Source organism: Streptomyces sp. NPDC001903, from assembly GCF_042891345.1.
In the GTDB taxonomy this organism is placed as follows: Bacteria; Actinomycetota; Actinomycetes; order Streptomycetales; family Streptomycetaceae; genus Streptomyces.
Genome location: NZ_JBIASZ010000017.1, coordinates 112,536 through 168,282, shown reverse-complemented (window position 1 = coordinate 168,282; position 55,747 = coordinate 112,536). Strand labels below are relative to the sequence as shown.

Annotated in this window: 59 protein-coding genes (2 of these 59 only partly in view); 51 read left to right on the top strand and 8 right to left on the bottom strand. The window is 71.7% G+C overall.

The window, feature by feature from the left end:
* From ACFYZS_RS31395 to ACFYZS_RS31385, 3 genes are all read left to right on the top strand, one after another.
* Positions 1 to 41, top strand: the final stretch of a protein-coding gene (locus tag ACFYZS_RS31395) for a vitamin K epoxide reductase family protein (RefSeq protein WP_389019877.1). It extends 574 nt beyond the left edge of the window; 41 of the gene's 615 nt are visible here — the last part of the coding sequence; its start codon lies beyond the left edge, outside the window; its stop codon occupies positions 39 to 41.
* A gap of 61 nt (positions 42 to 102) precedes the next feature.
* Positions 103 to 1,455 carry a replication-associated recombination protein A gene (locus ACFYZS_RS31390; RefSeq protein ID WP_389019874.1) on the top strand — a complete coding sequence of 451 codons (1,353 nt, stop codon included), beginning with the start codon at positions 103 to 105 and terminating at the stop codon, positions 1,453 to 1,455.
* A gap of 67 nt (positions 1,456 to 1,522) precedes the next feature.
* Complete coding sequence (locus tag ACFYZS_RS31385; protein ID WP_389019871.1) at positions 1,523 to 2,230, top strand: HNH endonuclease family protein; 708 nt, start codon at positions 1,523 to 1,525, stop codon at positions 2,228 to 2,230.
* Positions 2,231 to 2,245: 15 nt separating this feature from the next.
* Here ACFYZS_RS31385 and ACFYZS_RS31380 read toward each other — a convergent pair whose 3' ends face one another.
* Positions 2,246 to 2,956: a DUF2470 domain-containing protein gene (locus ACFYZS_RS31380; protein WP_389019868.1), complete on the bottom strand. Its 711-nt coding sequence runs from the start codon at positions 2,954 to 2,956 to the stop codon at positions 2,246 to 2,248.
* Positions 2,957 to 3,191: 235 nt separating this feature from the next.
* Here ACFYZS_RS31380 and rpsD point away from each other — a divergent pair, with 235 nt between their 5' ends.
* From rpsD to nusB, 17 genes are all read left to right on the top strand, one after another.
* Entirely contained in the window at positions 3,192 to 3,803 is a 612-nt protein-coding gene (gene rpsD, locus ACFYZS_RS31375) for a 30S ribosomal protein S4 (protein WP_030026606.1), read from the top strand.
* A 180-nt stretch (positions 3,804 to 3,983) separates the two neighbouring features.
* Complete coding sequence (locus tag ACFYZS_RS31370; protein ID WP_078860196.1) at positions 3,984 to 4,415, top strand: DUF948 domain-containing protein; 432 nt, start codon at positions 3,984 to 3,986, stop codon at positions 4,413 to 4,415.
* Between the two features lie 8 nt (positions 4,416 to 4,423).
* On the top strand, positions 4,424 to 4,765 hold the full coding sequence (locus ACFYZS_RS31365) for a DUF6167 family protein (protein WP_389019865.1): 342 nt from the start codon (positions 4,424 to 4,426) through the stop codon (positions 4,763 to 4,765).
* Positions 4,765 to 7,434: an alanine--tRNA ligase gene (gene alaS / locus ACFYZS_RS31360; RefSeq protein ID WP_389019863.1), complete on the top strand. Its 2,670-nt coding sequence runs from the start codon at positions 4,765 to 4,767 to the stop codon at positions 7,432 to 7,434. The genes ACFYZS_RS31365 and alaS overlap by 1 nt, the downstream gene beginning before the upstream one ends.
* A 2-nt stretch (positions 7,435 to 7,436) precedes the next feature.
* Positions 7,437 to 7,907: a Holliday junction resolvase RuvX gene (gene ruvX / locus ACFYZS_RS31355; RefSeq protein WP_030028999.1), complete on the top strand. Its 471-nt coding sequence runs from the start codon at positions 7,437 to 7,439 to the stop codon at positions 7,905 to 7,907.
* Positions 7,908 to 8,035: 128 nt separating this feature from the next.
* A complete protein-coding gene (gene mltG / locus ACFYZS_RS31350; protein ID WP_389019860.1) occupies positions 8,036 to 9,805 on the top strand; it encodes an endolytic transglycosylase MltG in 1,770 nt (589 codons plus the stop codon).
* On the top strand, positions 9,802 to 10,623 hold the full coding sequence (locus ACFYZS_RS31345) for a shikimate dehydrogenase (RefSeq protein WP_389019857.1): 822 nt from the start codon (positions 9,802 to 9,804) through the stop codon (positions 10,621 to 10,623). Before mltG ends, ACFYZS_RS31345 begins: the two co-directional genes overlap by 4 nt.
* A gap of 225 nt (positions 10,624 to 10,848) precedes the next feature.
* On the top strand, positions 10,849 to 12,033 hold the full coding sequence (aroC, locus tag ACFYZS_RS31340) for a chorismate synthase (protein ID WP_389019855.1): 1,185 nt from the start codon (positions 10,849 to 10,851) through the stop codon (positions 12,031 to 12,033).
* Positions 12,030 to 12,548 (top strand): shikimate kinase, encoded by a 519-nt coding sequence (locus ACFYZS_RS31335; protein WP_389019852.1) that lies wholly within the window; start codon positions 12,030 to 12,032, stop codon positions 12,546 to 12,548. Before aroC ends, ACFYZS_RS31335 begins: the two co-directional genes overlap by 4 nt.
* Positions 12,545 to 13,636 carry a 3-dehydroquinate synthase gene (gene aroB, locus ACFYZS_RS31330; RefSeq protein ID WP_389019850.1) on the top strand — a complete coding sequence of 364 codons (1,092 nt, stop codon included), beginning with the start codon at positions 12,545 to 12,547 and terminating at the stop codon, positions 13,634 to 13,636. The genes ACFYZS_RS31335 and aroB overlap by 4 nt, the downstream gene beginning before the upstream one ends.
* Positions 13,633 to 14,073: a type II 3-dehydroquinate dehydratase gene (aroQ, locus tag ACFYZS_RS31325; RefSeq protein ID WP_030157440.1), complete on the top strand. Its 441-nt coding sequence runs from the start codon at positions 13,633 to 13,635 to the stop codon at positions 14,071 to 14,073. The genes aroB and aroQ overlap by 4 nt, the downstream gene beginning before the upstream one ends.
* Before the next feature lie 80 nt (positions 14,074 to 14,153).
* Positions 14,154 to 14,951 (top strand): AAA family ATPase, encoded by a 798-nt coding sequence (locus ACFYZS_RS31320; protein ID WP_389019847.1) that lies wholly within the window; start codon positions 14,154 to 14,156, stop codon positions 14,949 to 14,951.
* 98 nt (positions 14,952 to 15,049) lie between these two features.
* Entirely contained in the window at positions 15,050 to 15,406 is a 357-nt protein-coding gene (locus ACFYZS_RS31315) for a VOC family protein (protein ID WP_389019844.1), read from the top strand.
* A 61-nt stretch (positions 15,407 to 15,467) separates the two neighbouring features.
* Positions 15,468 to 17,855: an ATP-binding cassette domain-containing protein gene (locus ACFYZS_RS31310; RefSeq protein WP_389019841.1), complete on the top strand. Its 2,388-nt coding sequence runs from the start codon at positions 15,468 to 15,470 to the stop codon at positions 17,853 to 17,855.
* A 143-nt stretch (positions 17,856 to 17,998) separates the two neighbouring features.
* Positions 17,999 to 19,108 carry an aminopeptidase P family protein gene (locus ACFYZS_RS31305; protein WP_389019838.1) on the top strand — a complete coding sequence of 370 codons (1,110 nt, stop codon included), beginning with the start codon at positions 17,999 to 18,001 and terminating at the stop codon, positions 19,106 to 19,108.
* 59 nt (positions 19,109 to 19,167) lie between these two features.
* A complete protein-coding gene (efp, locus tag ACFYZS_RS31300; RefSeq protein ID WP_389019835.1) occupies positions 19,168 to 19,734 on the top strand; it encodes an elongation factor P in 567 nt (188 codons plus the stop codon).
* Between the two features lie 2 nt (positions 19,735 to 19,736).
* A complete protein-coding gene (gene nusB / locus ACFYZS_RS31295) occupies positions 19,737 to 20,168 on the top strand; it encodes a transcription antitermination factor NusB (RefSeq protein WP_030157452.1) in 432 nt (143 codons plus the stop codon).
* 170 nt (positions 20,169 to 20,338) lie between these two features.
* Here the strand turns inward: nusB and bldD are convergent, their stop codons facing one another.
* Positions 20,339 to 20,839 (bottom strand): transcriptional regulator BldD, encoded by a 501-nt coding sequence (gene bldD / locus ACFYZS_RS31290; RefSeq protein ID WP_007263032.1) that lies wholly within the window; start codon positions 20,837 to 20,839, stop codon positions 20,339 to 20,341.
* A gap of 240 nt (positions 20,840 to 21,079) precedes the next feature.
* Between bldD and pyrR the strand changes: the two genes are divergently transcribed.
* The 14 genes from pyrR to ACFYZS_RS31220 all read left to right on the top strand — a co-directional run bounded on the left by pyrR (position 21,080) and on the right by ACFYZS_RS31220 (position 37,671).
* The gene (pyrR, locus tag ACFYZS_RS31285; RefSeq protein WP_389019831.1) at positions 21,080 to 21,649 is read left to right on the top strand and encodes a bifunctional pyr operon transcriptional regulator/uracil phosphoribosyltransferase PyrR; all 570 of its coding nucleotides are present in this window, start codon (positions 21,080 to 21,082) and stop codon (positions 21,647 to 21,649) included.
* 144 nt (positions 21,650 to 21,793) lie between these two features.
* Positions 21,794 to 22,783 (top strand): aspartate carbamoyltransferase catalytic subunit, encoded by a 990-nt coding sequence (locus ACFYZS_RS31280; RefSeq protein WP_389019828.1) that lies wholly within the window; start codon positions 21,794 to 21,796, stop codon positions 22,781 to 22,783.
* 2 nt (positions 22,784 to 22,785) lie between these two features.
* On the top strand, positions 22,786 to 24,072 hold the full coding sequence (locus tag ACFYZS_RS31275; RefSeq protein ID WP_389019825.1) for a dihydroorotase: 1,287 nt from the start codon (positions 22,786 to 22,788) through the stop codon (positions 24,070 to 24,072).
* On the top strand, positions 24,069 to 24,650 hold the full coding sequence (locus tag ACFYZS_RS31270; RefSeq protein ID WP_351777366.1) for a hypothetical protein: 582 nt from the start codon (positions 24,069 to 24,071) through the stop codon (positions 24,648 to 24,650). The genes ACFYZS_RS31275 and ACFYZS_RS31270 overlap by 4 nt, the downstream gene beginning before the upstream one ends.
* Positions 24,647 to 25,789 carry a glutamine-hydrolyzing carbamoyl-phosphate synthase small subunit gene (gene carA, locus ACFYZS_RS31265; protein ID WP_389019822.1) on the top strand — a complete coding sequence of 381 codons (1,143 nt, stop codon included), beginning with the start codon at positions 24,647 to 24,649 and terminating at the stop codon, positions 25,787 to 25,789. Before ACFYZS_RS31270 ends, carA begins: the two co-directional genes overlap by 4 nt.
* Complete coding sequence (gene carB / locus ACFYZS_RS31260) at positions 25,782 to 29,090, top strand: carbamoyl-phosphate synthase large subunit (RefSeq protein ID WP_389019819.1); 3,309 nt, start codon at positions 25,782 to 25,784, stop codon at positions 29,088 to 29,090. Before carA ends, carB begins: the two co-directional genes overlap by 8 nt.
* Before the next feature lie 83 nt (positions 29,091 to 29,173).
* Positions 29,174 to 30,283, top strand: coding sequence for a quinone-dependent dihydroorotate dehydrogenase (locus ACFYZS_RS31255; RefSeq protein ID WP_389019816.1), 1,110 nt, complete (start codon positions 29,174 to 29,176; stop codon positions 30,281 to 30,283).
* Between the two features lie 38 nt (positions 30,284 to 30,321).
* Complete coding sequence (gene pyrF / locus ACFYZS_RS31250; RefSeq protein ID WP_389019942.1) at positions 30,322 to 31,155, top strand: orotidine-5'-phosphate decarboxylase; 834 nt, start codon at positions 30,322 to 30,324, stop codon at positions 31,153 to 31,155.
* 300 nt (positions 31,156 to 31,455) lie between these two features.
* Entirely contained in the window at positions 31,456 to 31,779 is a 324-nt protein-coding gene (locus tag ACFYZS_RS31245) for an integration host factor (protein WP_008740406.1), read from the top strand.
* Between the two features lie 61 nt (positions 31,780 to 31,840).
* A complete protein-coding gene (gene gmk, locus ACFYZS_RS31240) occupies positions 31,841 to 32,404 on the top strand; it encodes a guanylate kinase (RefSeq protein ID WP_030873693.1) in 564 nt (187 codons plus the stop codon).
* Between the two features lie 63 nt (positions 32,405 to 32,467).
* Positions 32,468 to 32,740, top strand: coding sequence for a DNA-directed RNA polymerase subunit omega (gene rpoZ, locus ACFYZS_RS31235; RefSeq protein WP_004948662.1), 273 nt, complete (start codon positions 32,468 to 32,470; stop codon positions 32,738 to 32,740).
* 100 nt (positions 32,741 to 32,840) lie between these two features.
* Positions 32,841 to 34,055: a bifunctional phosphopantothenoylcysteine decarboxylase/phosphopantothenate--cysteine ligase CoaBC gene (gene coaBC, locus ACFYZS_RS31230; protein ID WP_389019811.1), complete on the top strand. Its 1,215-nt coding sequence runs from the start codon at positions 32,841 to 32,843 to the stop codon at positions 34,053 to 34,055.
* A 197-nt stretch (positions 34,056 to 34,252) separates the two neighbouring features.
* Positions 34,253 to 35,461, top strand: coding sequence for a methionine adenosyltransferase (metK, locus tag ACFYZS_RS31225; RefSeq protein WP_030873691.1), 1,209 nt, complete (start codon positions 34,253 to 34,255; stop codon positions 35,459 to 35,461).
* An 86-nt stretch (positions 35,462 to 35,547) separates the two neighbouring features.
* Complete coding sequence (locus ACFYZS_RS31220; RefSeq protein WP_389019807.1) at positions 35,548 to 37,671, top strand: primosomal protein N'; 2,124 nt, start codon at positions 35,548 to 35,550, stop codon at positions 37,669 to 37,671.
* A 146-nt stretch (positions 37,672 to 37,817) separates the two neighbouring features.
* Here the strand turns inward: ACFYZS_RS31220 and ACFYZS_RS31215 are convergent, their stop codons facing one another.
* Complete coding sequence (locus ACFYZS_RS31215) at positions 37,818 to 38,339, bottom strand: hypothetical protein (protein WP_389019804.1); 522 nt, start codon at positions 38,337 to 38,339, stop codon at positions 37,818 to 37,820.
* A 310-nt stretch (positions 38,340 to 38,649) separates the two neighbouring features.
* Here ACFYZS_RS31215 and fmt point away from each other — a divergent pair, with 310 nt between their 5' ends.
* The 8 genes from fmt to ACFYZS_RS31175 all read left to right on the top strand — a co-directional run bounded on the left by fmt (position 38,650) and on the right by ACFYZS_RS31175 (position 45,301).
* Positions 38,650 to 39,594 carry a methionyl-tRNA formyltransferase gene (fmt, locus tag ACFYZS_RS31210; protein WP_389019801.1) on the top strand — a complete coding sequence of 315 codons (945 nt, stop codon included), beginning with the start codon at positions 38,650 to 38,652 and terminating at the stop codon, positions 39,592 to 39,594.
* Positions 39,595 to 39,692: 98 nt separating this feature from the next.
* Positions 39,693 to 41,153 carry an RsmB/NOP family class I SAM-dependent RNA methyltransferase gene (locus ACFYZS_RS31205; protein WP_386166562.1) on the top strand — a complete coding sequence of 487 codons (1,461 nt, stop codon included), beginning with the start codon at positions 39,693 to 39,695 and terminating at the stop codon, positions 41,151 to 41,153.
* A gap of 62 nt (positions 41,154 to 41,215) precedes the next feature.
* Positions 41,216 to 42,073 (top strand): alpha/beta fold hydrolase, encoded by an 858-nt coding sequence (locus ACFYZS_RS31200; RefSeq protein ID WP_389019798.1) that lies wholly within the window; start codon positions 41,216 to 41,218, stop codon positions 42,071 to 42,073.
* 102 nt (positions 42,074 to 42,175) lie between these two features.
* Positions 42,176 to 42,862 (top strand): ribulose-phosphate 3-epimerase, encoded by a 687-nt coding sequence (gene rpe / locus ACFYZS_RS31195; protein WP_389019795.1) that lies wholly within the window; start codon positions 42,176 to 42,178, stop codon positions 42,860 to 42,862.
* Between the two features lie 124 nt (positions 42,863 to 42,986).
* Positions 42,987 to 44,000: a sugar-binding transcriptional regulator gene (locus tag ACFYZS_RS31190; protein ID WP_030157489.1), complete on the top strand. Its 1,014-nt coding sequence runs from the start codon at positions 42,987 to 42,989 to the stop codon at positions 43,998 to 44,000.
* A gap of 157 nt (positions 44,001 to 44,157) precedes the next feature.
* On the top strand, positions 44,158 to 44,379 hold the full coding sequence (locus ACFYZS_RS31185) for a CarD family transcriptional regulator (RefSeq protein ID WP_030157491.1): 222 nt from the start codon (positions 44,158 to 44,160) through the stop codon (positions 44,377 to 44,379).
* 74 nt (positions 44,380 to 44,453) lie between these two features.
* A complete protein-coding gene (locus ACFYZS_RS31180; protein WP_389019791.1) occupies positions 44,454 to 44,909 on the top strand; it encodes a ribonuclease domain-containing protein in 456 nt (151 codons plus the stop codon).
* Positions 44,906 to 45,301 carry a barstar family protein gene (locus ACFYZS_RS31175; protein ID WP_389019789.1) on the top strand — a complete coding sequence of 132 codons (396 nt, stop codon included), beginning with the start codon at positions 44,906 to 44,908 and terminating at the stop codon, positions 45,299 to 45,301. Before ACFYZS_RS31180 ends, ACFYZS_RS31175 begins: the two co-directional genes overlap by 4 nt.
* 36 nt (positions 45,302 to 45,337) lie before the next feature.
* Here ACFYZS_RS31175 and ACFYZS_RS31170 read toward each other — a convergent pair whose 3' ends face one another.
* The 5 genes from ACFYZS_RS31170 to ACFYZS_RS31150 all read right to left on the bottom strand — a co-directional run bounded on the left by ACFYZS_RS31170 (position 45,338) and on the right by ACFYZS_RS31150 (position 48,814).
* Positions 45,338 to 45,817 carry a group II truncated hemoglobin gene (locus ACFYZS_RS31170; protein ID WP_389019787.1) on the bottom strand — a complete coding sequence of 160 codons (480 nt, stop codon included), beginning with the start codon at positions 45,815 to 45,817 and terminating at the stop codon, positions 45,338 to 45,340.
* Positions 45,814 to 46,149, bottom strand: a complete 336-nt coding sequence (locus ACFYZS_RS31165) for a putative quinol monooxygenase (RefSeq protein ID WP_389019785.1) — start codon at positions 46,147 to 46,149, stop codon at positions 45,814 to 45,816. Before ACFYZS_RS31165 ends, ACFYZS_RS31170 begins: the two co-directional genes overlap by 4 nt.
* Positions 46,150 to 46,232: 83 nt before the next feature.
* Positions 46,233 to 46,769 (bottom strand): hypothetical protein, encoded by a 537-nt coding sequence (locus ACFYZS_RS31160; protein ID WP_389019782.1) that lies wholly within the window; start codon positions 46,767 to 46,769, stop codon positions 46,233 to 46,235.
* Positions 46,770 to 46,823: 54 nt separating this feature from the next.
* A complete protein-coding gene (locus tag ACFYZS_RS31155; protein ID WP_389019780.1) occupies positions 46,824 to 48,545 on the bottom strand; it encodes an FAD-dependent oxidoreductase in 1,722 nt (573 codons plus the stop codon).
* Positions 48,542 to 48,814, bottom strand: coding sequence for a UBP-type zinc finger domain-containing protein (locus tag ACFYZS_RS31150; RefSeq protein ID WP_134074632.1), 273 nt, complete (start codon positions 48,812 to 48,814; stop codon positions 48,542 to 48,544). The genes ACFYZS_RS31155 and ACFYZS_RS31150 overlap by 4 nt, the downstream gene beginning before the upstream one ends.
* A gap of 267 nt (positions 48,815 to 49,081) precedes the next feature.
* Between ACFYZS_RS31150 and ACFYZS_RS31145 the strand changes: the two genes are divergently transcribed.
* The 9 genes in view from ACFYZS_RS31145 to ACFYZS_RS31105 are tightly spaced (at most 53 nt apart) and all read left to right on the top strand, a layout consistent with a single transcriptional unit that may run on beyond the window.
* Positions 49,082 to 49,906: a type 1 glutamine amidotransferase domain-containing protein gene (locus tag ACFYZS_RS31145; protein WP_030157505.1), complete on the top strand. Its 825-nt coding sequence runs from the start codon at positions 49,082 to 49,084 to the stop codon at positions 49,904 to 49,906.
* An 8-nt stretch (positions 49,907 to 49,914) separates the two neighbouring features.
* A complete protein-coding gene (locus tag ACFYZS_RS31140; protein WP_389019775.1) occupies positions 49,915 to 51,558 on the top strand; it encodes a thiamine pyrophosphate-binding protein in 1,644 nt (547 codons plus the stop codon).
* Between the two features lie 53 nt (positions 51,559 to 51,611).
* Complete coding sequence (locus ACFYZS_RS31135; protein ID WP_389019772.1) at positions 51,612 to 52,043, top strand: nuclear transport factor 2 family protein; 432 nt, start codon at positions 51,612 to 51,614, stop codon at positions 52,041 to 52,043.
* A gap of 34 nt (positions 52,044 to 52,077) precedes the next feature.
* A complete protein-coding gene (locus tag ACFYZS_RS31130) occupies positions 52,078 to 52,533 on the top strand; it encodes a nuclear transport factor 2 family protein (protein WP_389019769.1) in 456 nt (151 codons plus the stop codon).
* Between the two features lie 13 nt (positions 52,534 to 52,546).
* A complete protein-coding gene (locus ACFYZS_RS31125) occupies positions 52,547 to 52,918 on the top strand; it encodes a nuclear transport factor 2 family protein (protein ID WP_389019766.1) in 372 nt (123 codons plus the stop codon).
* A gap of 13 nt (positions 52,919 to 52,931) precedes the next feature.
* On the top strand, positions 52,932 to 54,545 hold the full coding sequence (locus ACFYZS_RS31120) for a GMC family oxidoreductase (protein ID WP_389019763.1): 1,614 nt from the start codon (positions 52,932 to 52,934) through the stop codon (positions 54,543 to 54,545).
* Entirely contained in the window at positions 54,538 to 55,149 is a 612-nt protein-coding gene (locus tag ACFYZS_RS31115) for a DJ-1/PfpI family protein (protein WP_389019760.1), read from the top strand. Before ACFYZS_RS31120 ends, ACFYZS_RS31115 begins: the two co-directional genes overlap by 8 nt.
* The gene (locus ACFYZS_RS31110) at positions 55,149 to 55,580 is read left to right on the top strand and encodes a VOC family protein (RefSeq protein WP_389019757.1); all 432 of its coding nucleotides are present in this window, start codon (positions 55,149 to 55,151) and stop codon (positions 55,578 to 55,580) included. The genes ACFYZS_RS31115 and ACFYZS_RS31110 overlap by 1 nt, the downstream gene beginning before the upstream one ends.
* A 1-nt stretch (position 55,581) precedes the next feature.
* A protein-coding gene (locus tag ACFYZS_RS31105; RefSeq protein WP_389019754.1) for an AGE family epimerase/isomerase crosses the window boundary here: on the top strand, positions 55,582 to 55,747 show its start. It continues 1,655 nt past the right edge of the window; the window shows 166 of its 1,821 coding nt (coding positions 1–166); the start codon lies at positions 55,582 to 55,584; its stop codon lies off the right edge, out of view.

Sequence of the window (55,747 nt, the reverse complement as noted above, 5' to 3'; positions counted from 1 at the left end):
TGCTGATCCTGACGCGCTGGTGGGACTTCTGGACCTCCTGAGCCGTCCGGGGGCGCGGTCCGCCGTCGGTGGGCTGTCGGTGGGCTCGCTTAGGCTTCCTGTGTGGAACCAGACCTGTTCACCGCCGCTGCCGAAGACCGCCGGGAGAAGGATCCGGCGAGCTCCCCGCTCGCCGTCCGGATGCGCCCGCGCACCCTGGACGAGGTCGTCGGCCAGCAGCACCTGCTGAAGCCCGGATCACCGCTGCGGCGGCTGGTCGGGGACGGGGCGGGCGGTCCGGCCGGAGCCTCGTCGGTGATCCTGTGGGGCCCTCCGGGCATCGGCAAGACCACGCTCGCCTACGTGGTGAGCCAGGCGACGCAGAAGCGGTTCGTGGAGCTGTCGGCCATCACGGCGGGCGTGAAGGAAGTACGCGCCGTCATCGAGGGCGCCAAGCGTGCGGCCGGCGGGTACGGCAAGGACACGGTCCTCTTCCTCGACGAGATCCACCGCTTCAGCAAGGCCCAGCAGGACTCGCTCCTCCCGGCCGTCGAGAACCGCTGGGTGACGCTGATCGCCGCGACCACGGAGAACCCGTACTTCTCGATCATCTCCCCGCTGCTGTCGCGCTCGCTCCTGCTCACGCTGGAGCCGCTGACGGACGAGGACCTCAGTGCGCTGATGCGGCGCGCGCTGACGGAGGAGCGGGGGCTGGGCGGGGCGGTGACCCTGCCGGCGGACGCGGAGGCGCACCTCCTGCGGATCGCGGGCGGCGACGCCCGGCGGGCGCTGACGGCCCTCGAGGCCGGTGCCGGGTCGGCGATCGCCAAGGGGGAGTCCGAGATCAGCCTCCAGACGGTGGAGGAGGCCGTCGACCGGGCGGCGGTGAAGTACGACCGGGACGGCGACCAGCACTACGACGTGGCGAGCGCGCTGATCAAGTCCATCCGCGGTTCGGACGTGGACGCCGCCCTGCACTACCTGGCGCGGATGATCGAGGCCGGGGAGGACCCGCGGTTCATCGCGCGCCGCCTGATGATCTCGGCGAGCGAGGACATCGGGCTGGCGGACCCGACGGCTCTGCCGCTCGCGGTGGCCGCGGCGCAGGCGGTGGCGATGATCGGCTTCCCGGAAGCGGCGCTGACCCTCTCGCACGCGACGATCGCCCTGGCCCTGGCCCCGAAGTCCAACACCGCGACGACCGCGATCGGCGCGGCCCTGGCGGACGTGCGGGCGGGCCTGGCGGGCCCGGTCCCGACGCATCTGCGGGACGGCCATTACAAGGGCGCGGCCAAGCTGGGCCACGCGGTGGGGTACGTGTACCCGCACGACGTCCCGGGCGCGATCGCGGCGCAGCAGTACGCCCCCGACGAGGTGCACGGCAAGCGGTACTACGAACCGACCCGCTACGGCGCCGAGGCGCGGTACGCGGACGTGGTGGAAAAGGTCCGCGAGCGGCTCCGCGGCGGAGCCTGAGCCCGCCCGCGGTGCGGAGCCGCCCCGCCGGCGTGCGGGCGCGATGCCCGGACCATACGCTCCGGGCATGGGACCTCGGGCCTGGCTGCCGGCCGCGGCAGCGGTGCTGCTGCTCGCCGGATGTCACCACGGCGGTGGCGCGTCCGCTCGGGCCAGCGCCGCCCGGTTCGTGGCGCAGGTGCCGCTGAGCAGCCCCGGCTTCCCGCCCGACGCGGCCACCGCGAAGGACCGGCTGGCCCGGCTCACCGTCGAGTGGGGCAGGAACTGGCAGACGTACAAGCGGGAGAACTTCGGCAGGTACTGGTCCGACGACACCGACGCCGTCGGCGGCCGCAACGGCTGCGACACCCGCGACGACGTCCTGCGCCGCGATCTGAGCGAGCTGCGCGAGGGGGACCGCAACCCCTGCGTGGTGGTCTCCGGAGTCCTGCACGACCCGTACACCGGCAAGACCCTCCCGTACTCCTACAGCAAGGCCTCGCAGATCCAGACCGACCACGTCGTCGCGCTCGGCGCCGCCTGGCGGGGCGGCGCGTACGCCTGGACGCCGCAGCGCAGGCTCGCGTACGCGAACGACCTGGACGTCCTGCTCGCCGTGGACAAGCAGACCAACCAGGACAAGGGGAGCAGGACCGCCGACAGATGGCAGCCGCCGCGCGCGGAGTACCGCTGCGAGTACGCCCGCCGCTACGTCGGGATCAAGGTCAAGTACGGGCTGTCCGTGACCCCGCCGGAGAAGACCGCGCTCACCGGGATGCTCGCGACCTGCCGCTAGACACGGCCTGGCTGCTTAGCGGCCGGCTGCCGCGAACAGGGTGCGCATCGCCCGGCGCAGCTCGCAGACGTCGCGCACCGGCGCCGGGAAGTCGAAGCGGGCGTCGAAGGAGGATTCCCCGCCCGTGAAGCGGACCCGCAGGCCCAGGCGGTCCAGGGCCAGCGGGACCGCGGTGGTGCCGGCGCTCTCCCGCGGGCCCAGCAGCGCGCACAGGTCCGCGATCCGGTCGCGGTGCGCGGCGGCCAGGTGCTGCAGGAGCTCCGTCTCGTGGTCCACCATCGGGTCCGGCTCCGCCGCCGCCAGCTCCTCCGGGTCCACGTGCTCGGCGCCCCACAGGTCGTCCACCGAGATCTCGCCGACCTCCAGGCGCAGCATCACGAAGGAAGGCCGGCCGTGCAGCCCGAGCAGCTCGCCCACCGGCCGGCGCTCCGCCAGCAGTGCGGCGCAGGCCGCGCGGTCGTCCCCGCGCACCCGGGTCAGCCACCCGGCGAGCCACGCACGGCCTCGGATACGATGGGGCACGGACACCGGCGCCACATCCGTGATCTCGATCACGGCCGTGAGGTCGTCGTCCTGGGCGTAAGCGGCCGCCCTGGCAGCCGCGGATTCCCCTGACACCAGGAGAATCACGTCCCCGTCCGGGGTGACGGTCCGCGCGGCCGGCATCCCTGCCCCGAACTCTGCCTGGTCAAGCGACCGCACCTGGTCGAAAGCACCCGGCAGCATGAGGGATACTGAGGCGTTGGACTCTACGAGGGTTCGTACGCGTTCGGCTCCGGTGAGCTGCCGAACGCCTTCCCTGGGACGCGGCTGACCTTGCTTATCGTCGGCGCAAGCGGATTCTGTTTCGTCTGAATCCGAACTGCGTTGCGCACTGGGCAGGGGGATCCCATGTGGTCGAGACATTACGTCCTCCTCGATAAGGTAAGCCTCACCTAACTTACATGGAGGTAGGTTCCCCGTGAACCAGAAGCGACCCAAGGTCAAGAAGTCGCGTGCCCTCGGCATTGCGCTGACCCCGAAGGCCGTCAAGTACTTTGAGGCCCGCCCCTACCCGCCGGGCGAGCACGGCCGTGGCCGCAAGCAGAACTCGGACTACAAGGTCCGTCTGCTCGAGAAGCAGCGTCTGCGCGCTCAGTACGACATCTCTGAGCGTCAGATGGCGCGCGCGTACGACCGCGCCAAGAAGGCCGAAGGCAAGACGGGCGAGGCGCTGGTCGTCGAGCTCGAGCGTCGCCTCGACGCCCTGGTCCTGCGTTCGGGCATCGCCCGCACCATCTACCAGGCCCGCCAGATGGTCGTTCACGGCCACATCGAGGTCAACGGTGCCAAGGTCGACAAGCCGTCGTTCCGTGTCCGCCCGGACGACGTCATCACCGTGCGCGAGCGCAGCCGCGAGAAGGTTCCGTTCCAGGTTGCCCGCGAGGGTGGCTACGCAGGCGAGGGCGAGACCCCGCGCTACCTGCAGGTCAACCTGAAGGCCCTGGCCTTCCGCCTGGACCGTGACCCGAACCGCAAGGAAATCCCGGTCATCTGCGACGAGCAGCTCGTCGTCGAGTACTACGCCCGCTGATCCGGCGGCCGTAGCACCACAGGCTGGTCAGCCCGCCGGTTCCCCTCTGGGGGAGCCGGCGGGCTTCCTGTTTCCCACCGAGCCGGAATTCCGGTACGGCGGCGGATCTCCGGCGCGATAGGGTCGGAGAAAGACCTGTCTGGTGATCAACATGCAGAGACTTGCAGAGAGCGGTGCAACGTGTCCGGTGGAGAGGTGGCCGGGATCCTCGTGGCCGTCTTCTGGGCCATCCTGGTCTCCTTCCTCGCCGTGGTGCTGGTGAGGCTGGCCCAGGTGCTCAAGGCGACCACCAAGCTGGTGGCCGACGTGACCGAGCAGGCCGTCCCGCTGCTCGCGGACGCCTCCACCACCGTCCGCTCCGCGCGTACCCAGCTCGACCGGGTCGACGCGATCGCGAGCGACGTCCAGGAAGTCACCTCGAACGCCTCCGCCCTCTCCTCCACCGTGGCCTCCACCTTCGGCGGGCCGCTGGTCAAGGTCGCGGCCTTCGGCTACGGCGTCCGCAAGGCACTGGGCAAATCCACGGAAGCCGCGCCGCAGAAGACGTCCCGACGTACTGTGATCGTTGGCCGTACGGTGCCGGCCGCCCGGCGCCGGAAGCAGAAGGGCTGAAACCTCCGATGTTCCGCCGAGCCTTCTGGTTCACCGCCGGCGCAGCCGCCGGCGTGTGGGCCACCACCAAGGTCAACCGCCAGCTCAAGAAGCTGACACCGGAGAGCCTCGCCGCCCAGGCCGCCGACAAGGCCGTGGAGGCGGGCCACCGCCTCAAGGACTTCGCCCTCGACGTCAAGGCGGGAATGACGCAGCGCGAGGACGAGCTGAACGATGCACTGGGGCTCCACCAGGACCCCGACCGGCCCGACAACGTCACCGCCCTCCCCGGGCCGCGGCGGCTGCGGGCCCTCCAGAACGACAAGACCACCCCCCTGAACGTCTCGTACAACCGGAATGAGGACCACTGATGGAGTCGGCTGAAATCCGCCGCCGCTGGCTGAGCTTCTTCGAGGAGCGCGGTCACGCCGTTGTCCCTTCGGCGTCGCTCATCGCGGACGACCCGACTCTGCTGCTGGTCAACGCGGGCATGGTCCCGTTCAAGCCGTACTTCCTCGGTGAGACCAAGCCGCCGGCCCCGCGGGCCACCAGCGTGCAGAAGTGCGTCCGTACGCCGGACATCGAAGAGGTCGGCAAGACCACCCGCCACGGCACGTTCTTCCAGATGTGCGGCAACTTCTCCTTCGGCGACTACTTCAAGGAAGGCGCCATCAAGTACGCCTGGGAGCTGCTCACCAGCTCCGTGGCGGACGGCGGCTACGGCCTTGAGCCGGAGAAGCTCTGGATCACCGTCTACCTCGACGACGACGAGGCCGAGACGATCTGGCGCGACGTGATCGGCGTGCCCGCCGAGCGCATCCAGCGCCTGGGCAAGAAGGACAACTTCTGGTCCATGGGCGTCCCGGGCCCCTGCGGCCCGTGCTCGGAGATCAACTACGACCGCGGCCCCGAGTTCGGCGTCGAGGGCGGCCCGGCCGTCAACGACGAGCGCTACGTGGAGATCTGGAACCTGGTCTTCATGCAGTACGAGCGCGGCGCCGGCGACGGGAAGGAAGACTTCCCGATCCTCGGCGACCTGCCCTCGAAGAACATCGACACCGGTCTCGGCCTCGAGCGCCTCGCGATGATCCTGCAGGGCGTGCAGAACATGTACGAGACCGACACCCTGCGCGTGGTCATGGACAAGGCCACCGAGCTGACCGGCGTGCAGTACGGCGCCGCCCAGAACACCGACGTGTCGATGCGCGTGGTCGCCGACCACATCCGCACCTCCGTCATGCTCATCGGCGACGGGGTCACCCCCGGCAACGAGGGCCGCGGCTACGTGCTGCGCCGCATCATGCGCCGCGCCATCCGCAACATGCGCCTCATGGGCGCCACCGGCCCGGTCGTCCAGGACCTCGTCGACGTCGTGATCAACACGATGGGCCAGCAGTACCCGGAGCTCGTCACCGACCGCAAGCGCATCGAGACCGTCGCGCTCGCCGAGGAAGCCGCCTTCCTCAAGGCCGTCAAGGGCGGCACCAACATCCTCGACACCGCCGTGACCGAGACCAAGGCCGCCGGCGGCACCGTGCTCTCCGGCGACAAGGCGTTCCTGCTCCACGACACCTGGGGCTTCCCGATCGACCTCACCCTGGAGATGGCCGCCGAGCAGGGCCTCTCCGTGGACGAGCCCGGCTTCCGCCGCCTGATGCAGGAGCAGCGCGACCGGGCCAAGGCCGACGCCAAGGCCAAGAAGACCGGCCACGCGGACATGTCCGCCTACCGGGAGATCGCCGACAGCGCCGGCGGCACCGAGTTCACCGGCTACGCCACCAACCAGGGCGAGTCCACCATCGTCGGCCTCCTGGTCAACGGCGTCTCCGCGCCCGCCGCCTCCGAGGGCGACGACGTCGAGGTCGTCCTCGACCGCACCCCGTTCTACGCCGAGGGCGGCGGCCAGCTCGCCGACCAGGGCCGGATCAAGCTCGACTCGGGCGCCGTCATCGTCGTCCGCGACGTGCAGCAGCCGGTTCCGGGCGTCTCCGTGCACAAGGGCTCCGTCCAGGTCGGCGAGGTGACGGTGGGCGCCTCCGCGTACGCCGCCATCGACGTGAACCGCCGCCGGGCCATCGCCCGCGCCCACTCGGCCACGCACCTCACCCACCAGGCGCTGCGCGACGCCCTCGGCCCGACCGCCGCCCAGGCCGGCTCCGAGAACAGCCCCGGCCGCTTCCGCTTCGACTTCGGTTCGCCGAACGCCGTCCCCGGCACGGTCCTCACCGACGTCGAGCAGAAGATCAACGACGTGCTCTCGCGCGAGCTCGACGTCACCGCCGAGATCATGAGCATCGACGAGGCGAAGAAGCAGGGCGCCATCGCCGAGTTCGGCGAGAAGTACGGCGAGCGCGTGCGCGTCGTCACCATCGGCGACTTCTCCAAGGAGCTGTGCGGCGGCACGCACGTCGGCAACACCGCCCAGCTGGGCCTGGTGAAGCTGCTCGGCGAGTCCTCCATCGGCTCCGGCGTGCGCCGCGTCGAGGCCCTCGTCGGCGTGGACGCGTACAACTTCCTCGCCAAGGAGCACACGGTCGTCGCCCAGCTCCAGGAGCTGGTCAAGGGCCGTCCGGAGGAGCTGCCGGAGAAGATCGCCTCCATGCTCGGCAAGCTGAAGGACGCCGAGAAGGAGATCGAGAAGTTCCGCGCGGAGAAGGTCCTCCAGGCCGCCGCCGGTCTCGCCGAGAACGCCCAGGACATCCGCGGCGTGGCCCTCGTCGTGGGCACCGTCCCGGACGGCACCGGCGCCGACGACCTGCGCAAGCTGGTCCTCGACGTCCGCGGCCGCATCCAGGGCGACCGCCCAGCCGTCGTGGCCCTGTTCACCACGGCGAACGACCGCCCGCTGACCGTCATCGCCACCAACGAGGCCGCCCGCGAGCGCGGTCTCAAGGCCGGTGACCTGGTCCGCACCGCCGCCAAGACCCTCGGCGGCGGCGGTGGAGGCAAGCCGGACGTGGCCCAGGGCGGCGGCCAGAACCCGGCCGCCATCCCGGACGCCATCGCCGCGGTCGAGCGCCTCGTCGTCGAGACGGTCTGACCATGACGCTGCGCCGTGGCCGCCGTCTCGCCATCGACGTCGGGGACGCCCGGATCGGGGTCGCCTCGTGCGACCCCGACGGGGTGCTCGCCACACCGGTGGAAACCGTTCCGGGCCGGGACATCCCCTTCGCCCACCGGCGGCTGCGGCAGCTCGTCGAGGAGTACGAACCCCTTGAGGTCGTGGTCGGTCTCCCCCGCTCGCTCAGTGGGCGGGAGGGGCCGGCCGCGGCCAAGGTGCGTGCCTTCGCGAACGAACTCGCCAAGGGGATCAAGCCGGTGACGGTCCGTCTGGTGGACGAGCGGATGACCACGGTCACCGCCGCCCAGGGGCTGCGGGCCTCGGGACGGAACGCCAAGAAGGGCCGCTCGGTGATCGACCAGGCGGCCGCGGTGGTGATCCTTCAGAACGCTCTTGAGACCGAACGGGTATCAGGTAATCCGCCCGGTGAGTGCGTCGAAGTGGTTGTCTGATCGCGGTACGGTAACGTTCCGCGCGATGCGGCGGCATTCGAACAAGTCGTCGCCCACCACTTCAGAGGCGGAACCGGGTGCCGCGGCGGACAGGGCCGTTGCCTCCGTCTCGCGGCTCTAGGGGACCGATGACTGAGTATGGCCGGGGCCGTGGCCCCGAACCGTGGCACCCGGAGGACCCCCTGTACGGGGACCAGGGGTGGACCGGGCACGAGGGCCAGCAGGCTCAGATGCCCTACTCCGGCGGCCCCCAGCAGCAGTACCAGCAGGAGCCGCAGTACCAGCAGGATCCCCAGTACCAGCAGGGTCAGCAGTACCAGCAGGACCCCCAGTACCAGCAGCAGTACGTGCAGCAGGGCCAGTACCCGGACCAGCAGCAGGGCTATGCCCCGCAGCAGCCCCACCAGGCCGCTCACCAGCAGCTCTACCAGCAGCAGCCGCAGCAGCCGATGTACGACGGCCAGGGTCAGGGCTGGGACACCGGCCGGCTCCAGGCCCAGGCCCAGGTCCAGGCCCAGTACGCCGCCGTCCCGCAGGCCGACCCGTACCTCGGCGCGGACCCGTACGCCCAGCAGCCCGTCGGCGGCTACCCGGGCGAGGCGCCCGACCTCTACGGGACGCCGGAGGCCTACCCGCCGCCGCAGCCCCCGGGCCGGCGCCACCTGGTCACGGAGCAGGAGCCGGAGCTCGCCGAGGAGGCGCAGGACGCGGCGGACGAGGCCGCCGAGGCCCCCGCGGCCCCGCCCGGCGACGGCGACGACGCCGACACCCCGGGCGGCGGCGGGCGCCGCGGCCGCTCGAAGGACAAGAAGCCCAAGGGCCGCAACGGCGCTGCCTGCCTGATCGCCGCCGTCGTGATCATCGGCGTGCTCGGCGGTGGCGGCTACTACGGCCTGGACTACCTCAAGTCCAAGTTCAGCACCGGCGAGGACTACGCCGGCGAGGGCGAGGGCACGGTCACCATCGACATCCCCAAGGGCACCGGCATGGGGGAGATGGGCCGCATCCTGAAGGCGCACGGCGTCGTCAAGAGCGCCGACGCGTTCGTCGCCGCCGCCAAGGCCAACCCCAAGGGCGGCGCCATCCAGGCCGGCTCCTACACGATGAAGCAGCACATGTCGGGCAAGGCGGCCGTCGACCTCATGGTGGGCGGCGCCGGCGTCAACGCGCTGGACGTCATCCCCGGCTGGAAGACCAGCCAGGTCTACAAGGCCATCGACGAGCGCCTCAAGCTCAAGGAGGGCACGACCAAGGACGTCGCCACCAAGGAGGCGAAGAACCTCGGTCTGCCCGACTGGGCCGCCAACAAGGACCTCAAGGACCCGCTGGAGGGCTTCCTCTACCCGGCCCGCTACGACCTGAGCAAGGACGCGACCCCGCAGTCGATGCTCAAGCAGATGGTCGCCAAGTCCAACGAGGCCTACGAGAGCGCGGACGTGAAGGGCCAGGCCTCCAAGCTGGGGCTCTCCAGCCCGCTGCAGCTCATCACGGTCGCGAGCCTCGTCCAGGCCGAGGGCAAGTACCAGCACGACTTCGACAAGATCTCCAGGGTCGTCTACAACCGGCTCAAGCCCGGCAACACGGAGACCTACGGCCTGCTCGACTTCGACTCCACGGTCAACTACATGAGGGGCCAGAGCACCCTGGACGTGGGGTCCGTCAACGACCTGCGCAAGCTCGACGACCCGTACAACACCTACAAGATCAAGGGCCTGCCGCCCGGACCGATCGGCAGCCCGGGCCCCGACGCGCTCAAGTCGGCGATCAACCCGGCCACCGGTCCCTGGTACTACTTCGTGTCGGTGAACGAGAACGAGACTCTGTTCGCCGTGACCAACGAAGAGCACAACAGGAACCGCCAGAAGTACGAAGAGGAGAGGAAGAAGGAAGGGCAGTGATACGCGCAGCCGTGCTCGGTTCACCGATCGAGCACTCCCTTTCACCGGTGCTCCACCGCGCCGCGTACCAGGAGCTCGGCCTCGACGACTGGTCGTACGACCGCTTCGAGATGGACGAGGACGCGCTCCCGCAGTTCGTCGCCGGCCTCGGCCCCGAGTGGGCCGGGCTGTCGCTCACGATGCCGCTCAAGCGCGCGGTCATCCCGCTGCTCGACGGCATCAGCGACACCGCCGCCTCGGTCGAGGCGGTCAACACGGTCGTCCTGACCGAGGACGGCCGGCGCCTCGGCGACAACACCGACATCCCGGGGATCGTCTCCGCGCTCCACGAGCGCGGCGTGGACACGGTGGAGCACGCCACCATCCTCGGCGCCGGGGCCACCGCCTCCTCGGCCCTGGCCGCCCTCGCCCGGATCTGCTCCGGCGAGGTCACGGTGTACGTCCGCTCCAAGGCCCGCGCCGACGAGATGCAGGAGTGGGGCGAGCGCCTCGACGTGGCCGTCCGCACGGCCGACTGGGCGGACGCCGCCGACGGGCTGGGCGCGCCGCTGGTCATCGCGACGACCCCGGCCCGGGCCACGGACTGGCTGGCCGCCCACGTACCGGACGGCGCCGGGACCCTCTTCGACGTCCTGTACGACCCCTGGCCGACCGAGATCGCGGCGTCCTGGTCGCAGCACGGCGGCAGGCTCCTCGGCGGTCTGGACCTCCTCGTCCACCAGGCGGTGCTCCAGGTCGAGCAGATGACCGGCCGGCACGCGGCTCCGCTGGCCGCCATGCGCGCGGCCGGGGAGGCGGCGCTGCGCGCCCGCCACTGATCGGCCGGCGCCGCACCCGCCGCGACCCCACCTGATGCACTGCTCCGGCCGATCTTGCCCGCCCACGGCCGCACTCGCCAGGGTGAGCCCGGGTGCACTGCCGTCCGCCAGCTGGACCGGAGGGCGGTGCACCGGCCCGGACGTGGGAGGATCGGGTGTGGCGGGTCCGGGCCGAGCACCCGGCCGCGCCGCCGCAGTACCCAGGCGCGAGCATGAGGAGCATCGTTGAGCAGGTTGCGTTGGCTGACCGCAGGAGAGTCGCACGGACCGGCACTGGTCGCGACGCTGGAGGGCCTTCCCGCCGGCGTTCCGGTCACCACCGAGCTGGTGGCCGACCACCTGGCCCGGCGCCGGCTCGGCTATGGCCGCGGTGCCCGGATGAAGTTCGAGCAGGACGAGATCACCTTCCTCGGCGGTGTGCGCCACGGCCTGTCCCAGGGCTCCCCGATCGCCGTCATGATCGGCAACACCGAGTGGCCCAAGTGGGAGACCGTCATGTCGGCCGACCCGGTCGACCCGTCGCTGCTCAAGGACACCGGCCGCAACGCGCCGCTGACCCGTCCGCGCCCGGGCCACGCCGACCTGGCGGGCATGCAGAAGTACGGCTTCGACGAGGCCCGGCCGATCCTGGAGCGCGCGAGCGCCCGTGAGACCGCCGCCCGCGTCGCCCTCGGCGCCGTCGCCCGCTCCTTCATCAAGGAGGTCGCGGGCATCGAGATCGTCTCGCACGTGGTGGAGCTGGCCTCGGCCAAGGCCCCGTACGGGGTCTACCCGACCCCCGCCGACGTGGAGAAGCTCGACGCCGACCCGGTGCGCTGCCTCGACGCCGACGCGTCGAAGGCGATGGTCGCCGAGATCGACCAGGCCCACAAGGACGGCGACACCCTCGGCGGCGTCGTCGAGGTCCTCGCGTACGGGGTCCCGGTCGGCCTCGGCTCGCACGTGCACTGGGACCGCCGCCTCGACGCCCGCCTCGCGGCCGCGCTGATGGGCATCCAGGCGATCAAGGGCGTCGAGGTCGGCGACGGCTTCGACCTGGCCCGCGTACCCGGCTCGCAGGCGCACGACGAGATCGTCGCCACCCCCGAGGGCATCAAGCGCACCTCCGGCCGCTCCGGCGGCACCGAGGGCGGTCTGACCACCGGTGAGCTGCTGCGCGTGCGGGCCGCCATGAAGCCGATCGCGACGGTGCCGAAGGCGCTGGCCACGATCGACGTGGCCACCGGCGAGGCCGCCTCCGCCCACCACCAGCGCTCCGACGTCTGCGCCGTCCCCGCGGCGGGCATCGTCGCCGAGGCGATGGTCGCCCTCGTCCTCGCGGACGCGGTCGTGGAGAAGTTCGGCGGCGACTCGGTGCCCGAGACCCGGCGCAACGTGCAGTCGTACCTCGACAACCTGCAGATCCGGTGACGGGCGGACCATTGGTCGTCCTCGTCGGGCCCATGGGGTCCGGCAAGTCCACGGTGGGGGCGCTGCTGGCCGAGCGGCTCGGCGTCCCCTACCGGGACACCGACGCCGACATCGTCGCGGCCCAGGGCCGCGAGATCTCCGACCTCTTCGTCGACGAGGGCGAGCCGTACTTCCGTGAGCTGGAGCGGCAGGCGGTCGCCGCCGCCGTCGCCGAGCACACCGGAGTCCTCGCCCTCGGCGGCGGCGCCGTCCTCGACGCGGGCACCCGGCAGCTGCTGGCCGGCCTGCCCGTCGCCTATCTGTCGATGGACGTCGAGGAGGCCGTCCGGCGCGTCGGCCTGGGCGCCGCACGCCCGCTGCTCGCCGTCAACCCGCGCCGCCAGTGGCGCGAGCTGATGGAGGCCCGCCGCCCCCTGTACACCGAAGTCGCGCGCGTCGTGGTGGCCACCGACGACCGCACCCCCGAAGAGGTCGCCCAGGCGGTCCTCGACGCTCTGGAGTTGAAGGACGTATGACAGACCAGGTGACGCGCATCCAGGTCGGCGCCAGCGCCGGACACGACGCGTACGACGTGCTGGTGGGCCGGCAGCTGCTCGGCGAGCTGGGCGGCCTGATCGGTACGAAGGCCCAGCGGGTCGCCGTGATCCACCCCGAGGCACTGGCCTCGACCGGTGAGGCACTGCGCGACGACCTGGCCGAGCAGGGCTACGAGGCGGTCGCCATCCAGGTGCCGAACGCCGAGGAGGCCAAGACCGTCGAGGTCGCGGCGTACTGCTGGAAGGCGCTCGGCCAGTCCGGCTTCACCCGCACCGACGTGATCGTCGGCGTCGGCGGCGGTGCCACCACGGACCTCGCGGGCTTCGTCGCGGCCTCCTGGCTGCGCGGGGTGCGCTGGATCGCCGTACCGACCACCGTCCTGGCGATGGTGGACGCGGCCGTCGGCGGCAAGACCGGCATCAACACCGCGGAGGGCAAGAACCTCGTCGGCGCCTTCCACCCGCCGGCCGGCGTGCTGTGCGACCTGGCGGCGCTGGACTCGCTGCCGGTCAACGACTACGTCAGCGGCCTCGCCGAGATCATCAAGGCCGGATTCATCGCCGACCCGGCGATCCTCGACCTCATCGAGGCGGACCCGGCCGCGGCCCGCACGCCCGAGGGCCCGCACACCGCGGAGCTCATCGTGCGCTCGATCCGCGTCAAGGCGGACGTCGTCTCCAGCGACCTGAAGGAATCGGGCCTGCGGGAGATCCTCAACTACGGGCACACGCTCGCGCACGCCATCGAGAAGAACGAGCGCTACAAGTGGCGGCACGGCGCGGCCGTGTCGGTCGGCATGGTCTTCGCGGCCGAGCTCGGCCGGCTCGCAGGCCGGCTCGACGACGCGACGGCCGACCGGCACCGGGAGATCCTGGCCGCGGTCGGGCTGCCGCTGACGTACCGCGGCGACCAGTGGCCCAAGCTGCTCCAGACCATGCAGGTGGACAAGAAGTCCCGCGGCAACCTGCTGCGCTTCATCGTCCTCGACGGCCTGGCCAAGCCCACCGTCCTGGAGGGCCCCGACCCGGCGCACCTGATCGCGGCGTACGGCGAGGTGTCGGCGTGAGCCGCAAGGTGCTCGTGCTGAACGGGCCGAACCTGGGCCGCCTGGGATCGCGCGAGCCCGACGTGTACGGGGCCACCTCGTACGCCGGGCTCGTCGAGAGCTGCCGCACGCTGGGCGAGGAGCTCGGCTTCGACGTCGAGGTCCGCGAGACCAACGACGAGGGCGCGATCGTCCGCTGGCTGCACGAGGCGGCGGACGGCAAGATCCCCGTCGTGATCAACCCGGGTGCCTTCACGCACTACTCGTACGCCATGCGGGACGCGGCGGCGCAGCGCACCGCGCCGCTGATCGAGGTGCACATCTCCAACCCGTACGCCCGCGAGGAGTTCCGGCACACGTCGGTCATCGCCTCGGTGGCCACGGGCACGGTGGCGGGCTTCGGCATCGGTTCGTACCGGCTGGCGCTGCGCGCGCTGGCGGACGAAGTCGCACTCTGACGGTGCTGGTGGGCGGCTCGGGCCCCGCGGTCATATAACGTTCTCGCATCAGTCGGTGGAACGAGACGGAGTGGCAGCGGATGCAGCAAGGAGTGGGGGGCGGCGGCGCGGGCTGGGGGCAGCCCGGACATCATCCGGCCGTGCCCCCGCAGCCGCCGATACCTCCCGCACAGGGGTGGCCGGCGCCCGTGCCCCCGGCCGGGCCGCCGCAGGCCCAGCCCCCGCACGCACAGCCCCCGCACGCCCCGCCGTACGGGACGCCGGCGCCCGGCCCCGAGGCCACGGGCCACATCCCGCTCCCTCCCGCGGTGAGCGGGACCGGAGGCGCCACGCTGGCCGTGCTGCTGATCGGCCCGGCGGGCGCGGGCAAGACCACCGTGGCCCGGCACTGGGCGAGCACCCGCCCGGTGCCGACCGCCCACGTGAGCCTGGACGACGTCCGGGAGTGGGTGTGCTCGGGCTTCGCCGACCCGCAGGCCGGCTGGAACGACCACTCCGAGGCCCAGTACCGGCTGGCCCGCCGCACCTGCGGCTTCGCCGCCCGCAACTTCCTGGCCAACGGGATCTCCTGCATCCTCGACGACGCCGTGTTCCCGGACCGGCCGGTGGTGGGCCTGGGCGGCTGGAAGCGGCACGTGGGCCCCGCCCTGCTGCCGGTCGTGCTCCTGCCCGGCCTGGAGATCGTCCTGGAGCGCAACGCCGCCCGCTCGGGCAACCGGCGCCTCTCGGACGAGGAGGTCGCCCGCATCCACGGCCGCATGGCGGGCTGGTACGGCTCGGGCCTGCCGATCATCGACAACTCGGACCTGGACGTGGAGGCCACCTCCCGGGCCCTGGACGAGGCCCTGGCCCGGTCCCTGACCACCCCGGCCTTCTGAGCGGGCGCCTCCCCAACCGGTCAGGATTCGAGAAGCGTGGGCCCGCACCCCGCGGATAGCGTGAATTCCACGCCAACCCCACCGCTTCAGGAGTGATCATGACCGCCTCTTCCACCCAGGGAATCAAGACCGTCCTGCACCCCGTCTCCGACCTGGCCGCTGCCAAGGACGTGTACACCGCGCTGCTCGGCGTCGCCCCGGTGGTCGACGAGCCGTACTACGTCGGCTACGAGGCCGACGGCCAGCAGATCGGGCTGGTGCCCGGCGGCGCCCAGCAGGGCATGACCTCGCCCGTGGCCCACTGGCACGTGCCGGACATCGAGGCCAAGCTCGCCGAGGTGACCGCCGCCGGGGGCAAGCTCAAGGACCCCGTGCGCGACGTCGGCGGCGGCCGCCTCGTGGCCACCTTCACCGACCCCGACGGCAACGTCCTCGGGCTGCTCCAGGACCAGTGAGCCGGCCGCGCACAGCTGGTTGGATCGAGCCAGGCCGCCCCACCCGAGAGACGGAGACACGATGAGCACGGACAGGCCCGCGGCGCACGACGCCGACAGCCACGACCTGATCCGCGTGCACGGCGCGCGCGTGAACAACCTCAAGGACGTCAGCATCGAGATCCCGAAGCGGCGCCTGACCGTGTTCACCGGCGTCTCCGGCTCGGGCAAGAGCTCGCTGGTGTTCGACACGATCGCCGCCGAGTCGCAGCGGCTGATCAACGAGACCTACAGCGCCTTCGTCCAGGGCTTCATGCCGACGCTGGCCCGGCCCGAGGTCGACGTGCTCGACGGCCTGACCACCGCGATCACCGTCGACCAGCAGCGGATGGGCGGCGACCCGCGCTCCACGGTCGGCACCGCCACCGACGTCAACGCCATGCTGCGCATCCTGTTCAGCAGACTCGGCAAGCCGCACATCGGCTCCGCCAAGGCGTTCTCCTTCAACGTCGCCTCGATCAGCGGGGCCGGCGCGGTCACCGTCCGGCGCGGCGGGCAGGAGGTCAAGGAGCGGCGCAGCTTCAGCATCACCGGCGGCATGTGCCCGCGCTGCGAGGGCCGGGGCGCGGTCACCGACATCGATCTGACGCAGCTCTACGACGACGCCAAGTCGCTGAACGAGGGCGCGTTCACGATCCCCGGCTACACCGGGGGCGGCTGGAACTCCCGCCTCTACACCGAGTCGGGCTTCTTCGACCCGGACAAGCCGATCGCGAAGTACACCAAGAAGGAACTGCAGGACCTCCTGTACCGCGAGCCGACCCGCATGAAGATCGCGGGCATCAACATGACGTACGAGGGCCTGATCCCGCGCGTCCAGAAGTCGATGCTGTCCAAGGACACCGAGTCCATGCAGCCGCACATCCGGGCCTTCGTGGAGCGGGCGGTCACCTTCACCACCTGCCCCGACTGTGCCGGGACCCGGCTGAACGAGGGCGCGAGGTCCTCGAAGATCAAGCGGAAGAACATCGCCGACCTGTGCGCGATGGAGATCCGCGACCTGGCCGAATGGGTCCGCGCCCTCGACGAGCCCTCCGTGGCCCCCCTGCTCGCGACGCTGCTGGGGACCCTCGACTCGTTCGTGGAGATCGGCCTCGGCTACCTCTCGCTCGACCGCGCGTCGGGCACGCTCTCGGGCGGCGAGGCGCAGCGCGTCAAGATGATCCGCCACCTCGGCTCCTCGCTCACCGACGTCACGTACGTCTTCGACGAGCCCACCACCGGCCTGCACCCGCACGACATCCAGCGGATGAACAACCTGCTGCTGAGGCTGCGGGACAAGGGCAACACGGTGCTCGTCGTGGAGCACAAGCCGGAGACGATCGCGATCGCCGACCACGTCGTCGACCTCGGCCCCGGCGCCGGTGCGGGCGGCGGCACCGTCTGCTTCGAGGGCACCGTGGAGGGGCTGCGCACCGGCGGCACCATCACGGGCCGGCACTTCGACGACCGGGCCTCGGTCAAGGAGAGCGTGCGCAAGCCCACCGGCGCGCTGGAGATCCGCGGGGCCACGGCCCACAACCTCCGCGACGTCGACGTGGACATCCCGCTCGGGGTGCTCACCGTCGTCACCGGAGTGGCGGGCTCCGGCAAGAGCTCGCTCGTGCACGGCTCGCTGCCTCGAAAGTCGGGGGCCGCCGGCGAAGGGGTGGTGTCGGTCGACCAGGGCGCCATCAAGGGGTCCCGGCGCAGCAACCCGGCCACCTACACCGGACTGCTGGACCCGATCCGCAAGGCGTTCGCCAAGGCCAACGACGTGAAGCCGGCCCTGTTCAGCGCCAACTCCGAGGGAGCCTGCCCGACCTGCAACGGCGCCGGGGTCATCTACACCGACCTGGCGATGATGGCCGGGGTCGCCACCACCTGCGAGGAGTGCGAGGGCCGGCGCTTCGACTCCTCCGTCCTCGACTACCACTTCGGCGGCAAGGACATCAGCGAGGTCCTCGCGATGTCGGTGACCGAGGCCGAGGCGTTCTTCGGATCGGGGGAGGGCCACCTCCCGGCCGCGCACCGCATCGTCGCGCGTCTGGCCGACGTGGGCCTGGGGTACCTCACCATCGGCCAGCCGCTCACCACCCTCTCGGGCGGCGAGCGCCAGCGGCTCAAGCTGGCGACCCACATGGGCGAGAAGGGCGGGGTCTACGTGCTCGACGAGCCGACGGCCGGCCTGCACCTCGCCGACGTCGAGCACCTGCTGGGCCTGCTCGACCGGCTCGTCGACTCCGGCAAGTCGGTGATCGTCGTCGAGCACCACCAGGCGGTCATGGCGCACGCCGACTGGATCATCGACCTCGGGCCCGGCGCGGGCCACGACGGCGGCCGGATCGTCTTCGAGGGCACCCCCGCCGAGCTCGTCGCCGAGCGCGCCACCCTCACCGGCGAGCACCTCGCGGCGTACGTGGGCGGCTGACCGGGACGGGGCCGGGACGGCCCCGGACGCGGCCGGGGCGGGGCCCGGGCCGGGCGGCCGGAGCCGCCGCCGGGCCCCGGCCCCGGCCCCGTACGGGTGTGCTCACCAGGCCGGATGCGCGGTGCGCTCGTACGCTCGAAGACATGTCAGACGTGTACGCGGCCCGCCGGGGCCTGCTCCGCGACCGATGCGCCGCCGCGGGGAACGCCGCCGCGCTGATCACGCGTCCGGCGAACGTCCGCTACCTCGCCGGGGCCTCCCCGCCGTCCGCCGTCCTGCTCGTCGGGCCGGACGGCGAGGACACGCTGTTCACCGTCGGCCCGCCCACCGGCGAAGCCGACGAGGGCCGCCTCGACGAGCGGCTGCGGCTCTCCGTACTGGCCGGGCCCGGCAGCGACGCGGCCGTGGCGGCCGGGGACACGGCCGGTTCGCTGCGCGTGGAGTCGCTGGCCGTCGAGGAGCACCACCTCACCGTCGCCCGCCACCGGGCCCTGCGCTCCGTCGCCCCCAAGCTGCGGCTCGTGGACCTGGGGACCGCCGTGGAGCAGCAGCGCCTGGTCAAGGACGAGGAGGAGATCGCCTGCCTGCGGATCGCCGCCGAGATCGCCGACCAGGCCCTCGGCGAGCTGCTGGAGTCGATCCTGGTGGGCCGGACCGAGCGCCACCTCGCCCTGGAGCTGGAGCGCCGCCTCGTCGACCACGGCGCCGACGGGCCCGCCTTCCCGACCTCCGTCGGCACCGGGCCGAACTCCGGCAGCTCCCGGCACCGGCCCTCCGACCGCCGGGTCGAGGAGGGGGACTTCCTCTCCGTCTGCCTCGGCGCCAACTACCGCGGCTACCGCTGCGAGATCGGCCGGACCTTCGTGATCGGCACCAGCCCGGCCGACTGGCAGATCGAGCTCTACGACCTCGTCTTCGCGGCCCAGCGAGCCGGCCGGGAGGCACTCCTGCCCGGCACCGCGTACCGCGAAGTCGACCGCGCGGCGCGCTCCGTACTGGACTCCGCGGGCCACGGCGAAGCCCTCTCCGCGACGACCGGACACGGCGTCGGCCTCGAAATCGACGAGGACCCGCAGCTTGCACCTACGGCAATGGGTAAACTGGACGCTTGCGTGCCGGTCACCGTCGAACCGGGGGTTCACCTCCCGGGCCGGGGAGGTGTCCGGATCGATGACACGCTCGTCGTACGCCCCGAGGCGGACGGCGGTCCCGAGCTACTCACCATTACGACCAAGGAGCTGCTCGCGCTCTAGCCCGCCGCGGCGGGCTGTGCGCGCACCCGTGGTCTTCCAGTGCAGGAGATTCCGCAACCGTGGCTTCCACGAACGACCTCAAGAACGGCATGGTGCTCAAGCTCGACGGGGGCCAGCTCTGGTCCGTCGTCGAGTTCCAGCACGTCAAGCCCGGCAAGGGCCCGGCCTTCGTGCGCACCAAGCTCAAGAACGTGCTGTCGGGCAAGGTCGTCGACAAGACCTTCAACGCCGGTGTGAAGGTCGAGACGGCCACCATCGACCGCCGCGACATGCAGTTCTCGTACATGGACGGCGACTACTTCGTCTTCATGGACATGAGCACCTACGACCAGCTCATGGTCGACCGCAAGGCTGTCGGCGACGCCGCCAACTTCCTGATCGAGGGCTTCACCGCCTCCGTGGCGCAGCACGAGGGCGAGGTGCTCTACGTCGAGCTCCCGGCCGCCGTCGAGCTGACCATCGAGCACACCGACCCGGGCGTCCAGGGCGACCGCTCCACCGGCGGCACCAAGCCGGCGAAGCTGGAGACCGGCTACGAGATCCAGGTCCCGCTCTTCGTCACCACCGGCGAGAAGGTCAAGGTCGACACCCGTACCTCCGACTACCTCGGCCGGGTGAACAGCTAACCGTGGCTGCCCGCAGCAACGCGCGCAAGCGCGCCTTCCAGATCCTGTTCGAGGCCGACCAGCGCGGGGTGCCCGTGCGCGAGGTCCTCGCGGACTGGATCCGCCACGCGCGGTCGGACGACCGGCAGCCGCCCGTCAGCGCCTTCACGATGGATCTCGTCGAGGGGTACGCCGACAAGGTGAACCGCATCGACGACCTGATCGTCACCTACGCCGTGGACTGGGAGCTCGACCGCATGCCGGTCGCGGACCGGAACATCCTGCGGCTCGGTGCCTACGAGCTGATCTGGGTGGACGACACCCCGGACGCCGTGGCCATCGACGAGGCCGTCCAGCTGGCCAAGGAGTTCTCGACGGACGAGTCCCCCTCGTTCGTGAACGGGCTGCTGGCCCGCTTCAAGGACCTGAAGCCGAGCCTGCGCCGGGGCGAGTAGCCCGGGCGGTTCGGCGAGAACGGAGGGCCCGCAGCGCACGCGCGCTGCGGGCCCTCCGTCGTCCGTGCGCGGCCGCCCCGGACCCGGACGCGAAAACCGGTGCGGGCCGGGAGCCACTCCGGGCTCCCGGCCCACACCGGTAACGTTTCTGCTGGTCCTGGGCGTCGGGACTAGATGTCCTCGTGCGCCACGGCGCGACGCGCGTCCGCGTCGAGCACGCCCCAGCTGATGAGCTGCTCGGTCAGGACCGAGGGGGACTGGTCGTAGATGACGGCCAGGGTGCGCAGGTCGTCCTGGCGGATCGACAGCACCTTGCCGTTGTAGTCCCCGCGCTGGCTCTGGATGGTGGCGGCGTACCGCTGCAGCGGGCCGGCCTTCTCGGCGGGCACGCCCGCGAGGCGCTCCAGGTCGAGGCGCAGCTTCGGCGGCGGCTCGGCGGCCCCGCCCGGGGTCGTGCCCGGCAGCAGCTCCTGCACCGGAACCCCGTAGAAGTCCGCCAGCTCGGCGAGGCGCTGGACGGTCACGGCGCGGTCCCCGCGCTCGTACGACCCGACCACCACGGCCTTCCACCGGCCCTGGGACTTCTCCTCGACACCATGGAGGGAGAGGCCCTGCTGGGTGCGGATGGCGCGGAGCTTGGCCCCGAGCTGTTTGGCGTATTCGCTGGACATAACGCTCCCGGACGCTGTGACGACATGACCACGTGCGGCACCGCCGCGCGGCTGGTAACTCACTGTGAGGTTACGCAGCGTTACTTGGATGCGTCAAGCCGAATGGTCTTGGCCGCCCCCCTTCGAGCGGCCCGCACCGGGCCCGGTGCGGGTGCGGGGCCGGGCCCCTGGTACCGTGGAGGCCGTACAGACAGACGTCCTTTAAGAACCGTCCCGTGAGGCGGAGAAGGAGGTCCTTCCATGGACGCTCAGCAGAGCGATGCGCGCCCCGTTCTCGAGGCGCAGGACATCGCGCGGGTGCTGACCCGCATCGCCCACGAGATCGTCGAACGCGCCAAGGGCGCCGACGACGTGGTGCTCCTCGGCATTCCCACCCGCGGTGTGTACCTCGCCCGCCGGCTGGCCGCCAAGCTCGAAGAGATCACCGGCACGAAGATCCCGGTCGGATCCCTCGACATCACCATGTACCGCGACGATCTGCGGTTGAAGCCCGCCCGCACGATCGGCCGCACCGAGATCCCCGGCGACGACATCGACGGACGCCTCGTCGTCCTCGTCGACGACGTGCTCTTCTCCGGCCGCACCATCAGAGCCGCGCTCGACGCCCTGGGCGACCTCGGCCGCCCCCGCGCGGTGCAGCTCGCCGTCCTCGTCGACCGCGGCCACCGCGAGCTGCCGATCCGCGCCGACTACGTCGGCAAGAACCTCCCCACGTCGCTGCGGGAGACCGTCAAGGTCCAGCTCCAGGAGGAGGACGGCCGAGACGCCGTGCTGCTCGGCCAGCGGACCGACACGGCCGCCGGGCAGTAGCCCGTACGAGTGAGGGGCCCCGAACGCGGGGGCCCGTGCGCGAGCCTGCCCGCCGGGCCGCACTCCATCCCGCCGCAGTCCGGGGCCCGCCCCCGGCCGTGCCCTGCCCGCCGCTCTGACCTCATCGACAAACGGAGCACCCTGATGAAGCGCCACCTCATCTCGGCCGCCGATCTCACGCGCGACGACGCCGTCCTCATCCTCGACACCGCCGAGGAGATGGCACGCGTCGCGGACCGGCCGATCAAGAAGCTGCCCACGCTGCGCGGCCTCACCGTCGTCAACCTCTTCTTCGAGGACTCGACCCGCACCCGGATCTCCTTCGAAGCGGCCGCCAAGCGGCTCTCCGCCGACGTCATCAACTTCTCCGCCAAGGGCTCCTCGGTCTCCAAGGGCGAATCCCTCAAGGACACCGCGCTGACCCTGGAGGCCATGGGCGCCGACGCGGTCGTGATCCGCCACCACGCCTCCGGCGCCCCCTACCGGCTCGCGACCTCCGGCTGGATCGACTCCGCCGTCGTCAACGCCGGCGACGGCACCCACGAGCACCCCACCCAGGCCCTGCTGGACGCCTTCACCATGCGCCGCCGCCTGGTCGGCCGTGACGCCGGCCTCGGCAAGGACCTCGGCGGCCGCCGCATCACGATCGTCGGCGACGTCCTGCACAGCCGCGTCGCCCGCTCCAACGTGCAGCTGCTGCACACGCTCGGCGCCGAGGTCACCGTGGTGGCCCCGCCCACCCTGGTCCCGATCGGCGTCGAGAGCTGGCCCTGCGAGGTCTCGTACAGCCTCGACGACGTGCTGCCGAAGTCGGACGCGGTCATGATGCTGCGTGTGCAGCGCGAACGCATGAACGCCGCCTTCTTCCCGACCGAGCGGGAGTACTCCCGCCGGTACGGGCTCGACGGCGACCGCATGGCCAAGATGCCCGAGCACGCCATCGTCATGCACCCCGGCCCGATGAACCGCGGCATGGAGATCACCGCCGAGGTCGCCGACTCCGACCGCTGCACGGCCGTCGAGCAGGTCGCCAACGGCGTCTCCACCCGGATGGCCGTCCTGTACCTGCTGCTCGGCGGCTCCGAGCCGGCCGTCACCACCACCAGCACGCCCCGTATCGAGGAGAGCAAGTAAAGATGAGCAAGATCCTGATCCGCGGGGCGAAGGTACTCGGTGGCGAGGCGCAGGACGTCCTGATCGACGGCGAGACCATCGCCGAGGTCGGCCGGAACCTGTCCGCCGAGGGCGCGACCGTCATCGAGGCCGAGGGCCAGGTCCTCCTGCCCGGCCTCGTCGACCTCCACACCCACCTGCGCGAGCCCGGCCGCGAGGACTCCGAGACCGTCCTGACCGGCACCCGCGCCGCCGCCTCCGGCGGCTACACCGCCGTCTTCGCCATGGCGAACACCTTCCCCGTCGCCGATACCGCCGGCGTCGTCGAGCAGGTCTGGCGCCTGGGCAAGGAGTCCGGCTACTGCGACGTGCAGCCGATCGGCGCCGTCACCGTCGGCCTGGAGGGCAAGCAGCTCTCCGAGCTGGGTGCCATGCACGACTCCGCCGCCCGCGTCACCGTCTTCTCGGACGACGGCAAGTGCGTCGACGACGCCGTGATCATGCGCCGCGCCCTGGAGTACGTGAAGGCCTTCGGCGGCGTCGTCGCCCAGCACGCCCAGGAGCCCCGCCTGACCGAGGGCGCCCAGATGAACGAGGGCGTCGTCTCCGCAGAGCTGGGCCTCGGCGGCTGGCCGGCCGTCGCCGAGGAGTCGATCATCGCCCGCGACGTCCTCCTCGCCGAGCACGTCGGTTCCCGCGTGCACATCTGCCACCTCTCCACCGCCGGCTCGGTCGAGATCGTCCGCTGGGCCAAGTCCCGCGGCATCGACGTCACCGCCGAGGTCACCCCGCACCACCTGCTCCTCACCGACGAGCTGGTCCGCTCGTACAACGCGGTCTACAAGGTCAACCCGCCGCTGCGCACCGAGCGCGACGTCACGGCCCTGCGCGAGGCGCTCGCCGACGGCACGATCGACATCGTCGCCACCGACCACGCCCCGCACCCGCACGAGGACAAGGACTGCGAGTGGGCCGCGGCCGCCATGGGCATGGTCGGCCTGGAGACCGCGCTCTCCGTCGTCCAGCAGACGATGGTGGAGACCGGACTGCTCGACTGGGCGGGCGTCGCCGAGCGCATGTCCTTCGCCCCGGCGCGGATCGGCGGCCTGGACCACCACGGCCGCCCCGTCTCGGCAGGTGAACCCGCGAACCTGACCTTGGTCGATACCTCGTACCGTGGTGTCGTGGACCCCGCACACTTCGCCTCCCGCAGCCGCAACACGCCTTACGAGGGCCGTGAGCTGCCGGGACGCGTCACTCACACCTTCCTGCGGGGCCGGGCAACGGTCGTGGACGGGAAACTGGCGTGACACCTGCAGTAATCCAACTGGCCGCAGAGGCTGCCGAGCGACGGTCGGCGGAGGTGACGGACTGGGGCGCCCGCGTGTCGTGGGTGCTCGGTCTGCTCGTCTTCATCGCGTTCGTGTACTGGCTGATGCGGCAGGGCTGGAAATGGCGCGGCGCCCTGCAGAGCGATCTGCCGGAGCTGCCCGCCGCCCCCGGCGGCCTCCCCGAGCACCGGCTGGCCCTGACCGGCCGGTACCACGGGTCCACCACCGCCGGGCAGTGGCTCGACCGGATCGTCGCCCACGGCCTGGGGGTGCGCAGCCGGGTGGAGCTCACGCTCACCGACGCGGGCCTCGACGTGGTCCGTCCGGGTGCCACCGACTTCTTCGTACCGGCCGCGCAGCTGCGCGGCGCCCGCCTCGACAAGGGAATCGCGGGCAAGGTACTCACCGAGGGCGGTCTGCTCGTCGTCACGTGGGCGCACGGCGACAAGCTGATCGACTCCGGATTCCGCTCCGACCGCGCGGCCGAGCACGCCGCCTGGGTCGAGGCCATCAATCTCATGAACCAATCCATCACGACGGAAGGCGCCGAACGATGACGACCTCCACCAGGGGAGCAGCCAAAGCTCCCGCCGTACTCGTCCTGGAGGACGGTCGGATCTTCCGCGGCCGCGCCTACGGCGCTGTGGGGGAGACCTTCGGCGAGGCCGTGTTCTCCACCGGCATGACCGGCTACCAGGAGACCCTCACCGACCCGTCGTACCACCGGCAGGTCGTCGTGATGACCGCCCCGCACGTGGGCAACACCGGCGTCAACGACGAGGACCCCGAGTCCTCCCGCATCTGGGTCGCCGGGTACGTCGTCCGCGACCCCGCCCGCGTCCCCTCCAACTGGCGCTCGCAGCGCTCGCTGGACGAGGAGCTGGTCAAGCAGGGCGTCGTCGGCATCTCGGGCATCGACACCCGCGCCCTGACCCGCCACCTGCGCGAGCGCGGCGCCATGCGCGTCGGCATCTTCTCCGGCGAGAGCATCGCCGATGACGCCGCCCTGCTGGCCCGCGTCCTGGAAGCCCCCCAGATGAAGGGCGCGAACCTCTCCGCCGAGGTCGCCACCAAGGAGGCGTACGTCGTCCCCGCGATCGGTGAGAAGAAGTTCACCGTGGCCGCCGTCGACCTCGGCATCAAGGGCATGACCCCGCACCGGATGGCCGAGCGCGGCATCGAGGTGCACGTGCTGCCCGCCACCGCCACCGTCGAGGACGTGTACGCGGTCGCCCCGGACGGCGTGTTCTTCTCCAACGGCCCGGGCGACCCGGCCACCGCCGACGGCCCCGTCGCCGTCATGCAGGGCGTCCTGGAGCGCAAGACCCCGCTCTTCGGCATCTGCTTCGGCAACCAGATCCTGGGCCGCGCACTCGGCTTCGGCACCTACAAGCTGAAGTACGGCCACCGCGGCATCAACCAGCCGGTGCAGGACCGCACCACCGGCAAGGTCGAGGTCACCGCGCACAACCACGGCTTCGCCGTGGACGCGCCCCTCGACAAGGTCTCCGAGACCCCCTACGGCCGCGCCGAGGTCTCCCACGTCTGCCTGAACGACCAGGTCGTCGAAGGCCTCCAGCTGCTCGACCAGCCGGCCTTCTCCGTCCAGTACCACCCCGAAGCGGCAGCCGGCCCGCACGACGCCGCCTACCTCTTCGACCGCTTCGTAACCCTGATGGAGGCCGAGCGTGCCTAAGCGCACCGATATCCAGTCCGTCCTGGTCATCGGCTCCGGCCCGATCGTCATCGGCCAGGCCGCCGAGTTCGACTACTCCGGCACCCAGGCCTGCCGCATCCTCAAGGCCGAGGGCCTGCGGGTCATCCTGGTGAACTCCAACCCCGCGACGATCATGACCGACCCGGAGATCGCCGACGCCACGTACGTCGAGCCGATCACCCCCGAGTTCGTCGAGAAGATCATCGCGAAGGAGCGCCCCGACGCGCTCCTGCCGACCCTCGGCGGCCAGACCGCGCTCAACACCGCCATCTCCATGCACGAGCAGGGTGTGCTGGAGAAGTACGGCGTCGAGCTCATCGGCGCCAACGTCGAGGCCATCAACAAGGGCGAGGACCGCGACCTCTTCAAGGGCGTCGTCGAGGCCGTCAAGGCCAAGATCGGCTACGGCGAGTCCGCCCGCTCGGTCATCTGCCACTCGATGGACGACGTCATCAAGGGCGTCGAGACCCTCGGCGGCTACCCCGTCGTCGTCCGCCCCTCCTTCACCATGGGCGGCGCCGGCTCCGGCTTCGCCCACGACGAGGAGGAGCTGCGCCGCATCGCCGGCCAGGGCCTGACCCTCTCCCCGACCACCGAGGTGCTCCTGGAGGAGTCCATCCTCGGCTGGAAGGAGTACGAGCTGGAGCTGATGCGCGACACCAAGGACAACGTGGTCGTCGTCTGCTCCATCGAGAACTTCGACCCGATGGGCGTCCACACCGGCGACTCCATCACCGTCGCCCCGGCGATGACGCTCACCGACCGCGAGTACCAGCGGCTGCGCGACATCGGCATCGCGATCATCCGCGAGGTCGGCGTCGACACCGGCGGCTGCAACATCCAGTTCGCGATCGACCCGACCGACGGCCGCGTCATCGTCATCGAGATGAACCCGCGCGTCTCGCGCTCCTCGGCGCTCGCGTCGAAGGCCACCGGCTTCCCGATCGCCAAGATCGCCGCCAAGCTGGCCATCGGCTACACGCTCGACGAGGTCCCCAACGACATCACCGAGAAGACGCCGGCCTCCTTCGAGCCGACCCTCGACTACGTCGTCGTCAAGGCCCCGCGCTTCGCCTTCGAGAAGTTCCCGCTGGCCGACGCCACCCTCACCACCACCATGAAGTCGGTGGGCGAGGCCATGGCCATCGGCCGCAACTTCACCGAGGCACTCCAGAAGGCCCTGCGCTCCCTGGAGAAGAAGGGCTCGCAGTTCACCTTCGTCGGCCCCGTCGGCGACAAGGAAGAGCTCCTCGCCACCGCCGTGCGCCCCACCGACGGCCGCATCAACACCGTCATGCAGGCCATCCGCGCCGGCGCCACCCAGGAAGAGGTCTTCGAGTCCACGAAGATCGACCCCTGGTTCGTCGACCAGCTCTTCCTGATCAAGGAGATCGCCGACGAGCTGGCCGCCGCCGAGAAGCTCCACCCCGAGCTGCTCGCCGAGGCCAAGCGCCACGGCTTCTCCGACGCCCAGATCGCCGAGATCCGCGGCCTGCGCGAGGACGTCGTCCGCGAGGTCCGCCACGCGCTGGGCGTCCGCCCGGTCTACAAGACCGTGGACACCTGCGCCGCCGAGTTCGCCGCGAAGACCCCGTACTTCTACTCCTCGTACGACGAGGAGAGCGAGGTCGCGCCCCGCGAGAAGCCCGCGGTGATCATCCTGGGCTCCGGCCCGAACCGCATCGGCCAGGGCATCGAGTTCGACTACTCCTGCGTCCACGCCTCCTTCGCCCTCAGCGACGCCGGCTACGAGACCGTGATGGTCAACTGCAACCCGGAGACCGTCTCCACCGACTACGACACCTCCGACCGCCTGTACTTCGAGCCGCTGACGCTCGAGGACGTGCTGGAGATCGTCCACGCCGAGTCGCTGGCCGGCCCCATCGCCGGCGTCGTCGTCCAGCTCGGCGGCCAGACCCCCCTGGGCCTCGCCCAGGCCCTCAAGGACAACGGCGTCCCGGTCGTCGGCACCCCGCCGGAGGCCATCCACGCCGCCGAGGACCGCGGCGCGTTCGGCCAGGTCCTCGCCGAGGCGGGTCTGCCGGCCCCCAAGCACGGCACCGCCACCACGTTCGCGGGCGCGAAGGCCATCGCCGACGAGATCGGCTACCCGGTCCTGGTGCGCCCCTCGTACGTGCTCGGCGGACGCGGCATGGAGATCGTCTACGACGAGGACCGGCTGTCCTCGTACATCGCGGAATCCACCGAGATCTCCCCGACCCGCCCGGTCCTCGTCGACCGCTTCCTCGACGACGCCATCGAGATCGACGTCGACGCCCTCTACGACGGCACCGAGCTCTACCTCGGCGGCGTCATGGAGCACATCGAGGAAGCCGGCATCCACTCCGGCGACTCGGCCTGCGCCCTGCCCCCGATCACCCTCGGCGGCTTCGACATCAAGCGCCTGCGCGCCTCCACCGAGGCCATCGCCAAGGGCGTCGGCGTCCGCGGCCTGATCAACATCCAGTTCGCGATGGCGGGTGACATCCTCTACGTCCTGGAGGCCAACCCGCGCGCCTCCCGCACCGTCCCCTTCACCTCGAAGGCGACCGCGGTCCCGCTCGCCAAGGCGGCCGCCCGCATCTCGCTCGGCGCCACCATCGCCGAACTGCGCGAGGAGGGCATGCTCCCGAAGACCGGCGACGGCGGCACCCTGCCGCTGGACGCGCCGATCTCCGTCAAGGAGGCCGTCATGCCGTGGTCGCGCTTCCGCGACATCCACGGCCGCGGCGTCGACACCGTCCTCGGCCCGGAGATGCGCTCCACCGGCGAGGTCATGGGCATCGACTCGGTCTTCGGCACGGCGTACGCCAAGTCGCAGGCCGGCGCCTACGGCCCGCTGCCCACCAAGGGCCGCGCGTTCATCTCCGTCGCCAACCGCGACAAGCGCTCGATGATCTTCCCGGCGCGCGAGCTCGTCAACCACGGCTTCGAGCTGATGGCCACCTCCGGCACGGCCGAGGTGCTGCGCCGCAACGGCATCAACGCCACCATCGTGCGCAAGCTCAGCGAGGGCGAGGGCCCCGGCGGCGAGAAGACCATCGTCCAGCTCATCCACGACGGCCAGGTCGACCTGATCGTCAACACCCCGTACGGCACCGGCGGCCGCCTCGACGGCTACGAGATCCGCACGGCGGCCGTGGCCCGCGGGGTCCCGTGCCTGACCACGGTCCAGGCGCTCGCCGCGGCCGTCCAGGGCATCGACGCGCTCAACCACGGAGACGTGGGCGTGCGCTCGCTCCAGGAGCACGCGGAGCACCTGACCGCGGCCCGCGACTAGCAGCCCGTACGAGGAGGGGGACACGGATGCGCGATGCGCATCGGTGTCCCCCTCGTCATGAGCGCACAAGGGATCTTCTCGACATGTACAAACTCTTCTTCGACCTGGTCTTCAAGCGGATGGACCCGGAGCAGGCCCACTACCTGGCCTTCCGCTGGATCCGGCTCGCGGCCCGCACCCCGGTGCTGCGCACCTTCGCGGCGGCGGCCCTGGCCCCCCGCCACAAGGAGCTGCGCACCGAGGCCCTCGGGCTGCGCATGCACGGCCCCTTCGGCCTCGCGGCGGGCTTCGACAAGAACGCCGTCGCCATCGACGGCATGTCGATGCTCGGCTTCGACCACATCGAGATCGGCACGGTCACCGCGCAGGCGCAGCCGGGCAACCCCAAGAAGCGGCTGTTCCGGCTCGTGCCGGACCGCGCGCTGATCAACCGCATGGGATTCAACAACGAGGGCTCGGCGGCCGTGGCGGCCCGCCTGGCGGCCCGTGTGCCGGTCTTCAACACGGTCGTGGGCGTCAACATCGGCAAGACCAAGGTGGTGCCGGAGGAGGAGGCGGTGGCGGACTACGTCGCCTCCACCGAGCGCCTGGCCCGCCACGCGGACTACCTGGTCGTGAACGTCTCCTCGCCGAACACGCCCGGCCTGCGCAACCTCCAGGCCACCGAGTCCCTGCGCCCGCTGCTGACGGCCGTACGGGAGGCCGCGGACCGCACCGTGACCGACCGCCGGGTCCCGCTGCTCGTCAAGATCGCCCCGGACCTCGCGGACGAGGACGTGGACGCGGTCGCCGACCTGGCGCTGGAGCTCGGCCTGGACGGCATCATCGCGACCAACACCACCATCGCGCGCGAGGGGCTGGGCCTGAAGTCCTCCCCGGAGCTCGTGAAGGAGACCGGCGGCCTGTCCGGCGCCCCGGTCAAGGAGCGCTCGCTGGAGGTCCTGCGCCGCCTGTACGCCCGCGTGGGCGACCGCCTGGTGCTGGTGGGCGTCGGGGGCATCGAGAACGCCGAGGACGCCTGGCAGCGGATCCTGGCCGGCGCCACCCTCATCCAGGGGTACAGCGCCTTCATCTACGAGGGCCCGTTCTACGCCCGCGCGATCCACAAGGGCCTGGCCGCGCGCCTGGCCGTCAGCCCGTACGCGACCCTCGCCGAGGCCGTCGGCGCCGAAACCCGGAAGGCCATGCAGTGACCGAGACCCCCGTGAGCCAGACCCCCGTGACCGAGACCGTGACCCCCTTCGGCACCCGCCTGCGCGCGGCGATGGACGCGCGCGGCCCGCTGTGCGTGGGCATCGACCCGCACGCGGCCCTCCTCGCCTCCTGGGGCCTGGACGACGACGTCGCGGGCCTGGAGAAGTTCTCCCGCACGGTCGTCGAGGCGCTGGCCGACTCGGTCGCCGTCTTCAAGCCGCAGGCCGCCTTCTTCGAGCGCTTCGGCTCGAAGGGCATCGCGGTGCTGGAGCGGACCGTGGCCGACGCGCGGGCGGCCGGCACGCTGGTCGTGATGGACGCCAAGCGCGGGGACATCGGCTCCACGATGGCGGCGTACGCCCAGACCTTCCTGGAGCCGTCCTCCCCGCTGTTCTCCGACGCCCTGACGGTCTCCCCGTACCTGGGCTACGGCTCCCTGCAGCCGGCCGTGGAGCTGGCCCGCCGCTCGGGCGCCGGACTCTTCGTCCTCGCCCTCACCTCGAACCCGGAGGGCGCCGAGGTCCAGCGCGCGGTGCGCGAGGACGGCCGCACGATCGGCGCGACGATGCTCGGGCACCTGGCGGCGGAGAACGCGGGCGCCTCTCCGATGGGCTCCTTCGGAGCGGTGGTCGGCGCCACGCTCGGCGACCTGTCCTCCTTCGACCTGGACATCAACGGCCCGCTGCTGGCCCCCGGCATCGGCGCGCAGGGCGCGACGGCGGCCGACCTCCCGGCGGTCTTCGGCGCGGCCGTCCGCAATGTGGTCCCGAACGTCTCGCGGGGCGTCCTGAAGCACGGCCCGGACGCCGCCGCCCTGCGCGCCTCGGCCACCCGGTTCGCGGACGAAATCCGCGCGGCGGTCTCCGCCTGAGCCCGTTCGGGAGTGCCGTCGGACGGGTCGGCCGCACCCCACGTCGTACGGTCTGACGAAAATCGAACGTCTTTCCCCGGACAAAACCGGGGTGGTTTGTCCGTGATGTACGGTTCAGTGGAGGCTGACCAGGACTTTTCGTCCGTTCTCGCTGACTGGAGCGGTCATGGCCGCTAGTCTCCGATCAGAGTGACGAGCAGCGAACGAGTTCCACCGCTGTTCGGGCATTCGCCTGGTGTGGCGCCCTAGGGCTCCCCACTGGTCCGTATCCGACAGTTCGACATCCGAGGTGACGTAGGCGTGGCTCTTCCGCCCCTTACCCCTGAACAGCGCGCAGCCGCGCTCGAAAAGGCCGCCGCGGCTCGCCGGGAGCGGGCCGAGGTGAAGAATCGACTCAAGCACTCCGGCGCCTCGCTCCAAGAGGTCATCAAGACGGGCCAGGAGAACGACGTCATCGGCAAGATGAAGGTCTCCGCCCTGCTGGAGTCCCTGCCTGGCGTGGGCAAGGTCCGCGCCAAGCAGATCATGGAGCGCCTCGGCATCTCCGAGTCCCGGCGTGTCCGAGGTCTCGGTTCCAACCAGATCGCGTCTCTGGAGCGTGAGTTCGGCACTCCTGCCGGCTGACGCGTTGCCTGAAGTTCTCCCGGCGTTCTCAGGCAGTCCCGAGAACCTGGATAATCGCTCTATGGCAGCAGAGGTTCGTCCGCGGCTGACCGTGCTCTCCGGCCCTTCGGGGGTCGGCAAGAGCACGGTCGTCGCGCATATGCGCAAGGTCCACCCCGAGGTATGGCTCTCGGTGTCGGCCACCACCCGCAAGCCGCGGCCCGGTGAGCGACACGGAGTCCACTACTTCTTCGTCAACGACGACGAGTTCGACAAGCTGATCGCCAACGGCGAGCTGCTGGAGTGGGCCGAATTCGCGGGCAACCGCTACGGCACACCGCGCGGCGCGGTGGTGGAACGACTGGAGAACGGCGAACCCGTTCTCCTGGAGATCGACCTCCAGGGCGCGCGACTCGTCCGCGAGTCCATGCCCGAGGCTCAGCTCGTCTTCCTCGCACCGCCGAGCTGGGACGAGCTGGTCCGCCGGCTCACCGGCCGCGGCACCGAATCACCGGAGGTCATCCAGCGCAGGCTGGAGTCCGCCAAGGTCGAGCTCGCTGCCGAATCCGAGTTCGACACCACCCTGGTCAACACCTCCGTCGAGGACGTGGCGCGCGAGCTGCTAGCCTTGATGGAAGTTGTCTGATCGTTGATCGATGTTCATTTCGGTCAATGCTTGATCATTCACCCATTCTTCGGAAGGTAGAGCGTGTCCTCTTCCATCACCGCGCCCGAGGGCATCATCAACCCGCCGATCGACGAGCTGCTCGAGGCCACGGACTCGAAGTACAGCCTCGTGATCTACGCGGCCAAGCGCGCGCGTCAGATCAACGCGTACTACTCGCAGCTCGGTGAGGGCCTGCTCGAGTACGTCGGCCCGCTGGTGGACACCCACGTCCACGAGAAGCCGCTTTCGATCGCGCTGCGCGAGATCAACGCGGGTCTGCTGACCTCCGAGGCCATCGAGGCCCCGGCCCAGTAAGGCACCGAGAATTCCTTTCACCACAGGCCCGGCAGAACATCTGCCGGGCCTGTGGTGTGTCATAGACACGTACGACGATCAGTGAGAGAGGGCGTGTGTGGTGGGTAAGCCGAAGGTCGTGCTCGGGGTCAGCGGCGGCATCGCCGCGTACAAGGCGTGCGAGCTGCTGCGCCGGCTCACCGAGTCGGGGCACGAGGTGCGGGTCGTCCCCACGGCCGCGTCCCTGAACTTCGTGGGCGAGGCCACCTGGGCCGCGCTCTCCGGGAACCCGGCCGGCACGGAGGTCTGGGAGACCGTCCACGAGGTGCCGCACGTGCGCATCGGGCAGGGCGCCGACCTCGTCGTCGTCGCCCCCGCCACCGCGGACATGCTGGCCAAGGCGGCCCACGGCCTCGCCGACGACCTGCTCACCAACACGCTGCTCACCGCCCGCTGCCCGGTGGTGTTCGCCCCCGCCATGCACACCGAGATGTGGGAGCACCCCGCCACCCGGGAGAACGTGGCCACGCTGCGCCGCCGCGGGGCCGTCGTCATCGAACCCGCGGTGGGCCGGCTCACCGGCAAGGACACCGGCAAGGGGCGGCTGCCCGACCCCGAGGAGATCTTCGAGGTGTGCCGTCGGGTCCTCGCCCGCGGCGTGGCCGAGCCCGACCTGGCCGGCCGCCACGTGGTGATCAGCGCCGGCGGTACGCGGGAGCCCCTCGACCCGGTCCGCTTCCTGGGCAACCGCTCCTCCGGCAAGCAGGGCTACGCGCTGGCCCGCGCCGCCGTCGCCCGCGGGGCCCGGGTGACCCTGGTGGCGGCCAACACCGCTCTGGCCGACCCGGCCGGGGTGGACGTCGTACGGGTCGGGACGGCCGTGCAGCTGCGCGAGGCCGTGCTCAAGGCGGCGGCGGACGCCGACGCCGTGGTGATGGCCGCGGCCGTGGCCGACTTCCGGCCGGCCGAGTACGCGAGCGGCAAGATCAAGAAGAAGGACGGACAGGATCCGGCCCCGGTGGCGCTCGTCCGCAACCCCGACGTCCTCGCGGAGATCTCGGCCGACCGGGCCCGGGAAGGCCAGGTCGTGGTCGGTTTCGCCGCCGAAACGGACGACGTGCTCGCGAACGGCCGGGCGAAACTGCTCCGCAAGGGGTGTGATCTTCTCGTCGTGAATGAAGTGGGCGAGACCAAGACCTTCGGTTCCGAGGAGAACGAGGCCGTGATCCTGGCCTCCGATGGGACCGAAACCCAGGTTCCCTACGGTCCGAAGGAGGCGCTGGCCGAGGTGGTTTGGGATCGGATCGCCCCGCGACTCGCCCCCCGACGCGCCTGAGCGACGACTCTTCTCGTAGCCGATTCCATGAGCCAGAATGGAGTGCCGCAGGTCACATGGCTCCCATTGGGCGAGACAGGTGGTCCGGCAAACGGTGGCGACCGATAAACTGCACACTCGGAACGTGATCGGGCGCAGCCCCCGGTGTGGTTCCGCCAAATGATCAGCCAGCAGCCGCTGCAACCCCAGGGAGCGTTGTGTCCCGTCGCCTGTTCACCTCGGAGTCCGTCACCGAGGGTCACCCCGACAAGATCGCTGACCAGATCAGCGACACGATCCTCGACGCACTTCTCACCGAGGACCCGACCTCGCGTGTGGCCGTGGAGACCCTCATCACCACCGGTCTCGTCCACATCGCCGGTGAGGTGACGACGAAGGCGTACGCGCCGATCGCGCAGCTCGTCCGCGACAAGATCCTCGAGATCGGCTACGACTCCTCCAAGAAGGGCTTCGACGGCGCCTCCTGCGGCGTGTCGGTGTCCATCGGCGCGCAGTCCCCGGACATCGCGCAGGGCGTCGACACCGCGTACGAGAAGCGGGTCGAGGGCGACGAGGACGAGCTCGACAAGCAGGGCGCCGGCGACCAGGGCCTGATGTTCGGCTACGCGTGCGACGAGACCCCCGAGCTCATGCCGCTCCCGATCCACATCGCGCACCGGCTCTCGCGCCGCCTGTCCGAGGTCCGCAAGAACGGGACCATCCCGTACCTGCGCCCCGACGGCAAGACCCAGGTCACCATCGAGTACGACGGTGACAAGGCCGTCCGCCTCGACACCGTCGTCGTGTCCTCGCAGCACGCCTCGGACATCGACCTGGACTCGCTGCTCGCCCCGGACATCCGCGAGTTCGTCGTCGAGCACGTGCTGGCCCAGCTCGTCGAGGACGGCATCAAGCTGGACACCGAGGGCTACCGCCTGCTGGTCAACCCGACCGGCCGCTTCGAGATCGGCGGCCCGATGGGCGACGCCGGCCTCACCGGCCGCAAGATCATCATCGACACCTACGGCGGCATGGCCCGCCACGGCGGCGGCGCCTTCTCGGGCAAGGACCCGTCCAAGGTCGACCGCTCCGCCGCGTACGCCATGCGCTGGGTCGCCAAGAACGTGGTCGCCGCCGGCCTCGCCTCGCGCTGCGAGGTCCAGGTCGCGTACGCCATCGGCAAGGCCGAGCCCGTCGGCCTCTTCGTCGAGACCTTCGGCACCGCCAAGGTGGAGGTCCAGAAGATCGAGGACGCGATCGGCCAGGTCTTCGACCTCCGCCCGGCCGCGATCATCCGCGACCTCGACCTGCTGCGCCCGATCTACGCCCAGACCGCCGCCTACGGCCACTTCGGCCGCGAGCTGCCGGACTTCACCTGGGAGCGCACCGACCGCGTGGACGCGCTGCGCGCGGCCGCCGGCCTGTAGGAACACGCAGGACTGCTGTACGGACGGCCCCGGACCCTGTGGTCCGGGGCCGTCCGTTGTCGGTGGGGTTTGGTAAGAATGCGGGTGTGAGCAGCGAGAACGAATCCGAGCCGACGGGTGCCGCGGGCGCCCGGCCGGAGCAGCTCGCGCTGATGCGGGAGATGGTCGCCGAGGCGAAGGCCAAGGCGCCCAAGGCCAAACCGCGCACCTGGCGCGGCGCCGCCGTCGCCGAGGAACTCCCGGTGGCCCGCGTCCTCGTCAACAAGGGCGTGCTCCACCTCGACCGGCTCTTCGACTACGCCGTCCCCGCGGAACTCTCCGAGACCGCCCGGCCCGGCGTCCGCGTCCGGGTCCGCTTCGGGGCCGGCGGCCACCGCGTGCACGGCGGACGCCGCGAGGGCGGTGGCCTCATCGACGGGTTCATCGTCGAGCGGCGCGCCGAGTCCGACTACGACGGAGCCCTCGCCGCCCTCGCCCAGGTCGTCTCGCCCGAGGTCGTGCTCACCCCCGGCATGCTGGCCCTGGCCCGGGCCGTCGCCGACCGGTACGCCGGCAGCCTGGCCGATGTGCTGCAGCTCGCCCTGCCCGCGCGCAGCGCCCGCGCCGAAGCCAAGCCCTCGCCCGAGCCGCTGCCCCCGCCCGCCGCGCCCGAGCCGGGCGGCTGGGCGCGGTACGGCGCCGGCCCCGCCTTCCTGCGGGCCCTGGCCACCGGCGGTGCGCCGCGCGCGGTGTGGACCGCCCTGCCCGGCCCCGGCTGGGCTGACGAGCTGGCCCGCGCCATGGCCGCCACCCTCGCCTCCGGCCGCGGGGCCCTCGCGGTACTGCCCGACGGGCGCACCGCGGCCCGGGTCGACGCGGCGCTGACCGCCTTGCTCGGCGAGGGCCGGCACGCGCTGCTGACCGCCGAGTCCGGCCCCGAGAAGCGCTACCGCCAGTGGCTCGCCGTGCACCGCGGCTCGGTGCGCGCCGTCATCGGCACCCGGGCCGCGATGTTCGCGCCCGTACGCGACCTCGGGCTGGTGGCCATCTGGGACGACGGCGACTCCAGCCACAGCGACGACCGCGCGCCGTTCCCGCACGTCCGGGAGGTGCTGGAGCTGCGCGCGGTCGGCGACGGCTGCGGATTCCTGGCCGGCGGCACCAGCTGCACCGTGGAGGCCGCCCAGCTGGTCGAGACGGGCTGGGCGCGGCCGCTCGTCGCCGCCCGGGAGACCGTACGGGCCTGCGCGCCCCGGATCCGGACCGTCGGCGACGAACTCCTGGCCCGGGACGAGGCGGCCCGCGCCGCCCGGCTGCCCAGCCTGGCCTGGGAGACCGTACGGGAGGGGCTCAAGTCGGGTCCGGTGCTCGTCCAGGTGCCGAGGCGGGGCTATGCGCCGCGGCTGGCGTGCGAGCGGTGCCGTGCCCCTGCCCGCTGCACGGTCTGCGCGGGGCCGTTGGAGGCGCCCGACGCGCGGGAGCTGCACTGCGGCTGGTGCGGCCGGCAGGAGAGCGCCTGGCACTGCGAGGAGTGCGGGTCGTTCCGGCTGCGCGCCCAGGTGGTGGGTGCCCGGCGGACGGCCGAGGAGCTCGGGCGGGCCTTCCCGGCCGTGCCCGTACGGACCTCGGGGCGCGACCACATCCTGGACGAGGTGCCGGACCGGCCCGCGCTGGTGGTGTGCACCCCGGGGGCCGAGCCGGTCGCTGCGGGCGCCGGGTACGCGGCGGCGCTGCTGCTGGACGGCTGGGCGATGCTGACGCGGCCCGATCTGCGGGCCGGTGAGGAGGCGCTGCGCAGGTGGATCGCGGCGGCCTCGCTGGTCCGGGGGGAGGGGCAGGTCGTCGTCGTCGCGGAGCCGACGCTGCGGCCGGTCCAGGCCCTCGTGCGGTGGGACCCGGTGGGCCATGCCGTCCGGGAGCTCGCGGAGCGGGCCCAGCTCGGCTTCCCGCCGGTGTCGCGGATGGCGGCCGTCGCCGGCCGGGGCGAGGCGGTGGAGGCCTTCCTGGCCGGAGCCGGGCTGCCGGCGGACGCGGAGGTGCTGGGCCCGGTCCAGGTGCCGGGGCGGCGGGGGGAGCCCTCGCCGGGGGAGCGGGCCCTGGTCCGCGTCCCGCCCGGCAGCGGGGCCGCGTTGGCGGCCGCGCTGAAGTCGGCCCAGGCGGCCCGGCTGGCCCGCGGAGTCCCGGCGGCGGAGTCGGTCCGCGTCCGCATCGACCCGCCGGACATCGGCTGAGTCCCGGACCGGGGTGCAGCCGAACGCCCCCGGTGGGAACGGCCACGAGGGCGTCCCAGCGGGGGCGGGGTGCGGGTAAGGCCTCAGGCCGGCCGGCCGTCGGAGGGTCGGCGTCCCGGCGGCCGGCGGCGCATCAGCCGTTGCCGTCAGCCGTTGCGGGGCCCCGGGAAGGCGGCCGCGGAGCGGGACGGGACCGCGGCCTGGGACTCCTCGCGAAGCGGCTGCGGCGGGACCGAGCGGGCCGCGGGGACCGTGGGCAGCGGCCCGAGGGTCCGCGTGGTGGTGCCCTCGGCCACTGGCTCCGCGGACTCCGCGGCCTGGGCCCGCCGGGCCCCGTACCGGCGGTGCACGGCCTGCTTGGTGACGCCGAGAGCGGAACCCACCGCGTCCCACGAGAAGCCGAGCGAGCGGTCGAAGTCCACCGCTGCGGTCACCAGCGTCTCGACGCTGTCCCGCAGCTCCTGCGCGAGACGGACGGTGGGGGCGGGGGCCCTGCCGTAGACGACGAAGCCCGTGGAGGGACCGGAGCGGCGCGGGCGGTACACGTTGCCGAGCTGGGCGGTGAGCGTACGCAGAGCATCCACCTGCCGGCGAACCCGCTCGATGTCCCGCACCAGGAGATGCAGGCTGGCCCGTGCTTGGGCGTCGTGGGTGGCGTGGTCGGCCATGAAGAAGCCTCTCGAACCGGTGCTGAAGAGCGGATCGGGCCGCAGACACCGATCTCATCGCGCGGCCCGGTTTCGGTCAATCTCTCTTGACCAACGCGCCAAACGGCACCGAAGTCACGCACCGGGGGCGTGTCGGCATATGCGAGAGGCGCGCGTGTGTGCGTACGCCCCCTGACGGGGCGTCGGGGACCGCTCGGCGGCTCCCGCGCGGGCCCCCGGGGCGTCCGCGCACCGGGCCGGGCGGCCCCAACGGAGCCGGGACCATAGACTGGTGAGCTGCTGACAGCCGAGATAGCGAGGTAGGACCCCAGTGAAGCTCGTCTTCGCAGGCACCCCCGAGGTCGCCGTGCCCGCCCTGGACGCCCTCATCGCCTCCGGGCGGCACGAGGTCGCCGCCGTCGTCACCCGGCCCGACGCACCGGCCGGCCGCGGCCGCCGGCTCGTCGCCAGCCCGGTCGCCGAGCGCGCCGCGGAGGCCGGCATCGAGATCCTCAAGCCCGTACGGCCGCGCGACCCGGAGTTCCAGGCCCGGCTGCGCGAGATCGGCCCGGACTGCTGCCCGGTCGTCGCGTACGGCGCCCTGATTCCCAAGAGCGCCCTGGAGATCCCCCGGCACGGCTGGGTCAACCTGCACTTCTCGCTGCTGCCCGCGTGGCGCGGGGCCGCCCCCGTCCAGCACTCGATCATGGGGGGCGACCAGGTCACCGGCGCGTCCACCTTCCTCATCGAGGAGGGCCTGGACACCGGCCCCGTCTACGGGCACCTGACCGAGGAGATCCGCCCCACCGACACCAGCGGCGACCTGCTGACCCGGCTCGCCTTCGCCGGCTCCGGCCTGCTGGCCGCCACCATGGACGGCATCGAGGACGGCACCCTGCGCGCCGTCGAGCAGCCCGCCGACGGCATCTCGATCGCGCCCAAGATCACCGTCGAGGACGCCCGGATCGACTGGACCGCCCCCGCGATGCGCGCCGACCGCGTGGTGCGCGGCTGCACCCCCGCGCCCGGCGCGTGGACCGTCTTCCGCGGGGAGCGGCTCAAGCTCATCTCCGTCGGCCTGGTCACCGACCGCACGGACCTGGCGCCCGGCGAGCTCGCCCCGGGCAAGAACAACGTGTACGTCGGCACCGGCTCGCACGCCGTGGAGCTGCTCTGGGTGCAGCCGCAGGGCAAGAAGCCGATGCGCGGCGCGGACTGGGCGCGCGGGGTGCGGATCGCTCCCGGCGAGCGCGTCGGCGCCGCCGACGTAGGCTGATCCGTACCGGCGACCGGCCGGATCCGTACCCCCCCGCATCCCGTACACCCCGCAAACGCCGCACCCCGTACACCCCGTAAACCCGGAGCACCTTTCACGTGAGCGATCAGTCCCGTCCCCCGCGCAGCGCCGCAGGCCAGCGGCAGGCCAAGCCGTACCGCCGCCCCAAGAAGGACCCCGTCCGGCTGCTGGCCTTCGAGGCGCTGCGGGCGGTGGACGAACGCGATGCGTACGCGAACCTCGTCCTGCCCCCGCTCCTGCGCAAGGCCCGCCAGACGGAGGGCTTCGAGGCCCGGGACGCGGCGCTGGCCACCGAGCTCGTCTACGGGACGCTGCGCCGGCAGGGGACGTACGACGCGGTCATCAAGGCCTGCATCGACCGGCCGCTGCGCGAGGTGGACCCGCCGGTGCTGGACGTGCTCTCGCTCGGCGCCCACCAGCTGCTGGGGACCCGCATCCCCACGCACGCGGCGGTGTCGGCCAGCGTGGAGCTGGCCCGGGTGGTGCTCGGGGACGGGCGCGCCAAGTTCGTGAACGCCGTCCTGCGCAAGATCGCCGCGCACGACCTGGACGGCTGGCTGGAGCGCGTGGCCCCGCCGTACGAGGAGGACGCCGAGGAGCACCTCGCGGTGTACCACTCGCACCCGAGGTGGGTCGTCAGCGCCCTGTGGGACGCCCTCGGCGGCGGCCGGGCCGGTATCGAGGACCTCCTCGAAGCCGACAACGAGCGCCCCGAGGTCACGCTGGTGGCGAGGCCCGGGCGGTCCACCACGGACGAACTGGTGGAGGCGCTCGGCGAGGACTCGGCGCTGCCGGGGCGCTGGTCCCCGTACGCCGTGCGGATGGCCGAGGGCGGCGAGCCGGGCGCACTGGAGGCGGTGCGCGACGGGCGCGCCGGCGTCCAGGACGAGGGCAGCCAGCTGGTGGCGATGGCCCTCGCGGCCGCGCCCGTCGAGGGCCGCGACGAGCGCTGGCTGGACGGCTGCGCGGGACCCGGCGGCAAGGCGGCCCTGCTGGGCGCCCTGGCGGCCGAGCGCGGGGCCTTCCTGCTGGCCTCCGAGAAGCAGCCGCACCGGGCGCGGCTCGTGGAGCGCGCCCTGGCCGGCAACCCCGGCCCGTACCAGGTCATCGCGGCCGACGGCACCCGTCCGCCGTGGCGGCCGGGCTCCTTCGACCGGGTCCTGATGGACGTCCCCTGCTCCGGGCTGGGCGCGCTGCGCCGCCGCCCGGAGGCCAGGTGGCGCCGCCGCCCGGAGGACCTGGAGGGCTTCGCCCCGCTCCAGCGCGCGCTGCTGCGGGAGGCCCTGTCGGCGGTCCGGGTGGGCGGGGTCGTGGGCTACGCGACCTGCTCGCCGCACCTGGCCGAGACCCGGGTCGTCGTGGACGACGTGCTGCGCGGCCGCGGCGCGGGCGCCTCGCCGGTGGACGCCGAACTCATCGACGCCAGGCCGTACATGGCGGGCGTCCCGGCCCTGGGCGACGGCCCGGACGTACAGCTGTGGCCGCACCTGCACGGGACGGACGCGATGTACCTGGCCCTGATCCGGCGCACGGGCTGACGGCGGGCCGGGGCCTCGTCCCCGGCCCGGCGTCCGGAGGCCGGGCGAGAGGAGGTGCGGCCATGGCCGAGCGGGTGATCGGGCGGGGCGGCGTCCCGCTGTGCGCGGAGTCCTTCGGGGAGCCCTCCGATCCCGCCGTCCTGCTCGTCATGGGGGCCGGGGCCTCGATGCTCTGGTGGGACGAGGGGTTCTGCCGGGCGCTCGCCGGGGGCGGGCGCTTCGTGATCCGGTACGACCACCGCGACACGGGCCGGTCCGTCACGTACGCGCCGGGCCGTCCCGGGTACACCGGAGCGGACCTGGTCGGCGACGCCGCCCGGGTGCTCGACGCGTACGACCTCCCCGCCGCGCACGTCGTGGGCGTCTCCGCGGGCGGGGCGCTGGCGCAGCGGCTCGCGCTCGACCACCCCGACCGCGTCCTCTCGCTCGTCCTGATCAGCACGTCCCCCGCCGTGCCCGGCGCCGGCCGGGCGCTCGCGCCGCCCACCGCCCGGTTCCTGCGGTTCGTCTCGGGCGCGCACGTCGACTGGTCGGACGCCGGCTCCGTGGCCGAGTACCAGGTCGCCTTCGCGCGCCTGCTCGCGGGCGGCCGGCGTCCGTTCGACGAGGCCGCCGCACGCCGCCTGGTGCGGTGCGACATCGAGCGCGCGCACGACTTCTCCGCGGCCCGCAACCACGACCTGCTCCCCGAGGGCGCGCTCCCGTCCGCCCCCCTGTCCGCCATCGCCGTGCCCACGCTCGTGATCCACGGGAGCGCCGATCCGGTGTTCCCGCTGCCGCACGGCGAGGCCCTCGCGGAGCGGATCCCCGGGGCACGGCTCCTGGTCCTGGAGGACGCCGGCCACGGGGTCGAACGGGCCGACTGGGACACGGTCGCCCCCGCGATCCTCGAACACACCGCCGCGGACCCTCATTCATAAGAATCTCTTAAGCATTCTTCGATGTTGATGAACGGTCGCTACGCCCGTCTTCAGTTCAGGGGTCGTGGCCGGAACTGCGCCACGGCATGGCAGGCTTGGGGCATGGCCGCTCAGATTTATCCCAGCATCCTGTCCGCCGACTTCGCCCGCCTCGCCGAGGAGGCCAAGGCCGTCGAGGGGGCCGACTGGCTGCATGTCGATGTCATGGACAACCATTTCGTCCCGAACCTCACCCTCGGTGTGCCCGTCGTGGAGTCCCTGAGCCGCGCCACGGACATCCCGCTGGACCTGCACCTCATGATCGAGAACCCGGACCGCTGGGCCCCGCAGTACGTGGAGGCCGGCGCCGGATCGGTCACCTTCCACGCCGAGGCCGCCGCCGCGCCCGTGCGGCTCGCGCGGGAGATCCGGGCCAAGGGGGCGCGGGCGTCCATGGCGCTCAAGCCCGCCACGCCCATCGAGCAGTACGAGGACATCCTCCCCGAGCTCGACATGCTGCTGATCATGACGGTCGAGCCCGGCTTCGGCGGCCAGCCGTTCCTCGACATCATGCTCCCCAAGATCCGCCGGACCCGGGAGCTCATCGCCAAGCACGGCCTCGAGCTGTGGCTCCAGGTCGACGGCGGGGTGTCGGCCACGACCATCGAGCGGTGCGCCGAGGCCGGCGCCGACGTGTTCGTCGCGGGGAGCGCGGTCTACGGGGCCGTCGATCCGGCCGCGGCCGTCCGTACCCTGCGGGAGCAGGCGGATGTCGCGATCGCCGCCGCGCCCTGGGTGTGCGACCACTGAAACGAGAGTTGGTGAACAGCTCGGTGAACGGGAGCTGTCCAGGCTGATCAACGGCCGCCGGATCTGACAGGATGAACGGCGAGTCGAGAGTGTGAACAGCAGTGAGGAGAACGCGGTGTCTGCAATGTCGGCGGGACGGTCAGCCCTGCGGATGGGACCCGCGGAGCTGGTGCAGGCGGCGGCCATGGCCCGCCGCTTCTACCTGGAGGGCAAGTCCAAGATCCAGATCGCCGAGGAATTCGGCGTGAGCCGCTTCAAGGTGGCCCGGGTCCTGGAGACCGCCCTCGAGCGCGACCTCGTACGGATCGAGATCCGGGTGCCGGCCGAGCTCGACGCGGAGCGGTCCGACGCGCTGCGTGCCCGGTACGGGCTCCGGCACGCGGTGGTGGTCGAGTCCCCGGCCGACGCGACCGAGGACGCGCCGGATCCGGAGAACCTGGGCGCGGTCGCGGCCGACCTGCTCGGCGAGCTCGTCAACGAGGGCGACGTACTGGGCCTCGCGTGGGGGCGGTCGACCATCCACATGGCCGCCTCCCTGCACCGCCTGCCGCAGTGCACCGTGGTGCAGCTGACGGGCGTGTACGACGCCGGCACGGCCGAGCGCGGGTCCGTGGAGGCCGTACGGCGGGCCGCCCAGGTCTCGGGCGGCGACGCGCACCCGATCTATGCGCCGATGCTGCTCCCCGATCCGGCGACCGCGGCCGCGCTGCGGAGCCAGACGGGGATCGCCCGGGCCTTCGAGTACTTCGACAAGGTGACGGTCGCCGCGGTCTCGATCGGCTCGTGGGAGCCGGGCATCTCGACCGTCCACGACATGCTCACGGACGAGGAGCGGGCGCACTACGCCTCGCTCGGCGTGGCGGCCGAGATGTCCGCCCACCTGTTCGACTCCGAGGGGCGGCGCGTGGGGCGCGACCTGGGCGAGCGCTGCATCACCGTCGAGGCGGACCGGCTACGCCGGATTCCCGAGGTCGTGGCCATCGCGGGCGGGCTCCGCAAGGCGTCCGCGATCGGGGCGGTGCTCCGCTCCGGGCTGGTGACCAGCCTGGTGACCGACACGGCGGTCGCGGACTACCTGCTGACCGAGTCGGAGCCGGGACTGCGGCCGGCGCTGGAGCGGGCAGACCCGGACGACTGAGTCCTCGCGTACGTTTGCGGATCGCCCGCGGCGCCCCGGCACCGACGCCCCGGCCGGGCCCTGTCCGGGCCCGGGGCGCCTTCCGGGGCGGATGGTGCCGCAATTGAGATCCGAACGGCGGCCCGTGCGGGGGGCTGTGGGGCGCATACTGGTCTCAATGACAAAGTCAGCAGTACCTCGCCGCCATTTGCCGTCCAGCCCGTTCAAGGCCCCCGTGGAACCGCCGCTCCGGCAGTTCAGCGTCGGCGACCGGGTCTCTCACGATGAGCACGGCCTCGGCCGTGTCGTCGGTATCGAGGAGGGGATCGCTGTCCTGGTCGACTTCGGGTCGGTCCAGAAGAGAATTCTGAGCCCGTACACCAAGATGTCCGCTCTCTGAGGCCGTCGCTGTCCCGGTTACCGCCACCGGGCAGGCGATTCGCGAGCGAATCGGATATTTGGCACGATCGGTGCATGATCTTCAGGGACGTGCCCCGGTCGTTGCTGCGTTGTGCCGTGTGGGCGGTGTTCCTTTGCGTTGCGCTGGTCGGCGTGACGGGGTGTGGTGGGCAGAGCGCCGCGCCGTCCGGCTCCGCTTCGGCTTCCGCGCCGGGTCCCGCCGCTTCCGCGCCGCCGCCCGCATGGGCCAAGGGGATGGCGACCGTACGGGCGGACGCGCTGCCGGCGCAGGCGCGGGAGGTGCTCGTGCTGATCGACCGGGGCGGGCCGTACGCCTACCGGCAGGACGGGACCGTGTTCGGGAACTTCGAGAAGGTCCTGCCCCGGCAGAAGCGCGGGTACTACCACGAGTTCACGGTGAAGACGCCGGGGGAGCGCGACCGCGGGGCGCGGCGGATCGTGACCGGTGAGGGCGGGGAGTTCTACTACACGGACGACCACTACGACACCTTCAAGGCGGTCCTGCGATGACCCTGGATCCGCAGCCGCTCGGGCCGGCGCTCGACGCCGCCGAGGAGGCGGGCTGGACGACGCTCCGGGTGGACCTGGCCGGCGTGCGGGGCAAGGCCGAGCTGATGCGGCGGTGGGGAGCGGCGCTCCGGGTGCCGTCGTGGTTCGGCGGGAACTGGGACGCGCTGGCCGATGCTCTGATCGACCTGTCCTGGCTGCCGCAGGCGCCGGGGAGGCTGCTGGTGGTGACGTCCTGGCGGTCGTACGCGGGTGCGAGGCCGGGGGACTGGGAGACCCTGCAGGAGATCCTGGAGGAGGCCGTCGACTTCTGGCGCGAAGGCGGTGCGGGCGAGTTGGCGGTGCTGCTCGCCGAGCCGCCGGCCGGGCCGGGGCCCCGGTCGGGTCGGACGTGAGCACGGGGGCGGGGGGCTCGCCCCCGCCCCCGCCCCCTAGCTCTTCGGGATCCAGGGCGGCGTCTGCCCCCAGGACCAGACCGGGATCTTCGCCGCGTCCACCGGCGGGGGGTTGGGGCCCGAGTAGATCAGGGCCATGCGGGTGCCCCACTCGATGTAGTACGTGAACACCGCGCGGAACTCGGGGTCCGTCGGGAGGCCGACCTCGTCCGCCGTGTCCATCAGCAGGTCCACCCAGCGGCGGCGCTGCTTCTCGGTGATGCCGCGGCCCAGGTGCTTGGTGGCCATGTGCTGGTGGCCGCCGTGGTGGGCCGTGTACTCCGCCGGGCCGCCGAAGACCTCCGACAGCCAGACGGCGACGTGCTGCGGGTGCTCCGCGTCCATGCCCGCGAAGACCGGGGCCAGGATCTCGTCCTGCAGGGCGTGCGCGTAGAAGGCGTCCGTGAGGCGGTTCATCGCCTCCGCTCCGCCCATCCACTCGTAGATGGTGGGGGTGCTGCCGGGTGTGGTGCTCATGACTGGGGTGCGGCCTTTCCGGGGCCGGCCACGTCGGTGACGCGGTAGTGCTGCATCTCCTCGATGGCCTTCACGTACGGGCGGATCGCGCTGAAGAACGCCGGGAAGTGCTCGCCCTTGCGGAATCCGTTGAGGTGGGCGTCGACCGACGTCCAGCGGATGCGCAGGATGTAGCGCTCCCGGTCGTTCTCCTCCTCGCAGCGGGCCAGCTCGTAGTCGATGCACTCGGGCGAAGCGGCCAGGGCCTCCGCGGCCTGCCGGTACGCGTCCTCGAAGGCCTGCTGGTCGTCCAATGCGATCCGGTAGCGGATGTATTCGACGGTGGTGGTCATGGGGCGTGCCTCTCCCTGTGATCGGGTGCCGGTCGGCTCGCTGTCAGACTTGCGTGATCATGCCCCGGTGGGGAGGATTTTCGTCATTCCGACCCAGACTTCTGGGAGTCCGCGTCGTCGGAGGCCCCGGAAGCGTCGGAGGCGTCGGCCACGTCCGGGCCGGCCGCGCGGACCTGCTGGACCTTGGCCAGCGAGTCGCGCAGCTCCGTGAGCCACTCGTCCGTGTTGCGGCCGACGAGGCGGACGCACCAGGCGAGGGCGTCGGCCCGGCTGCGGGCGACGCCGCCCGCCACCAGGGTGTCGAGCACCTTGCGCTCCGGCTGGCGCAGGCGCGTCATGACCGGGACCGCCAGGTGCGTGAACAGGACGCGGTCGTCGCCGGACTGGACGGCCCAGGCGACCTTGCGGCGGTAGAGCTCCTCCGCCTCCCGCGCGACCTCGATGCGCTGTTCGCGGGTGCGCTCGCGGAACTCCTTGACGGACTCGGTCGCCGGGATGGTCCCGACGACCGTGATCTCCTCGCGGTCGACCGAGACGTCGACCACGGACTCGTACACGTCCACCGGGAGGCGGTCCGCGAACCACGTGCGAAGCTGCTCGCTCTGCTCGGATGTAATCATGTAATCAACGTTGCATCCGGCCCTCGCTTGATCGCAAGCGATTCGTGTTCGCTCTCAGCCCATCGAGCGGTAGCGGTGGATCAGCGAGACCGCCATGGCCCCCTCGCCCACCCCCGAGGCCACGCGCTTGACCGAGTGGGCCCGTACGTCGCCGGCCGCGAACACGCCGGGGACGCTCGTCTCCAGCGGGTACGGGGCGCGCTCCAGGCTCCACTCCGCCGGGAGCTCCCCGCCGTTCGCGATCAGGTCCGAACCGGTGAGCACGAAGCCGTACTCGTCGCGCTCGACCACGCCCGACAGCCAGTCCGTGTGCGGGCGGGCCCCGATGAAGGTGAACATGAACCGGGCCGGGACCTGCGTGTCCGCGCCCGTCGTCGCGTCGTGGAGGGTCAGCTGCTCCAGGTGCTCCTCGCCGTCCAGCCGGACCACCGTCGTGCGGACCTTGACCTCGATGTTCGGGGTGCGGTCGATCTCGTCGATCAGGTAGCGGGACATGCTCGCGTCGAGGGATTCGGCGCGGACCAGGATGGTCACCTTCGCCGCGTACTTGGCGAAGTGCACCGCCGCCTGGCCGGCGGAGTTCGCGCCGCCCACGATGAACACGTGCTGCGAGATGCAGGCCGAGCTCTCCGTCGTCGCCGCGCCGTAGTAGAGCCCCGCGCCCTCGAAGCGGTCCGCGCCCGGGGCCTCCAGGCGGTTGTACGAGACCCCCGTGGCCAGCAGCACCGTTTCGGCACTGATCTCCGTGCCGTCGGCCAGCGTCAGGATCTTCGCCGGGTCGTCGCGGGTCAGCGAGACCACCTCCACCGGGTGCAGGATCTCGGCGCCGAAGCGGGAGGCCTGGATGGTGGCGCGGCGGGTCAGGTCGCCGCCCGAGAGGCCCGAGGGGAAGCCCAGGTAGTTCTCGATCAGGCTGGAGGTGCCGGCCTGGCCGCCCGGGGCGCGGGAGTCCAGCATCAGCGTCGAGAGCCCCTCCGAGGCCGAGTAGACGCCGGCCGCCAGGCCCGCCGGGCCCGCACCGACGATGACGCACTCGTAGTGCGGTCGCGAGGCGGTGGTGGCCAGCCCCAGGCGCTGGGCCAGCTCGGTGTCGGACGGCGCGGAGAGCACGGCCCCGTCCGGGAAGCGGACGAGCGGCAGCGCGACGTCGGGCTGGGCGGCGATCAGGGTCAGCGCCTCCGGATCCCGCTCGACGTTCAGGAAGCGGAACGGCTGGCCGTTGCGGGTGAAGAAGTCCCGGACGGCGTGCGTGCCGGGGGAGACGAGGTGCCCGGCGACGATGATGCCGTCGTACGCGGGGCGGTAGGTGGCCAGCCAGTCGGAGAGCAGGTCGTCCAGGACCGGGAAGAGCCGCTCGTGCGGCGGGTCCCACGGCTTGAGCAGGTAGTAGTCCAGCCGGACCCGGTTGATGGCGGTGATCGCCGCGTCCGTCTCCGCGTACGCCGTGAGCAGCACGCGTCGCGCGTCCGGGAAGCGGCTGACGGCCTCCAGCAGGAACTCCACGCCGGTCACGTCGGGCATCCGCTGGTCCACGAGGAACAGCGCCGGGTCGTGGCCGCGCTCGTCGAGGGAGTCCAGGATCTTCAGGGCGTCGGCGGCCGAGGAGGCGCCGAGCACCCGGTAGCGGTCGCCGTACGCGCTGCGCAGGTCGCGCCGGACGGCCCGCAGCACCTGCGGATCGTCGTCCACGGCCAGGATGACGGGCTTCCTGCTCTCGGCGCGCTCGGCCGCGGCCGCCGTGGCGGGGGCGGTGGCGCTCTCCGGGGCCGCGCTCACGCCGCGTCCAGCATCAGCTTGTCCGCGTAGCACCAGGCCCACGCCTCGCCCGGCTCGTGCGAGGCGGCGATGGGGTGCTCGCTGGTGCGGTAGTGCTTGGTGGCGTGGCGGTTCTTGGAGGAGTCGCAGCATCCGACGTGCCCGCAGCTGAGGCACATCCTCAGGTGCACCCAGCTGTCGCCGAGGGCGAGGCACTCCTCGCAGCCCTCGGTACCTGGTTTCACCGGACGTATCTGATCGATGTGTGTGCACAACAGGTCCGTCGTCATCGTCCCCGTCCCTCTCCTCGATCCTTCGCGCCCCCGTGATTCACGGCGCGTCCAGACCATAGGGCGGTGCCCCCGTAATGGTTCAGTGATTCGGCCGAGGTCATGAAGTCTCGCGGCTACTTCATGACCTCCGGAAGCGACTACCTGAGGTGCCCCCGCGACCTGCCCTCCCACCTCATGAAGTCGCATACGGGCGCTTTGACGCAGCCCTCGGGCACAAGCAGTGTGGGTCAGGCCAACGACAACAGGCGGCGCCTGGAGGAATCCGTGAGCAGAAAGATTCTGGTCATTGTCTCCGAACACGGTTACTGGGCCGAAGAACTGATAGGCCCCGTTTCGAAGTTCGACGAGCAGGGCTACGAAGTCGTATTCGCCACGCCGACCGGAAAGCGTCCGCACGCTCTTCCGCCGAGCCTCGACGCGAACTTCATCGACCCTCCACTGGGACGCTCGGTCACCACCGAGGAGAACGCCCGGCTGGGGCGCGAGTTCGAGCAGTCGAGCCGGCTGGACACGCCGCTCGACATCGAGGCGTGGGCGCCCGAGCGCCCGTACACCAGCGACGAGGGCTACCTGCGCAAGCTGGAGCAGTACCACCGCGATCTGGAGAAGCTGGAGGCCGACATCGCCGGCTACGACGCGCTCCTGATCGTCGGCGGCAGCGGCCCCATCGTCGACCTCGCCAACAACGAGCGCGTCCACGCGCTGATCCTGGCCTTCAAGAACGCCGGCAAGGTCGTGGCCGCCGAGTGCTACGGCGTGGCCTGCCTGGCCTTCGCCCGCGACTGGGGCGACCGCAAGAGCATCATCTGGGGCAAGCACGTGACCGGCCACTGCAAGGAGTACGACTACAAGGACGGCACCGGATTCCTCGGTACCGACTTCAACATGGGCCCGCCCCCGTACCCGCTGGAGTACATCCTGCGCGATGCCACCGGGCCGCGCGGCGCGTATCACGGGAATTTCGGCCACCCGCTTTCGGTGATCGTCGACTACCCGTTCGTGACCGGACGTTCCACCCCCGATTCCTATCTGACGGGGCAGAAGATCGTGGAAGTCCTGGAGGACGGTCTCACCCGTTACGGGTGGTAGGGGGAATCATGGAAGCCACTCCCGGACGGGAAAGGCTGATCGAGCAGTTCAAGGCCGACGGCCTGAATGTGATGTTCGGAAATCCGGGGACGGTGGAACAGGGATTCCTCGACGCGGTGGACGCGGCGGAGGACTTCCATTACGTCCTCGCCCTCCAGGAGACCGTGGCCGCCGGAATCGCCGACGGCTACGCCCGGGCCACCGGCGGCGCGGCCCTGCTCCAGCTGCACTCCGGGGTGGGGCTGGGCAACGGCATCGGGATGCTCTACCAGTCGCTGCGCGGCCACACCCCGCTCGTCGTGGTCGCCGGGGACGCCGGGGTCCGCTACGACGCCATGGACGCGCAGATGGCCTCCGACCTGGTGGCGATGGCGAAGCCGGTGACGAAGTACGCGACCCGGGTCACCGACCGGCACTCCGTACTGCGCACCATCCGGCGGGCGGTCAAGATCGCCCTGACCCCGCCGCGCGGCCCGGTCTTCGTGGCGCTGCCGATGGACGTGCTGGACGAGCTGAACTCCGAGCCCGTCCTGCCGGCCGCGGTGCCGCTCACGGACGTGGCGCCCTCGCCCGCCTCGGTGGGGCGGGCGGCCGAGCTGCTCGCCTCCGCGGAGCGGCCCGTGATCCTCGTCGGGGACGGGGTCTCGCTCTCCGGGGCCCAGCGCGAACTCGCCGCCGTCGCCGAGCTGCTGGGCGCCGACGTGTACGAGGTGGATTCCTCCGAGGTGAACATCGCGGCCTCGCACCCGCTGCGCCGCGGCCAGACCGGCCACATGTTCGGCCCGCACAGCAAGGAGCTCGTCGCCGGGGCGGACGGGGTGCTGATCGTCGGCACCTACGTCTTCCCGGAGGTGTTCCCCGAGCTGGAGAACCCCTTCCGGGCCGGCGCGAAGGTCGTCCACATCGACCTGAACGCGTACGAGATCGCCAAGAACCACCCGGTGGACCTGGGACTCGCCGCCGACCCGAAGCAGGCGCTGCGCGCGCTGGCCGGCGTACTGGAGCGCCTGCTGACCCCGCAGCGGCGGGCGGCCGCGGCCTCCCGGCTCGACGCCCGTACCCGGGAGCGGGCGCTGTCCGCCAGGGGCGCGGACTCCGAGCAGGACGGCACGCCGATGGCCGTCTTCCTGCGGACCCTGGCCGAGCGCACCGGCGGGGACCTGATCGTCTTCGACGAGGCGCTGACCACCTCGCCGCTGGTGACCCGGTACCTGCCGCCGGAGCGCCCGGGCGACTACCACCTCACCCGGGGCGGTTCGCTCGGGGTGGGCTTCCCGGGGGCGGTGGGCGCCAAGCTGGCCCGCCCGGACCGACTGGTCGTCGGCTTCGCGGGCGACGGCGGGTCGATGTACACCTACCAGGCGCTGTGGACCGCGGTCCGGCACGGCATCGACGCCAAGTTCGTGGTCTGCAACAACCGCAAGTACCGGCTGCTGGACGACAACATCGCCCAGTACTGGCGGGAGCGGGACATCCCGGAGCACGGGTTCCCGGGCTCCTTCGACCTCTCGCACCCCGAGATCGACTTCGCCGGGCTGGCGCGGGCGCTCGGCGCCGAGGGGATGCGGGTGGAGAAGCCGGACGAGGCGGTCGCCGCCGTGGCCCGGATGCTCGACCACCCCGGACCGTTCCTGGTCGACGTACAGATCTGACGCACCGCCGCGACCCACCGCACCGCACACCACCACGGACAGGAGGAGACCGCATGCCCGCCGAGCGGCTGACCGAGGACGCGATCCGCACTTTCGCGGAGAACTGGTACGTGGCCCTGGACCAGCACCTTCCGCTGGACCAGGTGCTGCCCCTCATCACGGGGGATCTGGAGTTCAAGGTCCCCGAGGACACCTTCCTCGGACACCAGGGCTTCGGCCGCTGGTACGAGGCGGTCACGAACCGCTTCTTCGACGAGGTCCACACCGTCACGAAGGTGGAGCCCGTCATCGAGGGCGACCGGGCCGTCGTCCGGGTCCTGGTCAACTGGCAGGCCAAGATCTGGGACCCGCCGGCCGCCCGCAGCGAGTGGCTCGGCTTCGACGCGGACCAGACCTGGACGGTCGTGGCCGGTCCCGACGGACCGCTGATCAAGCAGTACACCGTCAACGACCTGGCCCCGATGCCCGGTTCCGGCTCGCTCTGAGCACGGACGCGGGGCAGCCGAAGGAGAAGCGACGATGACCGAAGTGACACGGGAGCGGGTCGAGGCGGCGTACGCCGCCCTCGGCTCCGGCGACCGGGCCCGCATCCTCGAGTACTACTCCGAGGACCTGCGCTGGCTCGTGCCGGGCAACCACCCGCTGGCCGGCTGGTACGAGAGCCTGGACGCGTTCCTGGAGCTGATGGGGCAGACCCACAAGCTCACCGGCGGCACCTTCCGGATGGACATCCAGGCGGTCCTCGTCGGCGAGGACTGCAGCGCCGACGTCTGCCGCAACGTCGCCGTGCGCGACGGCGCCGACCAGGCGAGCCGGTCCCCGTACGAGCGGATGGACTACCCCGTCTTCCACTTCATGCGGTGGCGGGACGGCCGGATCATCGAGGGCCGCGACGGGCTCTTCGGGGACTCGGCGACCGCCTTCAGCCAGTTCTGGGCGCCCTTCGCGCCCGACGGAACCCGCCGCGACCGATAGGGGGAGGAGCGCTGTGGACGCACGACAGATCCTTGAGAAGTACTACGAGTACGCCAACGCCGGGGACTGGGACCGCTGGTGCGACCTGTTCGCCGACGACCAGGTCATGGACGAGCAGCTCGCCGGACACATCGAGGGCCTGGAGGTCCTGCGCTCGATGATGAAGGGCATGGGGACGATGTACCGCGTCTTCCAGAACAAGCCCGTGCACTTCCTCGTCGACGGGGAGAAGGCCGCGGCCGTCTCCCACCTCAGCGCCGTCAGCCCCGCGGGCGAGACGATCGAGGCCGAGGTCATGAACTTCTTCCGGATCGTGGACGGAAAGATCGCCTACATGGCGAACTACCACGACACCGTCCCCTTCCAGGTGCTGGGCCAGGGCTGAGGGGGGCCGACGCGTGGCGATCGCCGAGAGAGAAGAGTACGACTACGTCATCGTGGGATCCGGCACCGCGGGCAGCGTGCTCGCGAACCGGCTCTCCGCGGACCCGGACGTCTCCGTCCTGGTCCTGGAGGCGGGCGGCAACCGGATCCCGCCCGAGGTGGACGACCCGTCCTCCTGGTACAAGCTGCTCGGCGGGCCCGTCGACTGGGGCTACACCAGCGTCCCGCAGCCCGGGCTCGACGGCCGCCGTACGTACGAACCGCGCGGCAAGGCCCCCGGCGGCAGCAGCAACCTGTACATCATGATGCACATCCGGGGCCACGCCTCGGACTTCGACAACTGGGCCTACCAGGGCGCCGCCGGCTGGGGCCACGAGGACGTCCTGCCGTACTTCGCCCTCCTGGAGGGCCAGGAGGACGCCACCGCGCCCACCACCGGCACCCGCGGCCCGCAGCGCATCACCAACGCCGGGCAGCACGGCCCCAACCCGGTCTCGCGCGCCTTCATCGACGCGGCCGTCGAGCTCGGCCACCAGGAGATCGCCGACTTCAACACCGACGGGCCCCGGCGCGGCCTCTTCGGCACCGGCTGGCACCACATCGACGTGGCCGACGGGCGCCGCCAGGGCACCCTCGCCGCCTACCTGGAGCCGGCGCTGGAGCGCCCCAACCTGACGCTGCGCACCAGCGCCCAGAGCACCCGGCTGCTCTTCGACGGCGACACCTGCACGGGCGTCGAGTACACGCAGCTCGCACCGCCCGCCGAGATCCCCGGCCGGACCGTCCGCGACGGCCACAGCGCGGCCGCCGCACCCGGTCCGCACGCGGTACGGGCCCGGCGCGAGGTGATCGTGGCCGCCGGGGCGATCGAGTCCCCGAAGCTGCTGCTGCTCTCCGGCATCGGCAACCCCGAGCAGCTGCGCGAGCACGGCATCGGGACGGTCGCGGCACTGCCCGGGGTCGGCGAGAACTTCCACAACCACGTCCTGACCGGGCTGATGGCCGAGGTCACCCAGGAACTCCCGCCCCCGGCGCAGAACCTGTCCGAGAGCGCTCTGTTCCTGTCCTCGCAGCCGGGCCTGCCCGCCCCCGACCTGCAGATCGCCTTCGTCCACGTGCCGTTCGACGTGATCGTCGGCAAGGACCACCCGAACACGGTGAGCATCCTTCCCGGTGTCGTGCGCCCCGTCTCGCGCGGCTGGATCCGGCTCGCGAGCGCCGATCCGCTGGCCCACCCGCTGATCAACCCGAACTACCTGGGCGACCGGTGGGACCTGGAGCGGATGGTGCAGGGCATCAAGCTGGCCCGGGAGCTCTTCGCGACCTCGGCCTTCTCGCCCTGGTACAAGCAGGAGCTCCAGCCCGGTCCCGGGTACGTCTCCGACGAGGACCTGCGCACCTTCGCGAAGCAGAAGTCGGAGAGCTACCACCACCAGGCCGGCTCCTGCCGCATGGGCATCGACGACCTCTCCGTCGTCGACCCCGAGCTGCGGGTGCACGGCGTACGCAACCTGCGCGTCGTCGACGCCAGCGTGATGCCCGCCGTCCCGTCGGGCAACTGCCACACCGCCATCGCGATGATCGCCGAGCGCGCGGCGGACTTCCTGAGGGGGACCTCCCGTGCCTGACGCCGTACTGCGCGAGGGCGCGCTGAGCGGGACCCGGATCGCGGTCCTGGTCGAGAGCGACTTCTACGAGCCGGAGATCTTCTACTACAGCCGCCGGTTCGCCGAGGAGGGCGCCGAGGTCGACTTCCTGACCCGGCTGTGGGGCAACGACTCCATCACCTTCTCCGGCCACGAGTACCGGGCGCCGTTCACCGCCGACAAGTCCCTGGAGGGGCTGAGCGACGAGGAGCTGCGCCGGTACGCGGCGATCATCGTGCCCTCGGGCATGGTGGCCGACCGGCTGCGCTACACCGAGGACGTGGACGTGCTGGCTCCGGCGACGGAGCTGCTGCGCCGGGCCTTCGAGGAGCCGACGGTCCTCAAGGGGATCATCTGCCACGGCATGTGGCTGGCCGCCTCGATCCCCGACAAGATCCGGGGCCGCAAGGTGGTGTGCCACAACAACCTCATCGGCGACGTCCGCAACATGGGCGCCGAGTACGTCAACGAGGACGTGGTGGTCGACGGCGACCTGGTCACCGGCCGCACCGGAGCCCACCACCACCTCTTCGCCCGCCGGCTCATCGAGCTGATCGCGGCGGGACGGGGCCGGGGGGCCGCCTGATGGCCGCAATGGTCTGGTCGCACGTGGGCCTGAACTGCACGGACCAGAAGACGACCGAGGAGTTCTACACCCGGTACTTCGGCTTCACCCGGGCCCGGGTGGTCGACCTCGGGGAGGCGCGGATCGTGTTCCTGCGCAAGGGGGACGCGTACCTGGAGCTCTTCGCGGCCGGCGCCGCAGCGGCCCGGCCGGCGCAGGACGACGGGCCGCAGGCCCCGGGCCGGATGCGCCACCTGGCCTTCCAGACCGACAGCGTGGACGCGTTCCTGGCCGAGCTGGGCGACGCGGCCGAAGTGACCCTGGGGCCGCTGGACTTCGACGACTTCATCTGCGGCTGGCGGACCGTGTGGGTCCGCGATCCCGACGGGGTGATCGTCGAGGTCAGTCAGGGATTCGAGGACGACCGCTCACACGACAAGGACGGTGCATGACATGGCGGACGCCGTGAGCTTCTCCTTCTCCGACACCATCGCGGGGTACGTCGCCCGCTTCGACTCCGAGGCCCGCCTGCTGCGGCTGAAGACCTCGGACGGGCGCGAGTTCGACGTCTCCCTGGCCGGCGACCCGAGTGCCGAGCTGGTCCGCAACCTGGACGAGC

What these genes read in the sequence shown, in the direction of transcription:
- ACFYZS_RS31385 (WP_389019871.1), top strand. Translation starts at nt 1,523, where the DNA reads ATGGGACCTCGGGCCTGGCTGCCGGCCGCGGCAGCGGTGCTGCTGCTC.
- ACFYZS_RS31380 (WP_389019868.1), bottom strand. Translation starts at nt 2,956, where the DNA reads ATGCTGCCGGGTGCTTTCGACCAGGTGCGGTCGCTTGACCAGGCAGAG.
- ACFYZS_RS31365 (WP_389019865.1), top strand. Translation starts at nt 4,424, where the DNA reads ATGTTCCGCCGAGCCTTCTGGTTCACCGCCGGCGCAGCCGCCGGCGTG.
- alaS (WP_389019863.1), top strand. Translation starts at nt 4,765, where the DNA reads ATGGAGTCGGCTGAAATCCGCCGCCGCTGGCTGAGCTTCTTCGAGGAG.
- ruvX (WP_030028999.1), top strand. Translation starts at nt 7,437, where the DNA reads ATGACGCTGCGCCGTGGCCGCCGTCTCGCCATCGACGTCGGGGACGCC.
- mltG (WP_389019860.1), top strand. Translation starts at nt 8,036, where the DNA reads ATGACTGAGTATGGCCGGGGCCGTGGCCCCGAACCGTGGCACCCGGAG.
- aroB (WP_389019850.1), top strand. Translation starts at nt 12,545, where the DNA reads ATGACAGACCAGGTGACGCGCATCCAGGTCGGCGCCAGCGCCGGACAC.
- ACFYZS_RS31320 (WP_389019847.1), top strand. Translation starts at nt 14,154, where the DNA reads ATGCAGCAAGGAGTGGGGGGCGGCGGCGCGGGCTGGGGGCAGCCCGGA.
- ACFYZS_RS31315 (WP_389019844.1), top strand. Translation starts at nt 15,050, where the DNA reads ATGACCGCCTCTTCCACCCAGGGAATCAAGACCGTCCTGCACCCCGTC.
- ACFYZS_RS31310 (WP_389019841.1), top strand. Translation starts at nt 15,468, where the DNA reads ATGAGCACGGACAGGCCCGCGGCGCACGACGCCGACAGCCACGACCTG.
- ACFYZS_RS31305 (WP_389019838.1), top strand. Translation starts at nt 17,999, where the DNA reads ATGTCAGACGTGTACGCGGCCCGCCGGGGCCTGCTCCGCGACCGATGC.
- bldD (WP_007263032.1), bottom strand. Translation starts at nt 20,839, where the DNA reads ATGTCCAGCGAATACGCCAAACAGCTCGGGGCCAAGCTCCGCGCCATC.
- pyrR (WP_389019831.1), top strand. Translation starts at nt 21,080, where the DNA reads ATGGACGCTCAGCAGAGCGATGCGCGCCCCGTTCTCGAGGCGCAGGAC.
- ACFYZS_RS31280 (WP_389019828.1), top strand. Translation starts at nt 21,794, where the DNA reads ATGAAGCGCCACCTCATCTCGGCCGCCGATCTCACGCGCGACGACGCC.
- ACFYZS_RS31275 (WP_389019825.1), top strand. Translation starts at nt 22,786, where the DNA reads ATGAGCAAGATCCTGATCCGCGGGGCGAAGGTACTCGGTGGCGAGGCG.
- carA (WP_389019822.1), top strand. Translation starts at nt 24,647, where the DNA reads ATGACGACCTCCACCAGGGGAGCAGCCAAAGCTCCCGCCGTACTCGTC.
- ACFYZS_RS31255 (WP_389019816.1), top strand. Translation starts at nt 29,174, where the DNA reads ATGTACAAACTCTTCTTCGACCTGGTCTTCAAGCGGATGGACCCGGAG.
- gmk (WP_030873693.1), top strand. Translation starts at nt 31,841, where the DNA reads ATGGCAGCAGAGGTTCGTCCGCGGCTGACCGTGCTCTCCGGCCCTTCG.
- ACFYZS_RS31215 (WP_389019804.1), bottom strand. Translation starts at nt 38,339, where the DNA reads ATGGCCGACCACGCCACCCACGACGCCCAAGCACGGGCCAGCCTGCAT.
- ACFYZS_RS31200 (WP_389019798.1), top strand. Translation starts at nt 41,216, where the DNA reads ATGGCCGAGCGGGTGATCGGGCGGGGCGGCGTCCCGCTGTGCGCGGAG.
- rpe (WP_389019795.1), top strand. Translation starts at nt 42,176, where the DNA reads ATGGCCGCTCAGATTTATCCCAGCATCCTGTCCGCCGACTTCGCCCGC.
- ACFYZS_RS31190 (WP_030157489.1), top strand. Translation starts at nt 42,987, where the DNA reads ATGTCGGCGGGACGGTCAGCCCTGCGGATGGGACCCGCGGAGCTGGTG.
- ACFYZS_RS31185 (WP_030157491.1), top strand. Translation starts at nt 44,158, where the DNA reads ATGACAAAGTCAGCAGTACCTCGCCGCCATTTGCCGTCCAGCCCGTTC.
- ACFYZS_RS31180 (WP_389019791.1), top strand. Translation starts at nt 44,454, where the DNA reads ATGATCTTCAGGGACGTGCCCCGGTCGTTGCTGCGTTGTGCCGTGTGG.
- ACFYZS_RS31175 (WP_389019789.1), top strand. Translation starts at nt 44,906, where the DNA reads ATGACCCTGGATCCGCAGCCGCTCGGGCCGGCGCTCGACGCCGCCGAG.
- ACFYZS_RS31170 (WP_389019787.1), bottom strand. Translation starts at nt 45,817, where the DNA reads ATGAGCACCACACCCGGCAGCACCCCCACCATCTACGAGTGGATGGGC.
- ACFYZS_RS31165 (WP_389019785.1), bottom strand. Translation starts at nt 46,149, where the DNA reads ATGACCACCACCGTCGAATACATCCGCTACCGGATCGCATTGGACGAC.
- ACFYZS_RS31160 (WP_389019782.1), bottom strand. Translation starts at nt 46,769, where the DNA reads ATGATTACATCCGAGCAGAGCGAGCAGCTTCGCACGTGGTTCGCGGAC.
- ACFYZS_RS31150 (WP_134074632.1), bottom strand. Translation starts at nt 48,814, where the DNA reads ATGACGACGGACCTGTTGTGCACACACATCGATCAGATACGTCCGGTG.
- ACFYZS_RS31140 (WP_389019775.1), top strand. Translation starts at nt 49,915, where the DNA reads ATGGAAGCCACTCCCGGACGGGAAAGGCTGATCGAGCAGTTCAAGGCC.
- ACFYZS_RS31135 (WP_389019772.1), top strand. Translation starts at nt 51,612, where the DNA reads ATGCCCGCCGAGCGGCTGACCGAGGACGCGATCCGCACTTTCGCGGAG.
- ACFYZS_RS31130 (WP_389019769.1), top strand. Translation starts at nt 52,078, where the DNA reads ATGACCGAAGTGACACGGGAGCGGGTCGAGGCGGCGTACGCCGCCCTC.
- ACFYZS_RS31110 (WP_389019757.1), top strand. Translation starts at nt 55,149, where the DNA reads ATGGCCGCAATGGTCTGGTCGCACGTGGGCCTGAACTGCACGGACCAG.